At 32.9% G+C, this 57,494-nt stretch carries 59 protein-coding genes and 1 tRNA gene (1 of these 60 only partly in view); 42 read left to right on the top strand and 18 right to left on the bottom strand.

Features of this window, described 5'->3' with window-relative positions; all coding sequences use genetic code 11:
- Positions 1–2,584: the 3' portion of a PD-(D/E)XK nuclease family protein gene (locus tag OD917_RS17565; protein ID WP_263524682.1), read on the top strand. It extends 179 nt beyond the left edge of the window; the window shows 2,584 of its 2,763 coding nt (coding positions 180–2,763); the start codon falls outside the window, past its left edge; the stop codon is at positions 2,582–2,584.
- Positions 2,585–2,769: 185 nt separating this feature from the next.
- Here the strand turns inward: OD917_RS17565 and OD917_RS17560 are convergent, their stop codons facing one another.
- Positions 2,770–2,913, bottom strand: a complete 144-nt coding sequence (locus OD917_RS17560; RefSeq protein WP_263524681.1) for a hypothetical protein — start codon at positions 2,911–2,913, stop codon at positions 2,770–2,772.
- Between the two features lie 289 nt (positions 2,914–3,202).
- Between OD917_RS17560 and OD917_RS17555 the strand changes: the two genes are divergently transcribed.
- Together OD917_RS17555 and OD917_RS17550 are read left to right on the top strand one after the other, a co-directional pair.
- Positions 3,203–3,523: a hypothetical protein gene (locus OD917_RS17555; RefSeq protein ID WP_008465282.1), complete on the top strand. Its 321-nt coding sequence runs from the start codon at positions 3,203–3,205 to the stop codon at positions 3,521–3,523.
- A 24-nt stretch (positions 3,524–3,547) separates the two neighbouring features.
- Complete coding sequence (locus OD917_RS17550) at positions 3,548–3,922, top strand: hypothetical protein (protein ID WP_095928390.1); 375 nt, start codon at positions 3,548–3,550, stop codon at positions 3,920–3,922.
- Between the two features lie 84 nt (positions 3,923–4,006).
- Here the strand turns inward: OD917_RS17550 and OD917_RS17545 are convergent, their stop codons facing one another.
- Positions 4,007–4,783, bottom strand: a complete 777-nt coding sequence (locus tag OD917_RS17545; protein WP_263524680.1) for an alpha/beta fold hydrolase — start codon at positions 4,781–4,783, stop codon at positions 4,007–4,009.
- Between the two features lie 171 nt (positions 4,784–4,954).
- The gene (locus OD917_RS17540; RefSeq protein ID WP_263524679.1) at positions 4,955–5,758 is read right to left on the bottom strand and encodes a TIGR00266 family protein; all 804 of its coding nucleotides are present in this window, start codon (positions 5,756–5,758) and stop codon (positions 4,955–4,957) included.
- A gap of 177 nt (positions 5,759–5,935) precedes the next feature.
- Here OD917_RS17540 and OD917_RS17535 point away from each other — a divergent pair, with 177 nt between their 5' ends.
- Positions 5,936–6,292: a hypothetical protein gene (locus tag OD917_RS17535; RefSeq protein WP_263524678.1), complete on the top strand. Its 357-nt coding sequence runs from the start codon at positions 5,936–5,938 to the stop codon at positions 6,290–6,292.
- A gap of 89 nt (positions 6,293–6,381) precedes the next feature.
- Positions 6,382–6,900 carry a ferritin gene (locus OD917_RS17530; protein ID WP_263524677.1) on the top strand — a complete coding sequence of 173 codons (519 nt, stop codon included), beginning with the start codon at positions 6,382–6,384 and terminating at the stop codon, positions 6,898–6,900.
- 62 nt (positions 6,901–6,962) lie between these two features.
- On the opposite strand, the gene OD917_RS17525 is transcribed toward OD917_RS17530, so the two are convergent.
- Positions 6,963–8,255, bottom strand: coding sequence for an aminopeptidase P family protein (locus OD917_RS17525; RefSeq protein ID WP_263524676.1), 1,293 nt, complete (start codon positions 8,253–8,255; stop codon positions 6,963–6,965).
- 512 nt (positions 8,256–8,767) lie between these two features.
- Here OD917_RS17525 and OD917_RS17520 point away from each other — a divergent pair.
- Complete coding sequence (locus tag OD917_RS17520; protein ID WP_263524675.1) at positions 8,768–9,319, top strand: hypothetical protein; 552 nt, start codon at positions 8,768–8,770, stop codon at positions 9,317–9,319.
- 115 nt (positions 9,320–9,434) lie between these two features.
- Here OD917_RS17520 and OD917_RS17515 read toward each other — a convergent pair whose 3' ends face one another.
- Positions 9,435–9,842: a helix-turn-helix domain-containing protein gene (locus tag OD917_RS17515; RefSeq protein WP_263524674.1), complete on the bottom strand. Its 408-nt coding sequence runs from the start codon at positions 9,840–9,842 to the stop codon at positions 9,435–9,437.
- 186 nt (positions 9,843–10,028) lie between these two features.
- On the opposite strand from OD917_RS17515, the gene OD917_RS17510 reads away from it, so the two are divergent.
- The 7 genes from OD917_RS17510 to OD917_RS17480 all read left to right on the top strand — a co-directional run bounded on the left by OD917_RS17510 (position 10,029) and on the right by OD917_RS17480 (position 14,685).
- The gene (locus tag OD917_RS17510) at positions 10,029–11,381 is read left to right on the top strand and encodes a polymer-forming cytoskeletal protein (RefSeq protein ID WP_263524673.1); all 1,353 of its coding nucleotides are present in this window, start codon (positions 10,029–10,031) and stop codon (positions 11,379–11,381) included.
- An 11-nt stretch (positions 11,382–11,392) separates the two neighbouring features.
- Positions 11,393–11,770, top strand: a complete 378-nt coding sequence (locus OD917_RS17505) for a nuclear transport factor 2 family protein (RefSeq protein ID WP_263524672.1) — start codon at positions 11,393–11,395, stop codon at positions 11,768–11,770.
- A 4-nt stretch (positions 11,771–11,774) separates the two neighbouring features.
- On the top strand, positions 11,775–12,212 hold the full coding sequence (locus OD917_RS17500; RefSeq protein ID WP_263524671.1) for a GNAT family N-acetyltransferase: 438 nt from the start codon (positions 11,775–11,777) through the stop codon (positions 12,210–12,212).
- 168 nt (positions 12,213–12,380) lie between these two features.
- Positions 12,381–12,830, top strand: coding sequence for a GNAT family N-acetyltransferase (locus OD917_RS17495; RefSeq protein ID WP_263524670.1), 450 nt, complete (start codon positions 12,381–12,383; stop codon positions 12,828–12,830).
- A gap of 20 nt (positions 12,831–12,850) precedes the next feature.
- A complete protein-coding gene (locus tag OD917_RS17490) occupies positions 12,851–13,402 on the top strand; it encodes a hypothetical protein (protein ID WP_263524669.1) in 552 nt (183 codons plus the stop codon).
- 55 nt (positions 13,403–13,457) lie between these two features.
- Positions 13,458–14,303, top strand: a complete 846-nt coding sequence (locus OD917_RS17485; RefSeq protein WP_263524668.1) for a tetratricopeptide repeat protein — start codon at positions 13,458–13,460, stop codon at positions 14,301–14,303.
- A gap of 10 nt (positions 14,304–14,313) precedes the next feature.
- Positions 14,314–14,685 (top strand): hypothetical protein, encoded by a 372-nt coding sequence (locus OD917_RS17480; RefSeq protein WP_263524667.1) that lies wholly within the window; start codon positions 14,314–14,316, stop codon positions 14,683–14,685.
- Positions 14,686–15,340: 655 nt separating this feature from the next.
- Here the strand turns inward: OD917_RS17480 and OD917_RS17470 are convergent.
- A complete protein-coding gene (locus OD917_RS17470) occupies positions 15,341–16,702 on the bottom strand; it encodes a hydroxymethylglutaryl-CoA synthase family protein (RefSeq protein ID WP_263524665.1) in 1,362 nt (453 codons plus the stop codon).
- Positions 16,703–17,057: 355 nt separating this feature from the next.
- On the opposite strand from OD917_RS17470, the gene OD917_RS17465 reads away from it, so the two are divergent.
- From OD917_RS17465 to OD917_RS17445, 5 genes are all read left to right on the top strand, one after another.
- Positions 17,058–17,723, top strand: coding sequence for a succinate dehydrogenase cytochrome b subunit (locus OD917_RS17465; RefSeq protein ID WP_263524664.1), 666 nt, complete (start codon positions 17,058–17,060; stop codon positions 17,721–17,723).
- Positions 17,724–17,734: 11 nt separating this feature from the next.
- Positions 17,735–19,735, top strand: a complete 2,001-nt coding sequence (locus OD917_RS17460; protein ID WP_263524663.1) for a fumarate reductase/succinate dehydrogenase flavoprotein subunit — start codon at positions 17,735–17,737, stop codon at positions 19,733–19,735.
- 23 nt (positions 19,736–19,758) lie between these two features.
- A complete protein-coding gene (locus OD917_RS17455; protein WP_035653142.1) occupies positions 19,759–20,133 on the top strand; it encodes a four helix bundle protein in 375 nt (124 codons plus the stop codon).
- A 46-nt stretch (positions 20,134–20,179) separates the two neighbouring features.
- Positions 20,180–20,926 carry a succinate dehydrogenase/fumarate reductase iron-sulfur subunit gene (locus OD917_RS17450; RefSeq protein WP_263524662.1) on the top strand — a complete coding sequence of 249 codons (747 nt, stop codon included), beginning with the start codon at positions 20,180–20,182 and terminating at the stop codon, positions 20,924–20,926.
- A gap of 104 nt (positions 20,927–21,030) precedes the next feature.
- Positions 21,031–22,047, top strand: a complete 1,017-nt coding sequence (locus OD917_RS17445) for a hypothetical protein (RefSeq protein WP_263524661.1) — start codon at positions 21,031–21,033, stop codon at positions 22,045–22,047.
- A 53-nt stretch (positions 22,048–22,100) separates the two neighbouring features.
- Here OD917_RS17445 and OD917_RS17440 read toward each other — a convergent pair whose 3' ends face one another.
- Positions 22,101–24,392, bottom strand: a complete 2,292-nt coding sequence (locus OD917_RS17440; RefSeq protein WP_263524660.1) for a family 20 glycosylhydrolase — start codon at positions 24,390–24,392, stop codon at positions 22,101–22,103.
- Positions 24,393–24,550: 158 nt separating this feature from the next.
- On the opposite strand from OD917_RS17440, the gene OD917_RS17435 reads away from it, so the two are divergent.
- A complete protein-coding gene (locus OD917_RS17435) occupies positions 24,551–25,327 on the top strand; it encodes a DeoR/GlpR family DNA-binding transcription regulator (RefSeq protein WP_263524659.1) in 777 nt (258 codons plus the stop codon).
- On the opposite strand, the gene OD917_RS17430 is transcribed toward OD917_RS17435, so the two are convergent.
- The 4 genes from OD917_RS17430 to OD917_RS17415 form a co-directional block, all read right to left on the bottom strand.
- Positions 25,324–26,394 (bottom strand): dipeptidase, encoded by a 1,071-nt coding sequence (locus OD917_RS17430; protein WP_263524658.1) that lies wholly within the window; start codon positions 26,392–26,394, stop codon positions 25,324–25,326. The two genes, OD917_RS17435 and OD917_RS17430, sit on opposite strands and share 4 nt — an antisense overlap.
- A 12-nt stretch (positions 26,395–26,406) precedes the next feature.
- Complete coding sequence (locus tag OD917_RS17425) at positions 26,407–27,510, bottom strand: D-TA family PLP-dependent enzyme (protein WP_263524657.1); 1,104 nt, start codon at positions 27,508–27,510, stop codon at positions 26,407–26,409.
- Positions 27,511–27,704: 194 nt separating this feature from the next.
- Positions 27,705–28,172 carry a RidA family protein gene (locus tag OD917_RS17420; protein ID WP_263524656.1) on the bottom strand — a complete coding sequence of 156 codons (468 nt, stop codon included), beginning with the start codon at positions 28,170–28,172 and terminating at the stop codon, positions 27,705–27,707.
- Positions 28,173–28,176: 4 nt separating this feature from the next.
- A complete protein-coding gene (locus tag OD917_RS17415; protein ID WP_263524655.1) occupies positions 28,177–29,496 on the bottom strand; it encodes a GntP family permease in 1,320 nt (439 codons plus the stop codon).
- 182 nt (positions 29,497–29,678) lie between these two features.
- Here OD917_RS17415 and OD917_RS17410 point away from each other — a divergent pair, with 182 nt between their 5' ends.
- Positions 29,679–30,446 carry an amidohydrolase gene (locus OD917_RS17410; RefSeq protein ID WP_111287184.1) on the top strand — a complete coding sequence of 256 codons (768 nt, stop codon included), beginning with the start codon at positions 29,679–29,681 and terminating at the stop codon, positions 30,444–30,446.
- On the opposite strand, the gene OD917_RS17405 is transcribed toward OD917_RS17410, so the two are convergent.
- Complete coding sequence (locus tag OD917_RS17405) at positions 30,443–32,131, bottom strand: Ig-like domain-containing protein (RefSeq protein WP_263524654.1); 1,689 nt, start codon at positions 32,129–32,131, stop codon at positions 30,443–30,445. The genes OD917_RS17410 and OD917_RS17405 overlap by 4 nt on opposite strands.
- 210 nt (positions 32,132–32,341) lie before the next feature.
- Here OD917_RS17405 and OD917_RS17400 point away from each other — a divergent pair, with 210 nt between their 5' ends.
- The 5 genes from OD917_RS17400 (at position 32,342) to OD917_RS17380 (ending at position 36,840) form a co-directional block, all read left to right on the top strand.
- Positions 32,342–33,307 carry a hypothetical protein gene (locus OD917_RS17400; protein WP_263524653.1) on the top strand — a complete coding sequence of 322 codons (966 nt, stop codon included), beginning with the start codon at positions 32,342–32,344 and terminating at the stop codon, positions 33,305–33,307.
- Positions 33,267–35,627, top strand: a complete 2,361-nt coding sequence (locus tag OD917_RS17395) for a hypothetical protein (protein ID WP_263524652.1) — start codon at positions 33,267–33,269, stop codon at positions 35,625–35,627. Before OD917_RS17400 ends, OD917_RS17395 begins: the two co-directional genes overlap by 41 nt.
- A 10-nt stretch (positions 35,628–35,637) precedes the next feature.
- Complete coding sequence (gene mce / locus OD917_RS17390; protein ID WP_095928359.1) at positions 35,638–36,042, top strand: methylmalonyl-CoA epimerase; 405 nt, start codon at positions 35,638–35,640, stop codon at positions 36,040–36,042.
- A gap of 146 nt (positions 36,043–36,188) precedes the next feature.
- A tRNA-Ile gene (locus OD917_RS17385) sits at positions 36,189–36,262 on the top strand.
- A gap of 158 nt (positions 36,263–36,420) precedes the next feature.
- Positions 36,421–36,840 carry a very short patch repair endonuclease gene (locus OD917_RS17380; RefSeq protein ID WP_263524651.1) on the top strand — a complete coding sequence of 140 codons (420 nt, stop codon included), beginning with the start codon at positions 36,421–36,423 and terminating at the stop codon, positions 36,838–36,840.
- On the opposite strand, the gene OD917_RS17375 is transcribed toward OD917_RS17380, so the two are convergent.
- Positions 36,837–37,823, bottom strand: a complete 987-nt coding sequence (locus OD917_RS17375; RefSeq protein ID WP_263524650.1) for a DNA cytosine methyltransferase — start codon at positions 37,821–37,823, stop codon at positions 36,837–36,839. The two genes, OD917_RS17380 and OD917_RS17375, sit on opposite strands and share 4 nt — an antisense overlap.
- Before the next feature lie 491 nt (positions 37,824–38,314).
- Here OD917_RS17375 and OD917_RS17370 point away from each other — a divergent pair, with 491 nt between their 5' ends.
- The gene (locus tag OD917_RS17370; protein ID WP_111287166.1) at positions 38,315–38,584 is read left to right on the top strand and encodes a hypothetical protein; all 270 of its coding nucleotides are present in this window, start codon (positions 38,315–38,317) and stop codon (positions 38,582–38,584) included.
- A 33-nt stretch (positions 38,585–38,617) separates the two neighbouring features.
- On the opposite strand, the gene OD917_RS17365 is transcribed toward OD917_RS17370, so the two are convergent.
- A complete protein-coding gene (locus tag OD917_RS17365) occupies positions 38,618–39,208 on the bottom strand; it encodes a riboflavin synthase (RefSeq protein WP_111287164.1) in 591 nt (196 codons plus the stop codon).
- Positions 39,209–39,265: 57 nt separating this feature from the next.
- Between OD917_RS17365 and pdxA the strand changes: the two genes are divergently transcribed.
- The 12 genes from pdxA (at position 39,266) to OD917_RS17305 (ending at position 47,746) form a co-directional block, all read left to right on the top strand.
- Positions 39,266–40,315, top strand: coding sequence for a 4-hydroxythreonine-4-phosphate dehydrogenase PdxA (gene pdxA / locus OD917_RS17360; RefSeq protein ID WP_263524649.1), 1,050 nt, complete (start codon positions 39,266–39,268; stop codon positions 40,313–40,315).
- A gap of 105 nt (positions 40,316–40,420) precedes the next feature.
- Complete coding sequence (locus OD917_RS17355; protein ID WP_263524648.1) at positions 40,421–40,963, top strand: YceD family protein; 543 nt, start codon at positions 40,421–40,423, stop codon at positions 40,961–40,963.
- Positions 40,964–40,972: 9 nt separating this feature from the next.
- A complete protein-coding gene (rpmF, locus tag OD917_RS17350; protein WP_008465217.1) occupies positions 40,973–41,167 on the top strand; it encodes a 50S ribosomal protein L32 in 195 nt (64 codons plus the stop codon).
- A 175-nt stretch (positions 41,168–41,342) separates the two neighbouring features.
- On the top strand, positions 41,343–42,341 hold the full coding sequence (locus OD917_RS17345) for a beta-ketoacyl-ACP synthase III (RefSeq protein WP_263524646.1): 999 nt from the start codon (positions 41,343–41,345) through the stop codon (positions 42,339–42,341).
- Between the two features lie 23 nt (positions 42,342–42,364).
- A complete protein-coding gene (accB, locus tag OD917_RS17340; RefSeq protein WP_263524645.1) occupies positions 42,365–42,850 on the top strand; it encodes an acetyl-CoA carboxylase biotin carboxyl carrier protein in 486 nt (161 codons plus the stop codon).
- A 103-nt stretch (positions 42,851–42,953) separates the two neighbouring features.
- Positions 42,954–44,300, top strand: coding sequence for an acetyl-CoA carboxylase biotin carboxylase subunit (gene accC, locus OD917_RS17335; protein ID WP_263524644.1), 1,347 nt, complete (start codon positions 42,954–42,956; stop codon positions 44,298–44,300).
- Between the two features lie 350 nt (positions 44,301–44,650).
- Positions 44,651–44,947 carry a hypothetical protein gene (locus OD917_RS17330; RefSeq protein WP_263524643.1) on the top strand — a complete coding sequence of 99 codons (297 nt, stop codon included), beginning with the start codon at positions 44,651–44,653 and terminating at the stop codon, positions 44,945–44,947.
- A 74-nt stretch (positions 44,948–45,021) separates the two neighbouring features.
- Complete coding sequence (locus tag OD917_RS17325; protein WP_111287153.1) at positions 45,022–45,318, top strand: hypothetical protein; 297 nt, start codon at positions 45,022–45,024, stop codon at positions 45,316–45,318.
- A 29-nt stretch (positions 45,319–45,347) separates the two neighbouring features.
- Positions 45,348–45,638 (top strand): hypothetical protein, encoded by a 291-nt coding sequence (locus OD917_RS17320; RefSeq protein WP_263524641.1) that lies wholly within the window; start codon positions 45,348–45,350, stop codon positions 45,636–45,638.
- A gap of 18 nt (positions 45,639–45,656) precedes the next feature.
- Positions 45,657–45,950, top strand: coding sequence for a PepSY-like domain-containing protein (locus OD917_RS17315; protein ID WP_263524640.1), 294 nt, complete (start codon positions 45,657–45,659; stop codon positions 45,948–45,950).
- A gap of 16 nt (positions 45,951–45,966) precedes the next feature.
- Positions 45,967–46,263, top strand: a complete 297-nt coding sequence (locus tag OD917_RS17310; protein WP_263524639.1) for a PepSY-like domain-containing protein — start codon at positions 45,967–45,969, stop codon at positions 46,261–46,263.
- A gap of 136 nt (positions 46,264–46,399) precedes the next feature.
- Positions 46,400–47,746 (top strand): sigma-54-dependent transcriptional regulator, encoded by a 1,347-nt coding sequence (locus OD917_RS17305; RefSeq protein WP_263524638.1) that lies wholly within the window; start codon positions 46,400–46,402, stop codon positions 47,744–47,746.
- A 186-nt stretch (positions 47,747–47,932) separates the two neighbouring features.
- Here the strand turns inward: OD917_RS17305 and OD917_RS17300 are convergent, their stop codons facing one another.
- Both OD917_RS17300 and OD917_RS17295 read right to left on the bottom strand, forming a co-directional pair.
- The gene (locus tag OD917_RS17300; RefSeq protein ID WP_263524637.1) at positions 47,933–50,377 is read right to left on the bottom strand and encodes an ATP-binding protein; all 2,445 of its coding nucleotides are present in this window, start codon (positions 50,375–50,377) and stop codon (positions 47,933–47,935) included.
- A gap of 184 nt (positions 50,378–50,561) precedes the next feature.
- On the bottom strand, positions 50,562–52,463 hold the full coding sequence (locus tag OD917_RS17295; protein WP_263524636.1) for a S9 family peptidase: 1,902 nt from the start codon (positions 52,461–52,463) through the stop codon (positions 50,562–50,564).
- Positions 52,464–52,690: 227 nt separating this feature from the next.
- On the opposite strand from OD917_RS17295, the gene OD917_RS17290 reads away from it, so the two are divergent.
- Genes OD917_RS17290 through OD917_RS17280 form a run of 3 tightly spaced genes read left to right on the top strand, consistent with a single transcriptional unit; the run spans position 52,691 to position 55,543 of the window.
- The gene (locus OD917_RS17290) at positions 52,691–53,803 is read left to right on the top strand and encodes an NAD(P)/FAD-dependent oxidoreductase (protein ID WP_263524635.1); all 1,113 of its coding nucleotides are present in this window, start codon (positions 52,691–52,693) and stop codon (positions 53,801–53,803) included.
- The gene (gene mtgA / locus OD917_RS17285) at positions 53,803–54,597 is read left to right on the top strand and encodes a monofunctional biosynthetic peptidoglycan transglycosylase (RefSeq protein WP_263524634.1); all 795 of its coding nucleotides are present in this window, start codon (positions 53,803–53,805) and stop codon (positions 54,595–54,597) included. Before OD917_RS17290 ends, mtgA begins: the two co-directional genes overlap by 1 nt.
- Complete coding sequence (locus OD917_RS17280; protein WP_263524633.1) at positions 54,569–55,543, top strand: lipid A deacylase LpxR family protein; 975 nt, start codon at positions 54,569–54,571, stop codon at positions 55,541–55,543. Before mtgA ends, OD917_RS17280 begins: the two co-directional genes overlap by 29 nt.
- 412 nt (positions 55,544–55,955) lie before the next feature.
- Here the strand turns inward: OD917_RS17280 and OD917_RS17275 are convergent, their stop codons facing one another.
- Positions 55,956–56,540 (bottom strand): SMI1/KNR4 family protein, encoded by a 585-nt coding sequence (locus OD917_RS17275; protein WP_263524632.1) that lies wholly within the window; start codon positions 56,538–56,540, stop codon positions 55,956–55,958.
- 221 nt (positions 56,541–56,761) lie between these two features.
- On the opposite strand from OD917_RS17275, the gene OD917_RS17270 reads away from it, so the two are divergent.
- Complete coding sequence (locus OD917_RS17270; protein WP_263524631.1) at positions 56,762–56,983, top strand: FeoB-associated Cys-rich membrane protein; 222 nt, start codon at positions 56,762–56,764, stop codon at positions 56,981–56,983.
- A gap of 51 nt (positions 56,984–57,034) precedes the next feature.
- Here the strand turns inward: OD917_RS17270 and OD917_RS17265 are convergent, their stop codons facing one another.
- Positions 57,035–57,439 (bottom strand): hypothetical protein, encoded by a 405-nt coding sequence (locus tag OD917_RS17265; RefSeq protein WP_263524629.1) that lies wholly within the window; start codon positions 57,437–57,439, stop codon positions 57,035–57,037.
- Positions 57,440–57,494 lie beyond the last annotated feature (55 nt).

Genomic DNA, 57,494 nt, shown 5'->3' with positions numbered 1-57,494 from the left:
TTTCGTTCAGGATGTTGCTTCAATTCGTTCAATAGATTCAATTGAACTTTTGTTTGAATTCTATGAAGTTTATTTATCTGTTACAGAAAAAAAGAATCAGCAGTCTTTTGAATTATTTGCAAATTGGGCTAAAACTCTTTTACAGGACTTTAATGAAATTGATAGATATCTTTTAGATCCATCACATGTTTTGTCTTATTTGAAAGATATAGAAGATATAAAAAGATGGGGGCTTGAAGTTGATCAGAAAACAAAACTTCTGGAAAATTATATTGATTTCTGGAAATTGCTTCCTCTGTATTATGAATCATTATATAATCATTTGTTGTTTAAATCAATTGGTTATCAAGGTTTAATTTATAGAGAGGCAGTAAACAATTTGAATCATTTTTCAAATACGATTAAAAAACGAACTTTTATTTTTGCGGGATTCAATGCTTTAAATGCAGCAGAAGAAAAAATCGTTCAGCATTTGCTTGCTCTAGATCAGGCTAAAATTTATTGGGATGCCGATCAGGCCTTTTTAAATGATCCCTATCATGACGCGGGACTTTTTTTAAGACGTTTTAAAGAAAGCTGGAAACACTATAAAGCAAATACTTTTGAGTGGATTGTTGATGATTTTTCGCAGTCAAAGAATATTCAAATTATTGGAACTCCCAAAACAATTGGACAGGCAAAACTAGCAGGAAGTATTATCGAAGATTTAATTGATCAAAACCCCAATGCTTCTCTAGATAAAGTTGCAGTAGTGCTTGGCGAAGAGAATTTATTGGTTCCGGTTTTGTATTCACTTCCTTCCTCGGTTGGAGCTTTAAATATTACGATGGGATATTCGGGAAAGAATAATCCGTCGCAGATTTTTGTTGCTAAGTTGTTCAAAATGCATACTAATGCGCTTTCTCGAAAGGGCGGAAGCTATGTTTTTTATTATAAAGATGTGCTTGATATTTTAACGCATCCATTAGTGGAGCCTTACGCGAATGCGCAAAAACTTGTAAAAATTATCAAAGAGAATAATTATACATTTATCACACATTATAAAATTTTGGAACTTCATCCAGAACCTTCTCAATTTTTTAATCTATTATTTGAAAAATGGGAAAACGGTTCAGTGGCAGTTTTAAAAAATATTTCAGCTTTACTAATTGCTATTAAAGAACATTTCAGTAATGATAATGAAGAGGAAAAAATTGCAAAAGCTTTTGTTTATGGTGTTTTTAAAGTAATTAATAAACTTATAAATTATTATTCTAAACATCATCACATCGATAACATTGATACGCTTCATGCGATTTATAAGCAGATTATAGATTTAGCTGAAGTTTCTTTTGAAGGAGAGCCTTTAAGAGGTTTGCAGATTATGGGAGTTTTGGAAAGCCGTGTTTTGGATTTTGAAACAGTTATAATAACTTCTATGAATGAAGGGAAATTTCCTGCTGGAAAATCTCAGAATTCATTTATTCCGTATGATGTAAAACGTGAGTTAGGTCTTCCAACTTTCAAGGAAAAAGATGCGATTTATACCTATCACTTTTATCATCTGCTTCAAAGAGCAAAAAACATATACTTAATTTATAATACTGAAAATGACGGACTCGATGCAGGCGAAAGAAGCCGTTTTATAACTCAGTTAGAAGTTGAGAAAAAAATAAGGCATAATATTACTTTCGATATTTATAATCCAGAGCTTCCTAATACGGCTTACGAACCTATTTCTGTTCCAAAATCTGAATTAGTGATGGAGCGTTTAAAGGAAATAGCGGCAGCTGGTTTTTCACCTTCTGCCTTGACAAGTTATATTCGAAACCCGATTGAATTTTATTTTCAGAAGATATTGAGAATTCGGGAAGTGGAAGAAGTGGAAGAAAATATTGCTTTAAATACTTTGGGAACTATTATTCACGAAACGCTGAAAGCGCTTTATGATCCTTTTATCGGGAAATTTATTTCAGAAAATGATCTTTTAAATTGTTTTAAATTGCTGGATGATGAAGTTCTAAAGCAATTTAAATTGGTTTACAAAGAAGGTGAAATCAAAAAAGGACGAAACCTTTTGGCTTTTGAGGTTGCAAAAAGAAATGTTTCGAATTTCCTGAAAATGGAATTGGAGTCGGTTCGAAATAATGAAGCGATTCAGATTATTGCTTTGGAACAAACTTTTGAGCGGGAATTTGTTCATCCAAAATTACCATTTCCAGTTTTAATTAAAGGAAATGTCGATCGTATTGAACGACGAGATGGTAAAATCCGAATTATCGATTATAAGACAGGAAAAGTAGAAAAGTCTAATGTGGTATTGAAAACATGGAATGGGTTAACGCAAGAGCTTAAAAATGATAAAATCATTCAGGTTTTGGCATATGCTTTCATGTTTGAAAAAGAAGCAGGCGGACTTCCGATAGAAGTTGGTATTATTTCATTCAAAAATTTAAAATCAGGATTTTTGCCTTTTGGTTTTAAAGAAGAAAAAGATCTAGATGTAATTGTAACATCTCAAATATTGAATTCTTATTTAGAAGAAATTGCTAATTTGCTGGGAGAAATTTTTGATGTTAATATTCCTTTTGAGGAAAAAGTATAATCCTGATTTTAAATCAACTTAATATCTCTTTTAAGCCAATTTCCTGTAGATTTCTTTTTAATTTTTTAGACGGTTTTAATTCTCTGCTGATAAACAAAAAGTACTTTTTAGGTGTGAAAAATACTATAGATATATAATAGAAAAGCCGAACTTTTTTTGAAGAAGTTCGGCTTTTTTTAATGCTTTTAGCTGAATATTTTTTTGAAGAAACCTTTTTTAGATTTTTCTCCAGAAGCCGTATTGTTAATGTGTCCGTTTTCAATACGAAATCTTCTAAACTTTTCCAGTTTTACATTTAAGTCAAAGCGTAATTCGTCAACAGTTTTCATTTCAATAATTTTTTGCAAATCTATATAAAAACTTTTGCCTAATGCAACAATTTATAAGCGTTGGCCTTAGAATTGAACTTTATCAATCGAAATGTTACAATTTTAAGATAATATGTTTTTTATGTTATTTTTTTTTAAATATTTTTCGCAAAAAAATAGGATTAATTAAGTGATAAATAAAAGTGAGTCAGTACGTTATACTGCACTTTTTTTTAACAAGTGTTTATCGCGCAATTGCCAATCATTGAAATATCTTTGACGCTTCCAAAAACATGACAAAGAAAAGTATATGATTGATTTACAAACACTAGTAGAAGAGACTGGCGCAGAGTCTGGACTGAGTTTTAATATTGATGGAATCTTAAATGAGTCTGTTAATTTAGAATACGACGGGAATGTTGCAGCAATGATCGGAATGATCTTAAAGATGTGCCTTGAAATGTCGGAAGACGTGAACAACGGAGATCTTAAGCAGGTTATGATCAAGAACAATGACGGAATTGTTGTAGCAAGCAAAAATCAAGATGATAATTGTATCGCGTTGCTTTCTAAAGATTTAAGTAAAATGGGATTATTGCTGAGAAGAATGGATTCTATTTTTAACAACTAATTTAAAACCAAAAATTTAATACACATGTCAGATTTTTTACAAAATTTTCAAAACGATTTAAAAGAGAATGTTAACGGATTTATCGCTGTTTCTGTTACAGAAGTTGAAACAGGAATGTCTTACTGCTCTCTAACAGTAAAATCTGATTTTGATCCAGAATTGGCTTCGGCTTATAATTTAGAAGTTGTAAAAGCTAAATTAAACGCACTTAGAGCTTTAGGATTAAATCAAAAAATTAATGATATTTTAATTACTCTTACAGATCAGATTCATATTATTGATGTTTCTGAAGATGGAAGATACTTTATCTACTTAGCTGTAGACTCTACAAAGGCAAATCTTGGTTTAACAAGAGCGACTTTATCTAAATACAAAAAAGATATTACTTCAAAGTTATAATGATATTTTGCCCCCAAGAATGAGAAAAAGGCTATTTCAACCTCGGTTAGAAATGGCCTTTTTTGATTTTATAGTATTTAAATTTTATGCGAAGAAGTCTAGTAATATTGTTTTTAAAGCTTCTTTGTTTTCGATTTGGCTCATATGTCCATCTTCAAAAGAAACCAATTCGGCAGTTGTATCTTCTATTTGCGAAAGACTTTCTTCATAGTTTAGAACAGGATCTTTTTTTCCTAGAATCAAAAGAATTGGAAATAAATTCTTGCGAACCAATTCTTCTCTGTCTTTCCTGATTTTCATTCCTTCCAAAGAAGCTACAATTCCCTGTAAAGGTGTTTTTAAAGCTTCGGCTTTTACTTTTTCGATTTCTTCTGCCAATCGAGTTCTGTTGTTTTCGCTAAACAAATTTGCAATTGCTAAACTTATAAAGCTCTCATAGTTTTGTTTTACCGCTTTAATTGCACGAGTTCTATTTAATTTCTTCTCTTCGCTGTCTTCTTTAGAAGTTGAATTCAGTAAAACTAACTTTTGAATTTTTTCTGGGTACAATTCGGCGAAAGCCAAACCAACATAACCTCCCATTGAATGTCCAAGAATTATGGCTTTTTCAATTATTAAATGTTTCAAAACCTCGTTGACTACATCGGCATTATCTTCCATTTTATGAACATAGCCCAAACAGTCTGTTTCGCCGTGACCTAATAAATCGATTGTAATTACGCGATTTTTTGTTGAGAAAAGATCAACATATTCTTTCCACATTTTTTTGTTTTCTAAAAAGCCGTGAAGTAAAACAATTGCATTTCCAGTTCCCGAATCTGAGTATGATATTTTAGTGTTTTTATATAAAAGCGTTTTCAAAATGAAAGATTTTTTGTTTTGAAATGCAAAGTTAAGAAAGCTGAAGTAAAATATCGTGATGTCTTGATCTAATTGGGAAATCTTTAAAACAGCTATAAAATTATTTATAACATTGTTTGGTTTGTGAAATAATAAAAAATGGCTTCCATTTCTGAAAGCCGTTTCTATAAATTAAAATCGATTATCGCCATCTAAAAGATTTCCTAATCCGCCAAGCAGACTTCCTTCGTCACGATTGTTTCCGCCAGACCTTGGTGCCGATGCAATAATGCGATCTGCCAATCTAGAAAAAGGTAACGATTGTATAAAGACTGTTCCCGGACCTTTTAAAGTAGCATAAAATAAACCTTCACCACCAAAAATAGAATTCTTAATACCGCCAATAAATTCAATATCATAATCGACATCTTTGGTAAAACCAATAATACAGCCAGTATCTACTTTTAGAACTTCGCCAGGAGCTAATTCTTTTTTAGCCATTGTTCCTCCAGAATGTACAAATGCCATTCCGTCTCCTTCAATTTTCTGCATAATAAAACCTTCACCGCCAAATAAGCCGCGACCTAGTTTTTGAGAGAATTCAATTCCGACAGAAACACCTTTGGCAGCACATAAAAAGGAACTTTTTTGACAGATAAATTTACCTTGAAATTCTGTTAAATCAATCGGAAGGATTTTTCCGGGATAAGGTGATGCAAATGAAACTTTACTTTTAGTATTGCCTTGATTTAAAAATGCAGTCATAAACAAGCTTTCGCCAGTTAGAACCCTTTTACCCGCATTTAAAAGTTTTCCAAATAAACCTGAACCTTGTTGCTGGGAACCGTCTCCAAAGATGGTTTCCATCTGGATATTGTTTTCCATCATCATAAAACTGCCAGCTTCGGCAATTACAATTTCCTGTGGATCCAATTCTATTTCCACATATTGCATTTCTTCTCCAAAAATCTGATAATCTATTTCGTGTGCTTGCATGATTTCTTAGTTATTTGTTTTTAAAATTAGACTAATAATACTGTAGAATGTTACAGTTTTGATGGACTTGAGCTGTTTTTAAGAACTTTAAATGATTTTGTTATTTTAAATTAGTCTTAATTATGTGTTTAATTGTTTCAAATTATATATTTTTGCACCATAATAATTTTTATAAGAATGGCATTAGTTAGCGATTTGACCACCAAAGTATTATTTGAAACCGAAAAAGGATACAGTTACCAATGTGATTTGACCAATAGTATAATCATCAATTTTATTGATACTGTGTCAAGTTATAAAATTCATGATTTTTTGATTTTTCAAAGAAAGGTTAATAGCGTTGACATTCTTGATATGCTTTATGACTTGTCTGACCATTCAGACGCACAGTTGATTGAAACTACCAAAAGAAATTTTTCCAGAAATCTTACGATCTGCGAAATTGTGCAGTTAAGAGATTTGTTAAACGGAACAAAATTTACCCTCAACTTACATTCTATGCTATGCAATACGGTAAACGTAGAGCTTATTTAGATTCTTACTTAGATTAAATCCAAATTTTCAAGGGGTTACGATCGTCTTCTTTAATTTTTGTAATTTTACACGTATAAAAATTTAAGGCTATGAAAGATTTACTAAGAACACGTACTTCATTAGTTGAAGGTGTAGAAAATATATTGAATTTACAGGCAAAATTAGAAAGTGACGCTTCTAACAAATATTTAGCTATGGCTGCATGGTTGGATAGAAATGGTTATGCTAATACAGCATCATATTTGTATAAGCAAGCTGAAGAAGAAAGAGAACATTTTCTAAAAATTTTCAAATTCATTACAGATATGGGAGGGATCGCAATTACGCCATCTGTTCCGGAAGTGCAGCAAGAGTTTGCTTCTTTTAAAGAAGTATTCGAAATTGCTTTGCAAAACGAAATTGCAGTTACTCAGGCGATCAATAAAGTAATCGCAAAATGTAGAGCTGAAAATGACTACGCTACAGAAGATTTCATGATGTGGTATGTAGCTGAGCAAAGAGAAGAAGAGAAAAACGCAAGAAGAGCTTTAGAACTTTTTGATCTAATCAACGGAAATGAAGCTGACGGTAAATTCCAATTAGACCTTCAGATTTCAAAAATCGGATAATTAACCGAGTTATAAAATTTAAAAAGCCCTTAATAATCTGAATTATTAAGGGCTTTGTTTATTTATGAGTTCATCAAAGTTTCGATTTCATCAACTTCAACAGGAATATTTCTCATTAAGTTAAAAGGTTCTCCTTTTTCTTGAATCACAACGTTGTCTTCTAAACGGATTCCGAATTTTTCTGCTGGAATGTAGATTCCTGGTTCAACCGTGAAAACCATATTCGCTTTCATTGGTTCGTGAAGCAATCCGTAATCGTGCGTGTCAAGTCCCAAATGGTGAGAAGTTCCGTGCATGAAATATTTTTTGTAAGCTGGCCATTCTGGATTTTCGTTCTGAACATCAGCTTTGTCAATTAAGCCTAAACCAAGTAATTCAGAAGTCATGATTTTACCCACTTCAACATGATACTGTTTCCAAAGTGTTCCTGGCGTAAGCATTTTTGTAGCTTCGTTTTTTACTCTCAAAACGGCATTGTAAACCGCTTTCTGACGATCTGTAAAACGTCCCGAAACAGGAATCGTTCTCGTCATGTCGCTTGAATAATTTGCATATTCTGCAGCAACGTCTAACAAAATCAAATCTCCGTCTTTACATTGCTGATTGTTTTCGATATAATGTAAAACATTTGCATTGTTTCCAGAAGCGATAATTGGCGTATAAGCAAAACCTTTAGAACGGTTACGGATAAATTCGTGCGCTAATTCTGCTTCGATTTCATATTCTGTAACATTTGGTTTTACGAATCCTAATAATCTGCGGAAACCTTTTTCTGTAATATCACAAGCATGTTGAATCAAATCGATTTCTTCGCTTTCTTTTACAGAACGCAATCTTTGTAAAATAGGGTTGCTTTTTGCAACATTATGCGCTGGATAACGCTCTTTCCACCATTTTACAAAACGAGCTTCGCGAGTTTCTGTTTCAACAGATGCACGGTAATGTTCGTTTGTATTGATGTACATCGTGTCTGCGTACGTCATCATTTCGTTCAAAACTTTATGAAAATCCTGTAACCAATAAACCGTTCTAATTCCCGAAACCTGAAAAGCACGTTCTTTAGTCAATTTTTCACCTTCCCAAACCGCGATATGATCATTTGTTTCTCTCAAGAAAAGAATTTCTCTCTGACTTTCATAAGGCGCATCTGGAAACAAAAGCAAAACGCTTTCTTCTTGGTCAACACCACTTAGATAAAAAATATCTCTATGTTGAGCAAAAGGTAAAGTACTATCGGCACTAACTGGGTAAATGTCATTTGAATTGAACACGGCAACTGAATTAGGTTTCATTTCTGCCATGAATTTTCTGCGGTTTTTTACAAAAAGACCACTGTTTATTTGATGATATTTCATAATTATTTCGTTTTTGAACTTCGAATTTCAAAATTACTAATTTTTGAATTAGTGGCGTATAGCAGATTTATTAAAGTTTTCTTATTTGTTGTTTTTGCCACGAAGGCGCTAAGGCACGAAGTTTTTTTAACGCAAAGAACGCTAAGGTTTACGCAAAGTACGCAGGAGATTTTTGCTCGCAAAGACGCGAAGTCGCAAAGTTTTTTTGTTGCAAAGAATACTAGTATAAGTTTGTTTTTTCTTCCTGAGCGAAGTCGAAGGATCAACACAAATTATTTACCCAATCTTGTCATCTCGACGAAGGAGAGATCACACTCGAAACTCCACAAAGATTGGCAAATTTTTTCTTTTCAAATTTACGAGTAACCTCAATCTTGTCATTTCGAGGAACGAGAAATCTCCGAAAGTAACTCTAAAAAGATTGACGATTTTTGTTTCATGCAGATTTGCATTTAATTATCTTTTAAATGATTTTGTAAATTGGCTAATAATATTGTAAACCTAACAACGGAATGAAAAATCTCCTTATTTTAATATTTATCTCCAATATTTCATTCGCGCAGACTAATGCTTTAAACTTGAAATTTCCAAAAGATCCAAAGATTTCTCAGAAGTTTCAAAATGCAATAGATGAACAAAAAAATCAATTCAATTGGCTTGATGAAAGCAATAAAGAAAAGATCAAAAATTATTCAATGGAATTTATTTTAGATAAAATCGATAATAATCAGGAATATGGGTATTTGTTTGATGCTGAATATTGGATAGCTTTTAATTACGAAAAGATAATTCCACAATTAATAAATCGAATAACAAACAAAAAAGAAGTTGGTCTTATGAACAGTGCTGATTTGATGATATTTGAAAGAATAGAAAGTGGAGATTTAAAAGACTATGGACATGGATTGATAGTAAATGATGATTTATTCACAATTGCTGGAAGAGCAAACAGATTGCTAACAGCTGTGACGGGAGAAAATTTTGGTTCAGTTTCGATGAAATCGACTCCGAAAGATTTGCATATTCTTCAAGAAAAATGGATTGTTTGGTTGAATGAACTTTAAAAAAAACAGACTCCATAATATAAATATTTAGGATATGCTTTATGAGTTAAATTGATAAAAAAACCGAAGGTTTGAAATTTCAAAACTTCGGTTTTTCTTTTATAAAAATAAATTTCTATTTCTTATCAAGTAACTTCTCCAAAAGAGCAACTTTCTCTTTTTCAGCTTCTACCAACCTTTCGTAAAGTCTTTCATTCTTTTCAATAACTTCCAAAAGTTTGTCAAGTGGATTAAATGTACAATTATTATGATTTATTGATGAAGACCCATTGTCATAACTATTCCCCATAATATTAAAAACAGCTTCTTCAGAAAAGTTTCTGATTACATCAGCTGGAACACCTAAAACTTCAGCAATTTTCTTTAGTTTTTCTTCATCAACGTTTTCAGTTCCTTCAATAATAGAGATGGTCTGTTGGCTAACACCAAGCGCAATCGCAAGCGCTTCCTGCTTCATATCTCTCAGTTCTCTAATTCGGCTAATGTTTCTACCGATATGTTTTGGTTTTATTGCTGTGCTCATGATTCAAAGATATTTAAAATTCTTTTACCTTTTTGGTTTATGCAGAAAACAAGTTTGCAGTTGCAAGTTCTTTTTTGTGGAGTAAAAATACAATTTTTCTGACTATCGAATTGGTTTTGAATTTAGAATTGTGTAATCTTGATATAAAATAAATGCCAGACAAATTTGGTTTAATAAGAATAAAAAATGCACAATTCAGCTTTTAAATTAGTTACTATAAAAGAAGTAAAATCTAAATATCCTTTTTTACTTGATCGAGAAGGATTTGATTATTTTGATGAATGGGACGATGAAGATTTTTTTCTTGTAGCAGATAAAGATGTGCTTTTTGATTCCAATTTTCATTTGGATATTTATGAGGACAAAATAAAGAAATGGTATCTCAATATTTTTAATCTTCCTTTTAAAACCATTGATGAATTTAGGATTGAAGGAATTTTAATTGACGGAAATGCTTTCATTAGCGGTTCTATTATTAATGCTGAAGGAGATTATGGGCCGTATGTTTTTATAAACGGAAATGTTTTCTGCAAAAGTTTGCTTTTAGGCGGTTCGTATGTAGAAATAAACGGAAATGTCACTGCTAAAGAAGTTGTAATGACCTATTATAATCATGGTAATTTTAATTGTACAGGTTTAATTGAAGCTCCGGTTTTTATTGTAACAGATCACAATACGACATTTGCCGAAAGAAAAAATGAGCTGTTTTATTATAATGATAGAGATGAAATTGATCCTAAAAATGAATGCGAATATGACGATGAAACAGATGAAGAAATTATTTCTAACGAACTCAGGAAGTTATTAGATAATCCATTAATCGAAACTTTTGAAGAATTAGAACGGGATTTGGCAAGAGGTGAATATGTTTTAAAGCAAAGCAATCCAGCTCCAAAAACCTTTGCTTATTGGGAATTAAGGGTAAAAGAAAATTATAGAGATCTAAAACTGGTTCCGCCTCAGTATAAAACCAAAGAATTGTGCGAAATGGCATTAGAAAATACATTTCATGCTTTGCCCTATGTAAACGAAGAATTTATTACGCCAGAACTTTGTGAAAAACTGGTTGAAAAAGATGGTTTTGCAATTCAGGTAATTCCTGATGAGTTTATTACAAAAGATCTTTCTTTTAAAGCGGCTGAAAGCGGTACAACGCTGAGATTAATTCCAGAAGGATATTATTCTGAAGAACTGATTTTATTGGTTTTTAAAAATGGAAAACATGAACCAGACATCAACGATGTTCCGCCTGTATTTATTACAGAAAGTCTTCTTGTAGAATATGTGAAAATAGGGAAAGGATTGTGGCTTGATAAAGCCTGCAAAGCAAGTGGAATTGATAAATTACAAGTTCTAAAAAAAGTAATCGATTCAGGAATTGAATATTTAGAGAATATTTTTGGAAATCATTTTAGTAAGGAAACGGTAGATTATGCAGCTTTAGTTTATAATAATGAAGCCTTTAAAGAAAAATGGAATAATTATGTTCAAAAGTATAAACAGAAATTTGAACGACTTAAATTGAATGAATATTTGTAAAACAATATATTATGATTGAGAAAGAAAAAATAATCCAAAATTATATCGAAGGATATAATCAATTTGATATTGATAAAATGATTGCTGATTTTGACGAATTGGTTATTTTTGAAAACATTCAAAATGGCGAAATCAACCTGACTTTGAATGGAATAAAAGAATTTTCGGCCCAAGCCGAAAAAGGAAAAGAATATTTCTCAGCACGAAAACAAACTATTACATCATTCATACAAGATGAAATTACAGCAATAATTGACATTGATTATTATGCTGTTCTAGCAGTAGATTTTCCAAACGGATTAAAAGCTGGTCAAGAATTAAGTATGAAAGGAAAATCGATTTTTCAATTCTCGGACGATAAGATTGTAAAGCTGACGGATATGAGTTAAAGTTATGAATCTAAAAGTAAACATCAGAAAAGTAGAAAATCACGACTTAGACTTCGTTTACAAAGCAATTTGCGAACTCGAAAACGAGGTTTTAGATTTTGAAGTTTTCAAAATGATATTTAATGAAAACATTTCAAACCCAGAAAATCTTTATCTAATTGCCGAAAACGAAAATGAAGGTTTAGGGTTTATTAGTTTTCATACCCAAAATTTGCTACATCATTGCGGATTGGTTGGCGAAATTCAGGAGTTTTTTATTCATCAAAAATACCGTGGACAAGGTATTGGAAGATTATTAATAAATGAGATTTTAGATTTTGCCGAGAAAAATAGTTTGAAAAGTATAGAAGTTACGACAAATAAGAAACGAGTAGAAAACGTGGCGATTTATGAAAATCTAGGTTTTACTTTGAGTCATAATAAGTTTACGATTTATAAATAGAGATGTTTTTTAACCGCAAAGCTCGCCAAGGTTTACGCAAAGTTCGCAAAGTTTTGTGTTCAAAGCTTTGCGAACTTTGCGATTATTCAATGAAACTTAAGATTGAAAATTCTTTGCGGACTTTGCGGTTAAATTTTAAAGATGCTTAAAAACTTGTTTTTCAAACTAATGATAATTCAAAAAGCCAACATAATCGACAACGAAATTCTAACTTCAATAACCAAAAAGTCAAAAGCTTATTGGGGATATTCTGATGAGCAAATTCAGAAATGGGATAAAAATTTAACTATTTCTAAGGATTATATAAGAGAGCATAGCGTTTTTAAATTGGTTGATAATGATTTAATTATGGGGTATTATTCTTTTATTTTTGAAAATGACAAGGCTGTAGAACTTGATAATTTATTTGTCCTGCCTGAATATATCGGAAAAGGATTTGGGAAATATTTGCTTCTGGATTTCTTAAACCGAATGAAAGAAATTGGAATCGAAAAAATAACGCTAGATTCAGAACCCAATGCTGTGGAATTTTATTTAAAAATGGGATTTGCAAAAGTTGGAGAATTCGAATTGTCAATAAAAAACCGTTTCATGCCAATTATGGAAATGAAACTTTAAATTTTAACTGAATTAAAACTATGAATGCAAAACAACGTTGCCTTATCGGATTAGTGTTTTTTCTAATTAGTTATTTATTCTTTTCTAAACTTTTGCTAAGTTTAAGCGAATCTGTAGATTTTGCCCATTGGTTTAATTTAATCGGCGCATGCTTTTTATTGTCTTTTAATGATGCATTTCCTAAAACAAGAATTAATAAAGTGGGTTCTGTTTTGACAACTTTAGGCGTCGTTGCGCATATCGGACTTTGTACAATCGATTTTATAATGTCAAGTTATGGAAATAACGAAATCGAAAAGGCTGAATTAAGTCAGCATATCAGCAATTCGCCATTGCTTTTTTATCCGTTTGTGGCTGTTGGTCCGTCTTTGCTTTTTCTGGGTTTAGCAGTTCATGCATTCACTTTTATAAAAACTGAAACTGTAAAATCTTTAATGGTAATAATTGGTGCGGTTGCTGTGGGAGTTTCCTTTTTTGCTTTGAAAAACGGAATTTTGATGGTTTTGAGCTGTCTGGTTTTTGTTTTAGGATTGGGGTTGTTGGTTTATAAGAATGATATAAAAAAAAAGTAAAATGGAATCTATATATTTGAATTGATTTTATAATTCTAAGCAATCAAATTTAAATATGAAAAAGACTTTTGCTTTACTGTTTTTAGCTTATGTGTCTCAGATTTTTGCGCAAGACAAAATTCAATTTGATAAAAAAAATATTCAAAGCGAAGATAAATGGGTTGCATTTTCAGCAGATAGTACTGGTTCTCATCCATACGGATTTATATATATCGATTCGCAAGCAGGATTGACTTTTGATTGGGAAGGAACATTTACAATTGATCCAAGTGGCAAATTTATTCCAAAAAGAAGAGAGACAGAAGGGCAAGTAAAATATCGTTTGCAACCCAATAATAATTTAGTGGCTTTTATTCCGGAATCAAAATATTCAGAATTGATTATCCCAAAAGAACCAGATTGGCTTAAAAATTATAAAACCGATGAAGGTTCGATTGGTAGGCTTTATAAATGGGGTTTTATGTACAATGGTTGGAATGAATGTGAAAAAGCGCTTGAATATCTTGAAAAAGCTCAGAAAATAGATCCAGAATATAAAGGCCTTTGTGTAGAATTGGCTTATTCTTATAATTGTCTTAAACAATATCAAAAGGCAGTTGATGTTTTGAAAATTGCATTAAAAAAAGAACCTTTAGATGCTTATACGAATAAGGAATTAATTTATGCAGAAACAAAAAATGGCAATCTGAAAGAAGCAGAGGATATATGTCGTAAAGTTTTTAAAGAAGTTTCAGATAAAACCTATAATGCTGAAAATGCATTCAATATTTTGCAGGCTTATTACATTAAAAAAGATATTAAGAATTTCAATAATTGGTTTGCTGAAGCCAATTCTCACATTATGAACAATCAAAGATTTATGTCTTTGGTAGAACAAATGAAGATACAATTGAAACAATAAATTAAAGAGATTGAAAAAACATATAAAATACCTAATTGCACTCTTTCTGACTTTGGTCGTGATTGCGGGCGATGGTACTTTATATTCTCAATCTAAATCGGCAGAATATTACCAATCTTCATTTGTAATTTTGAGAAGAGAATCAGATCTCAAAAGTTCTCGTTTATATAAATTTGGACAAGTTGTTTCCTGGAATCAAATAAAGTTTTCGATTGTTTTGAATTTCCTTAAAACCGAAAATGTTTTTACTTTTCAAATTAAAAAGCTTTTTAAACTGCAAAATCAGCTTCATCAAAATCTAACTTCATTTATAAATCAGTCGGTTTTTATAAATGAAATAATCATTTCAAATCATTTCCGTAAAAGTTTATACAGCGCTTAAGAAAACTTATTTCTGAGCATAGATGATCAATAATGTCTAATCATTTATCATTTTCAAAATGTATAAACAAAATAAAAAATTTCGTTTGGAGCAATCTAAACGACCGCTTCTTCATTGGATAAAAAGAAAATTCATAATTATAATAACTGCTTTCATGTTAGGAATGGCAAACGGGATGCATACCGAAGATACCCGAATTAAAGGAAATCAAAATTATACTGAACAGCATAAGAGGGATTGATTTTTTAAATTAGAAAATTAGTCAATTAGGTAATTGGATAATTTCAATAGCCCCCAGTTTTAACTGGGGGATGAATATTTGTGTAGATGAATGGCTTTAGCCAAAATGAGTATTTAGGCTAAAGCCTTTTATATTCTAGAATTCTTAAACCTCCAGCTAAAGCTGGAGGCAATTCATCTAAGTTGCGACCTTTGACAAAGTTTTAAACTTTGACAAAGGTTTTCTGCCCAATCTTGTCATTTCGAGGAACGAGAAATCTCCACATGTAGCTCGACAAAGATTGGGTTTTCGTTGCGGAGTTACTTGTGGAGATTTCTCGTTCCTCGAAATGACAAACTGTATGGTATAAAAACAAAAAACCGAAGCAATTTGCTTCGGTTTTCTATTGGAATTTGGAATTTCAAAAATTGGAATTTAACCGATCCATTTGTAATATCTCGCCCCAATCAAAACAGGAATTTCTTTCTCGATTCTATCTAAAACCCATTCGTTTTTCGGAGTTCTCACGCTTTGTTTTTGTTCTTTTTTATGAAGGCTTTCATAAGTGTTGAAATCAATTTCTACGCTTTCGGCTAAATTTTCAAAAAGTTTTACGTTTTCTAAAGCCGATTTCCATTCTGGCTGAATCGTTCCTTCAAAAACTTTTGATTTCGATCCGCTTCCGTACGCTAAGAAACCGAATTTAGTTCCTGCAACTTCTTTATTAGTATCATAAAAATGAGCTAAAGTCGATAACAATCCCATGAAAATTGAACCTGTATAAAGGTTTCCAATTATAGAAGAAGCCAATTCTGCAGGTTGTAATTTCTCGGTTACAAAATTTCTGTAATCTTCAGATTTTGCCACTTCTTTAATTTTGGTCTGATAATCTGCAGGTGCAATATCATCGGCAATGATTTTTTCAGCATTGTCTAAAGCGTAGATTTCAGAAAGCATTCTTCTTCCCTGGAAAGAATATGGCAAGTGCATCACGATACTATGCCAAGTGTTGTATAAAGTTTCGGTTGTGTTTTTTAATTTCTTGAATGAAAAGTAAGCATTGCGCGTACGATCCATATAACATTGGTTTGAATATTGTCCGTCAAAAACTGGTTGATCTTTGTGAATTTCGATTTCAGCTTCTAAATTGTCGAACCAAGAATCGTTGTTGGTGTTTTTAGTAATTTCTTCTTTAGAAATAGTTCTGTATGGTTTAAAGAAATCGAAAACTCCTTTTGTACTCGTTGCCCAATTATCATCAAAAGCAATAATTTTTGGGTTTGCAGCAATTAACATGGCAACAGCTCCTGCGCCTTGAGTGTATTCTCCGCCAGAATTCAAATCATATTTTGCAAAATCAGAAGTAACTACAATTGCTTTTTTAGTTGGATTTAATTTAACGAAATCCAGACAGTTTTGCATCGCGTCAACTCCGCCAATACAAGCGAAAGTAAAGTCAACTACGTCACATTCTGCCAATGAATCTTCGCCAAATTTCTGTTCCATTAAGCTAATTAAATAAGAAGCGATTGGTTTAGAACTGTCAATGCCACTTTCGGTACCAACATAGATTCGGCTAATTTCTTTTAAGTCAATTTTATTGTCAATGATAAGCTTGGTTAAGGCATTTGCGCCAAAAACAACCGCGTCCTGATGAACGTCTGGGAAAGTCATTTTTAGTAATCCAAGTCCTTTTTCTAATTTTTCGGGTTCAATATTTCTGGCAACAGCCAAAGTTTTTATGGGTAAATGTATGTTTGCTACATCAAAAGAAATAGCATCAATTCCTGTTTTCATTATTAATTTTTTGAGCCGCTAAAGGTAAAACTATGTTGTGGAATGACAATTTTTTACTTAGACAAAATTTCTGCCGAGGAACACTTTTGAAGAAAATAAATCAAAAGTTTGAATAAAATAACAATATGATAAATTTTTAGTAATCTACTTAGAGCTCAAATTTTTCTTTAAAGCTTAAAAAGCAGTATTTTGAGTTTCCTATAGTGAATTATTTTTTAGCAGCTTAGTTTTTGTACGTAAAAATACGTAGATGCGTGCTATTTTAAAATCATTATAAATAACAGCGAAATGGTTGTAGTTCTTTTGTAATTGAATTATTTTTGTGTAATTTTTTAAAACAAACTACTTAACACTTATGGCACAATCTGCACAGTTGAATGCTTCCATCTTAAAGAAAGTGGCTATGGCTCTTTCGGGAATATTCTTAATCACGTTTTTAGCGCTGCATGTTTCCTTAAATTTTATTTCTATTCTTAGTGAAGATGTTTTCAATGAAGCTTCTCACTTTATGGGATACAATCCGCTGATTCAGTATGTAATGCAACCAGTTTTGGCATTCGGGGTAATTTTCCACTTCGTAATGGGATTTGTACTTACGGCACAAAACAGCGCGGCAAGACCAATTGCATACGCTAAATACAACGGAGCCGCAAACGCTTCTTGGAGTTCTAGAAATATGATTATTTCTGGATTGGTTATTTTAGCTTTCTTAGGATTGCATTTTTACGATTTCTGGTTTCCTGAAGTTAGCTACAAATACATAGCGGGTACAGCACCAGATGCTACAAGATATTATGGTGAGTTAGTTCACAAATTTCATGACCCAATCCGTACAGGATTATATTGTGTGTCATTTATCCTTTTAGGATTCCACTTATGGCACGGGTTTGCATCTTCTCTTCAATCAATGGGAATGCACAACAAATACTCAAGATTTTTAGCGAAAGTAGGTTACTGGTTCGCAGTTGTAGTTCCAGCGCTTTTCGTAATTATCGCATTATTTCATCATTTCAATAATTAATATCAATTATAATGGCATTAGATTCAAAAATTCCAAATGGTCCTATAGCGGACAAATGGACAAATTATAAAGATCATATTAATTTAGTAAACCCTGCTAACAAACGTAATCTTGATATTATCGTTGTTGGTACAGGTTTGGCTGGAGGTTCAGCTGCGGCTACTTTGGCTGAGTTAGGATATAACGTAAAAGCATTCTGCTTCCAAGATTCTCCACGTCGTGCGCACTCTATTGCGGCACAAGGAGGTATCAACGCGGCAAAAAACTATAAAGGTGACGGTGACTCAGTTTACAGATTGTTCTACGATACTGTAAAAGGAGGAGACTACCGTGCACGTGAGGCAAACGTTCACCGTTTGGCTGAAGTTTCTGCTAATATTATTGACCAGTGTGTGGCTCAAGGGGTGCCATTGGCTCGTGAATACGGCGGACTTTTAGATAACCGTTCTTTTGGAGGAACTTTGGTTTCTCGTACATTCTACGCACAAGGACAAACTGGACAACAATTATTGTTAGGAGCTTATTCTGCAATGAACCGTCAGATTGGTCGTGGAAAAATCAAAATGTACAACCGTCACGAAATGCTTGACATTGTAATCGTGAACGGAAAAGCGAGAGGTATCATCGCTCGTGACTTAATCACAGGAAAAATAGAAAGACATTCTGCTCACGCGGTAGTAATTGGTTCAGGAGGATACGGAAACGTATTTTTCCTTTCTACAAATGCTATGGGAAGTAACGCAACGGCTGCTTGGAAAATTCATAAAAAAGGAGCGTTTTTCGCAAATCCTTGTTACACGCAAATTCACCCAACATGTATCCCAGTTTCAGGAGATCACCAGTCTAAATTGACTTTGATGTCTGAATCTTTACGTAATGACGGTCGTATTTGGGTACCTAAAAAATTAGAAGATGCTCAGGCAATCCGTGAAGGAAAGAAAAAAGCGATTGATTTATCTGAAGACGAAAGAGATTATTTCTTAGAAAGAAGATATCCTGCTTTTGGTAACTTAGTTCCTCGTGACGTTGCGTCTCGTGCGGCTAAAGAAAGATGTGATGCTGGTTTTGGAGTTAACAAAACTGGAGAAGCAGTTTATTTAGATTTCGCTGCTGCTATCGAACGTTACGGAAAAGAAGCGGCTCACGTAAAAGGATTGAATGAAAATGACAAAGCTTTAGTTACTAAATTAGGAACTGATATCGTGAAAAGTAAATACGGAAACTTATTCCAAATGTACTTGAAAATCGTTGACGAAGATCCTTATGTAACGCCAATGATGATTTATCCAGCGGTTCACTATACAATGGGTGGAACTTGGGTTGATTATAACTTAATGACTACAATTCCTGGATGTTTCTCAATTGGAGAATCTAACTTCTCTGATCACGGTGCAAACAGACTTGGAGCTTCTGCTTTAATGCAAGGTTTAGCTGATGGATATTTCGTATTGCCATATACTATCGGAGATTATTTAGCTCCAGATATTAAAATGGGACCAATTTCTACAGACTTGCCAGAATTCGTTGAAGCTGAAAAAGCAGTTGTAGATCAAATCAATAAATTTATCAACAACAACGGAACACATTCTGTAGATTATTTCCACAAAAAACTTGGAAAAATCATGTGGAATAAAGTAGGTATGGCTCGTAATGCTAAAGGTTTGACTGAAGCTATCGAAGAAATTGCTGCTTTACGTGAAGAGTTTTATAAAGATGTAAAAGTTCCTGGAAGCGCTTTCGAATTTAATCAGGAGTTAGAAAAAGCGACTCGTGTTGCCGATTTCTTAGAATTAGGAGAATTGTTCGCAAAAGATGCTTTACACCGTAACGAATCTTGTGGAGGTCACTTCCGTGAGGAATACCAAACAGAAGAAGGAGAAGCACTTCGTGACGATGAGAACTTTGCATACGTTGCAGCTTGGGAATACAAAGGAAAACCAAGTGATGCAGTATTACACAAAGAACCTCTTAATTACGAAAACATTAAATTAGTTCAAAGAAGTTATAAATAACATAAGGTTAAGAGTTAAGGGTTATGAGTTTAAAGTCGTTCGAAGATTTAGAATGCTGGAAAGCAGCACGTGAATTAAGAATCTTTGTTTCTCAAAATATTCTTTCGAAATTTCCAATTGACGAAAAATATGCCTTAACTAGTCAGCTTAAACGATCTTCTAGATCTGTTAGTGATAATATTGCCGAAGGGTTTGGAAGATATCATTATCAAGAAAATATTCAATTCTGCAGAATTGCCCGAGGTTCATTAACTGAATCTTTAAATCAGGTAATTACCGCTTTAGATGAGAATTATATTGAAGAAGATTTGTTGCAAAAATTTAGAGAAAGGTTCGAAAGAACCAAAGCAATATTAAATGGATATATAAATTATTTAGCTAGGACTAAAATGGAGTAGTAACCCTATGACGTTTAACTCTTAACTTATAACCCATAACAAAATTATGAAACTTACATTAAAAATATGGCGTCAAAAAAACGCTCAAGATAAAGGAGGGATTGTAGAATATCCTATCGATGGAATCGAACCAGATATGTCTTTCCTTGAAATGTTAGACGTTCTTAACGAAGGTTTAATCAACAAAGGAGAAGAGCCTGTAGCATTTGATCACGATTGTCGTGAAGGAATCTGCGGAATGTGTTCTTTATTCATCAACGGTGAAGCGCACGGACCAGACAGAGGTGTTACAACTTGTCAGTTACACATGCGTATGTTTAAAGATGGTGACACGATTTTTATCGAGCCATTTAGAGCAAAAGCTTTCCCAGTAATTAAAGATTTAGTTGTTGACAGAAGTTCTTTTGACAGAATTCAACATGCAGGAGGATTTATCTCTGTAAACACTTCAGGAAATACAATCGATGCAAATGCAATTCCAGTTCCAAAAGACGACGCAGATAAATCATTTGATGCTGCAGCTTGTATTGGTTGTGGAGCTTGCGTTGCAACTTGTAAAAACTCTTCAGCAATGTTATTCGTTTCTGCAAAAGTTTCTCAATATGCATTATTGCCTCAAGGTAAAGTTGAAGCAACGGATCGTGTATTAAACATGGTTCACCAAATGGATTTGGAAGGTTTTGGAAACTGTACAAACACTGGAGCTTGTGAAATCGAGTGTCCAAAAGGAATTTCACTTGAAAATATCGCACGTATGAACCGTGAGTATTTAGCGGCAAGCTTGAAAGGATAAAGAATACAATTTAGTATATTTAAAAAAACGCATTCATTAGTTTGAATGCGTTTTTTTTGTACTACTTTTATTCCATAAATAATAACCAAAAACAAATTAAATTAATGAAAAGAATTTTACTATTTGCAATGCTTGCCCTAAGCATTCAAAATTTTGCACAGGTTGCCATTACCTCTTCTGATCGTGGAGCAAACGATGAATTTGAAAAAGGGGAATTAGAGAAATTTAAATCTACGACTACTGTTTTTGTGCTTCCTCAAGTAAACTCTAAAGAAGATTATGAGAAAATTTTAAAAGAAACATGGACTGTTACTCCATTTAAAGTGGTAGAATATAAAGATTTTAATATCTTGGATTATATTGATGGAACATATTCTATTGCAAAATTCATTGGAGATAGAGTGGAAACAAGCAAAGGAACTGTTTATATTCATACCAATTTTGCAATACGAGTTTTGAATAAAGAAAAATTTGATAAAGGTTTAGCTAAGCTTAAATCAGATGATAAAAAATATAACAGAAAATTGAATAATCTTTTGAATGAGAATATGAAGTATGTTGCAAGGGTTCCACTTTGCGCTAATAATTCATTTTTAGGAGAAGCAATGGCAGCTAGGTCAGATGAGAAAATTTCAATTCTTTATGAAAAAATGTATACAGAAAATAGTTTTACCAATACAAATCTTGGAATGCTAAAAAACTATTTTCAGCTTATCAATCAGTTGATCAATGCTGGAGAACATATTGGACTTTATGATGATTTTGTAAAACCTGAAGTGAAAAAACTTAAAGATAATACACTATATATTCCTGAAGCTTACATGATGGAATATAACCCATGGAAAGGAACTGAAAAATTAAGAGACGAAAAAGATCTTAAAAAACTGGTAGAAGATTATAAATACAAATATCAGTTTATTAGAGATGAGGATCTTAAAAGAAAGATTCTTAACAATGAAGAAATCTACTATTTACGATATGTAAGTATGAATGGAAACAAATATTTGCAAGTTGTAAATGCTAAAACAGGAGACGGTGTTTACTATTTTTACGGAGCAGGTTTTGCTTATAATTTAAAAGATAATGACTTTAAAGATTTGAGTAAAGCAATTAGTAAATAGCTTTTGAAATAAAACAAAAAACGCATCAATTTAGTTTGATGCGTTTTTTGTTTTTACTCATAGAACAATTGCGAAGCGCTTATTTCTTGTTTTTCTTTTCCTTCCTGCTGTATAAAACAGTTTAAAATTGTGCCGCCAGTTAAATCAAAATAACTGATGTTGAGTTTATGAAAGCCTTTCTCCAGTTTAACAGCGCCATAAGCTTCATTCATCCAATGAATACCATCATTATCTACAATTAATTCATCATCAATAAAAAGCTTCGATCCGTCGTCTGAAAGTGTCGAAAAAGTATAATTTCCAGTTTCCGGAATAAAGATGTATCCGTCGAATTTTAAACCGATATAACGCTCTAATTTCGTTTTCCATTTTTCAGCACTAATTTTGCCTTTCAAAATGCCTCTAAAAAAAGGTTTTGAAAGTTCTAAATCCTGAGTTTGAGAAAAGTTTCCAGTAAAATATTCATACTTCAAACCATTATCTTTGGGTTGAATGGCCAAAGCAGATTTCAAATCAGGATTTCGAACAATTATTTTATTAATAGAACTTCTTTTGCCACTTTCGCTGATTTGAATTGTTTTAATAATTCGATATTCGCCTTTCGGAATATTTACAGTTACAGGATTTTGGTAGAGATTTGCCGTTTCATCAGGATTGTAGCCATCAATTGTATAAAATATCTTGCCGTTTTTGATGGTTGGTTTTAAATCTAAAATATATTTTGATGCAATTAAAGCTGTTTCGTCAGCTTCAAAAGGTGTTGGAACTTTATACAATCGATTTTGCAATTCCAGTTTTTCTAAATGATAAGGCAGTTGATTTTGAAGAAAATGATTGTAGTTTTTGTTTTTTGGTTCTGTCCAAGCGATTTCTGCTAAAGCCAAAACACGCGGATATAGCATATAATTTAATTTCGCAGGACTTGTCAAATATTCCGACCAAAGATTGGCTTGAACTCCAATAATATATTTTTGTTCTTCAACCGATAAGCTGTCCGCAGGAGTTGGATTGTAATTATACACTTTTTCTAAAGTACTTAATCTTCCAACCGTAAGTGGTTCATTTGGTGAATAACCTTGATTGTAATCAAAATAAACTGTTTGTTCTGGAGTCATTACAACAGGATGTTTCAGTTTTGCTGCGTGAATTCCGCCCGATTCTCCGCGCCAAGACATAACGGCTGCGTTTGGTGCCAGTCCGCCTTCTAGAATTTCATCCCAGCCAAAAATCTGTCTTCCGTTGGCATTCAAGAATTTTTCAATTCTTTTGATGAAATAACTCTGTAATTCATGTTCGTCTTTCAAACCTAGATCTTTGATTCGTTTTTGACAATTTGGACAAACTTTCCATCTTGTTTTTGGGCATTCGTCTCCGCCCACATGAATATTTTTACTCGGAAACAAAGTCATAACTTCCGTTAAAACATCTTCTAGAAAAGTAAAAGTTTCGTCTTTCCCTGCACAAAAAACATCTTCAAAAACTCCCCAGGATTCTACCACTTTATAATTTCGATCTGGAAAACAAGCCAAATTTGGATAAGCCGTAACCGCTGCCGAAGCATGTCCGGGCATTTCGATTTCAGGAATTACATTTACATAATTAGCTTCGGCAAATTTTACAACTTCTTTGATTTCTTCTTGAGTATAAAATCCTCCATATGGATTTCCGTCAAAAAAGAATGGGGTTCTTTCGAATTTATTTCCAACTAAAGTTTGAGCTCTTCTCGAACCTACTTTCGTCAATTTTGGATATTTTTTAATCTCAATTCGCCAACCTTGATCGTCAGTTAAATGCCAATGAAAATTATTTAATTTATAACTAGCCATTTGTGCAATAAAATCTTTTATAACAGTAACGGAGAAAAAATGGCGGCAGACGTCTAAATGCAAGCCTCGGTAAGAATATCGTGGTTGATCTTCGATGATTACGCACGGCAATTTTATTTCACTTGAAATTTTGTTTGGAAGAAGCTGTAATAAAGTTTGAACTGCATAAAATAACCCTTCTTCTTTTCCGGAAACTGAAATTTTGTTCGAATTAATTTCTATTTTATAGCCTTCTTTTGATTTGAAATTTACATCTGAATTAAACTCAATTTTGAGATTTGATTTCTTTGAATTGGTTTTTGAATTTAATGCCGATTCTAAAATTTTAGCCGATTTTAATTCCTTTTCACTATAATTTTTGTTTTTAAAATTAATCTGAACTTTTCCATTTATCCGAATACTGTCTCCAGTCAAATTATAAAAATTTGGAGCAGGAATTATCGAATTGTTCTGCTGTGAATTTTGAGCATTTCCATTTAAAAAAGAAAGAGCAAAAAATAAAAAAAGGAATTTTTTCATGGGAGAAAAACTTTAGATTTTTATTAAAAACAGTTTTAAAGATATCGAAATGCTTTTAAAACTAACTTATTGAAAATTTTTATTGCCAATACGGCTTTTGGTTTCGATGAATTATTTAATGAAATGTTTATTTTTGTAATTACAAAAAATCGATCGGCATGAGCACTGAAAATGAAGTTTTAAATTACAGTAAGGAAGAACGTAAAAATCATATTCTAAAAGAGATCAATTTGCACACGCGTGTGAGTTTTGAAACTCTTTCGGCTAAACTTGGTGTTTCGGAAGATACTGTTCGTCGTGATATTAATGAACTTGACGCTGATTCTCTTTTAATTAAAGTCAAAGGTGGCGCCATGACAAAAGGGTATCACTATTCTTCATCGAACCAGACTTATGCTGTCGAAGCCAAACAAGTTATTGCGCAAAAAGCCGTTGGACTTCTTCATGACGGAATGGTTTTAATTGTTGATGGAGGAACAACGATTCGCGAATTCATCCGATTAATTCCAAACGATCTTAATTTGACTGTTTTTACAATTACAGCTTTAACAGCGGTTCAGCTTTTAGATAAACCAAATATCAAAACGATTATGATTGGCGGAAGCATTTCTTCGTATAGTCAAATGTGTGTGAGCGGAGAAGCTTTTCATCAATTAGCCAATATAAAAGCAGATCTTTTGGTTTTAGGAACAAATGCTTTAGATGTAGACGGCGGTTATTCTGATTCTGATTGGGAAACTGTTCAGGTAAAAAAAGCAATGATTCAGGCTTCTAAGAAAACAGCAGTTTTAACGATTACGGAGAAACTAAATACCGTTCTTAAAATGAAAATTGCTAGTTTGTCTGAAGTGAATTACGTTATTACCGAAGAAGAACCAAATCACGAAAAATTACAGAAGTACAAAAGTGCCGTTCCAAGTTTAGTTGTGATCTAATCCCAATGTTTCAGTAAAAAATCAATCCAATTTTGATGAAAAATTTTCTTTAAATCTTCATCAGAATAACCATGATTTTTAAAAATCAAAACCAATTTTTGTAAATCAGCAATCGTATCTAAATCGTACGGACATTGTTCTGTCCCGAAAGCGCCATCTAAATCAGAGCCAATTCCGATATGATTTGCATTTCCTGCAAGCTGGCAAATATGATCCATGTGCTGAAAAGCGGTTTCTAAACTACAATTCATTTTTTTAGGATCAGAAATTCCTCTTTCCCAATTTGGAACCATCATCCAAGCATCTAAAGCGCCACCAATAACAGCTCCTCTAGAAACTAAAGCTTTAATCATCTCGTCGCTGTATTGCCTATTATGATCAACTAAAGCTCTGCAATTGTTGTGACTTGCCCAAACCGCGCCATTAAAATGATCCAAAGCCTGCCAAAAAGCATCGTCACACAAATGCGTTGCATCGAGAATAATATTCAAACGCTCCATTTCTTTCAATAAATCAATTCCGTTCTGATTCATTTTTCCAGTTGCATCCGTTCCGTTGGCATATCTTCCAGGTCCATAATGTGCGGGTCCGACAGCTCGTAATCCGTAATTATAGGCTTTTTCTAAATAAGAAATATCTATAATTGAATCTGCGCCTTCCAAACTTAAAATATAGCCAATTGGTTTTTTATCATTTGGAGTTCCATCATTCCATAAATCATAATGTTTTAGAAGTGATTTTTTATCTGTAATCTGCGTCATTTCACCAGCTTCTTCCATGCTTTTATACCACGAAAGTTGTCCTTGTGTTTGCGCCCAAGCTTGTTCTGGAGAATTCCATCCCGGAATAATACTATCAGGTTTTACAAATCTTGCAATTTGAGTCGCGACGACAATTCCAATATTTCCACTTCTGAGATCAGGAAAAGAAACCGTTGCGCGTTCGCGATCTGGTTTATCGGTCATTCCTTTTTCTAATTGACGTAAAGTAGGGACATCGTTTCTTAGATCTCGATTCCATTCCATCGCATTCATGCTGAGATCTAGGTGGGCATCTAGTATAAACATAGGATTTAAAATTTAAATAGTATTTTTTCGGCCTCGCGCGCCAACTGGCCATTGCGCATAAATTTGATGTTTTTTGTTTACTGCTTGAAGATTATCGTACAAAGCAACAGTTGGACAGACATGATAAGGTTTTGCGTAAATAATATCTCCAATTTCATATTTGTTTTGACCTTTATTTTCGAGAATTAAATGTTCTTCAGAATGTGCGGTTGGAATCAAATTTTCATCATTCAAAACAACCAATCTTTTATCAATCGGATTTTCAGATGAAACGGCTTTATAGCCAATATCTACGCAAAATGTATTTTTAGTCGGTTTAGAAATAATTGTTCCAACGATTACTAACGCAGGTTTGAAATCTTGTTCGGGTAAATGAATTTGATAATTCGAATCCCAAAAAACAAAAGTTCCCGGACTGCATTCTACATTTTCTTGTTTTGCATAAAAAGGAAAAGTATTAGAACCGCCTGCAACAATTTTTAAATCATAATTAATGTCTTTAATTTGATTTTTAATTTGATCAAATGCTTTTGAAGTTTCTAAATTTCGTTCTTCTAAAGTTCCTTTTGTATGTCCGTCATAAATGTGAATTCCTTCTAAATGAAGATTTTTCAATTTTATAATTTCATTAATTAAAGTTGCCCAATCTTCAGAAATTGAAAAACCCGTTCTATTCATTCCTGTATTTAAATCCAAATAAATGGAAAGAACGATATTATTTCTTTTGGCAATTTCATTTAAATCCAAAGCAGTTTTCAGATTGTCTACAATAGTTGAGAAATGAGTTTCAGGAAATTTTTTAATTAATGAAATCCATCTTTCGACTTTTAATCCGACGGGTTGATATGCTAAAAGGATGTCTTCGATGTGCTGATTTGCTGCAAGTTCTGCTTCGGCAATTGTGGCACATTTTATTTTCTTGATGTTGTAAATTTTAAAAAGCTCTAAAACTTCGGCATTTTTATGTGTTTTAATATGCGGACGCAATCTTTGTGTGTCGCCTTTGACATAAGAAATGAGCTTTTCAATATTTTGTCTTAACCGATCTTCGTAAACTGCTAAAAACGGAGTATCGATAAGCGTTTCTGAATTTATTTCCCACCAGTTCTTTTGCATGGTTCTTGGTTTTTAGCAATTTATAATCTTCGTGTTGATTTTTTTAACACATAGAAACATAGGCTTTTGATGCTGGCAAAAGACGTTTCAATTGTTTTAGTAAACAGAGACTATGTGTGAATGACTAGCCATCTATTTTAATCTCAATTTTGAAAAAAAATCTATGTTTCTATGTGTTAGAAAATAATTTCGATTTAATACAATTCAAAAAGCGCTTCAACTTCAACAGGAATATTATCAGGAAGCGAACCAAATCCAACAGCACTTCTCACACCGATTCCGTTTTCTTGTCCCCAAACTTCTGCAAATAATTCGCTGCAGCCATTTATTACATAAGGATGTTTTAAGAAATCAGATGTGCAATTCACCATTCCGAGAACTTTGATCACTCTTTTTACTTTGCTTAAGCTTCCAAAATTGGTTACAATTGTAGAAAGCATTGTAAGTCCGACTTGTCTTGCGGCCAATTTTCCTACTTCGATATCCATATCTTCTCCAATTCGGCCGATAATTAAAGATTTATCATCTTGAACAGGTCCGTGACCAGATAGATATAGATATTTTCCGTCTACTAAATACGGTTTATAAATTCCTAGCGGCTGTGGAGCAGGAGGAAGCGATAAACCTAGACTTTCGAATTTTTCTTGCGGATTTAAACTCATGATTTTAATGTATTAAAGCGTTTAAAATAAATATAAATACAATTCCCAGAACAGAAACCAAAGATTCCATTACTGTCCAGGATTTAAAAGTGTCTTTTAGGCTAATGTTGAAATATTCTTTGAACATCCAGAAACTGGGATCGTTTACGTGCGAACACATTAAACTTCCGGCTCCAACAGAAAGTACAAAGAGATTGGGGTCGAGATCGTTAGATTGTAGTAAAGGTAATAAAACACTCGCTGTCATTAAACCTGCTGCAGTTGCCGAACCAACGCAAATACGAATAATCGCTGCCATCGTCCAAGCCAATAAAAACGGATGAATGTTTATTTGATTTAAAGTGGCTACAATAGTTTCGTTTACGCCACTAACAATCATAACTTCTTTTAAACAGCCCGCACCTCCAACAATTAAAACAATAAGAGCGACATCTTTTATAGCTTGTGTATAATCATCCATAACAGATGACATGCTTCTATTCATTTTAATTCCTAAAGTATAAGTGCAAAGCAAAAGTGACAATAACATTATGATACTTGGATCTCCGATAATTTTGCAGATCGCAATTAATTTTTCATTATTTGAAATTAGTGGAAGTAAAGAAGTAATCGTTAATCCGAAAACAGGAAATAAAGCAGAAAATAAACTCAATCCAAAACTTGGCAGTTTGCCTTCGTTTGTAATTTCTTCAACATTTAAAATTTCATGATCCGATTCGGTTTTGATGTTTTTGAAGCGAGTTGAAAACCATAATCCCGCAATTAAGATTGTGGGAATCGCGATTATAATTCCGTAAATTAAAACCAAACCAATATCTGCTTTTAAAATACTACTCAAAGCCATTGGGGAAGGATGTGGTGGCAAAAATCCATGCGCAACAGAAAGCGAAGCCAGCATTGGAATTCCCAAATAGACTTTTGATAATTTAAATTGATGCGCGACAGAAAAAATCAGCGGAACCAAAAGCACAAATCCGACGCTGTAAAAAAGCGGAATTCCGATTATAAATCCAGTAATCATTAAACCCAAACGAACATATTTTCTCCCAGTCCAATTCATAACTGTTTTCGCAATCACTTTTGCGGCTCCAGAAGAAACAGCGAGTTTACCAATGCAAGTTCCGAAAACAATTATCAAAGTTATTGAACCGAGCATTTCGCCGAGGCCTTTTTGCAAAACTGGCGATATGGTTTCAATTGGCAAACCAAGAAAAAGCGCAGCCAAAAGCGACGTAATAATAAACGCGATAAACGGATTAATTTTAAACCAGGCAATCTGTAGAATCAAGAATATAATGCACGCAGTGAGTATGAGAATGCTCATGGTTTGTGGTTGTATTTTAGTTAGTTATAATTGTGGTTGTAATTTCAAATATATAAAATAATTCTACACATCGCATTTTTTTTGCAAAAACTGCGTTTTTTTTGCAATGATAATGTTAAAATTATTGAGGAATAAATGAAGAATACGCTGATGTTTTCTACCTTTATATAAAAATTCAAAAGATGAAAATTGCTTTAATTCAAACCGATCTTATTTGGGAAAATGCTGCTGCAAACCGAGAAAAATTTGATGACCAGATAAATGAATTGGATTCAGAAATAAACTTAATTGTGCTTCCGGAAATGTTTTCGACTGGGTTTACAATGAATGCTTCTGAAGTTGCAGAAACGATGCAAGGTGAAACTATTGAATGGATGAAATTAAAAGCAAGAGAAAAAAATGCGGCAATTACAGGAAGTCTTGTAATTACGGAAAACGGAGAATATTATAACCGAATGCTGTTTGTTTTTCCCTCAGGAGATTTTCAATATTATGATAAGAGACATTTGTTTTCGCTTGCGGGAGAAAATGAATTTTATATTCCAGGAACTCAAAAAGTAATTGTGGAATATTTAGGCTGGAAAATTTGCCTTCAGATTTGTTACGATTTACGTTTTCCTGTTTTTGCGCGAAATGTCGAAAACTACGATCTTCTTTTGTATGTCGCCAATTGGCCAAAAGTTCGAACAAGCGCCTGGGATACTTTGCTAAATGCCCGCGCGATAGAAAACTTGAGCTATGTTGCTGGCGTAAACAGAATTGGTTTTGATGATAATAATTTTGAGCATAACGGACATACTCAATTAATTGATTATTGGGGGAATTATATAATAAAGCCACAAGAAACAGAAGGTGTTTTTGTGGCTGAATTGGATAAAGATATAATGTTGGAAACCAGAAGAAAACTAAATTTCCTAGGTGACCAGGATACTTTCGAAATTAAAATCTAGAACGCTTTCCGTTTCTTTTCTGCTTCTTTTTTCTTTTTATCGTCTTGTTTTTTCTCGACTTCAGGATTAAAAGGAACGCTTAAATCTATAGTTTCATCTACATCCCAGTTAGATCGGACGTCTATGCCTTTTTGATAATAAAATACTTCCTCAGAATAGGTTTTATTTAAGAAATTTCCAGTATCGTAAACTTTATTTTTGTTATCGTCATAAATAACTCGAACAGTAAATTCCTCAGGAACCATTAAGTTAAATGAGATTTTGGTTGCTCCTTCAGAATATTCGCTGGCGAGAACATTATCTCCTTTTTTGTTGGTAATTTCTACAATAATTGGAAAACGTTTTACATTTTTAAAGTTCAATACCAAATTGCCGTAATCTTCCAATTCTTTTGTTGCGAGTTTATAGGATAAAGTATCATTGCTTTTTTCATAAAAATCGGTCAAAGCTCCTGGGAAAAGTGTCATTTGATATTTTTCTAAAGGTTCTTTCTTAAAATCAATATATAATTTTTGGTCAAATTCGTCATATTCGGTTGTGTAAGGAACAGCAACAGAATCTTTGTTTATCAATTTGATTTTAGTTTGATCAAATTTAACCAAAGGAGTTTCGGTTTCTAAAGTAAAACGTTCTCTAAAATTAATTTGCCCATTTTGTACTGGTTTGATAGCTAAAGTATCTTTTTTAAGGGCTTTAATCTTAAAAGTAAACTTTTTGTTATAATCTCCTTTTGATACTTCCATTGATAAAGAATCTACTTTTAGGGATTTATACCAAACTTGAAGTGAATCTTTTTTCGGGAATTGTGTAACAATAGTTTCTAGAACTTCATCGCCATTTTTAAGTACAATATTTGGTTTCGAATTCTTGAAATTCTGTTTCCCTTCATACGGAAGCAATAATCTATTTCCAGAAGCCTGAATAGGTTTGAAAGTCTTTAAAGGCAAAACTTCCTTAAACAATTCTAACTCGTAAACCGTATCAGTTGGAATTGTAATGTAGTTTTTCAAAAACCCGATTTTATCATCTTTCGGATTGAATTTATTGTTTGAACCTTTGTCTTTTAGTGCAATCAAAAGATATTTTCCTGCTTTCAAATTTTCAAACTGGAAAGTTCTCATACTGTCTAAAGTATTTGTAATGTAGCGAGGAAATTCTTTGTAAATAGTAGAATCTTTGAATTTGTCATTCACCTCGTATAACATTACAGAAACAAAATTATCCACATATTTCTCACGCGCGTCTTTAATTCTTCCGCTCAATTTTAAGGAATCAATATAAGGTCCTGTCGAAAAAATATACTTGAATTGGTTTAACGCATTTCCTTCATTATTGTCCGTAATGGCTTGTCCAAAATTGAAACTATAAGTTGTGTTTGGCTGTAAAGTATCACGAATTTCGATCTTTATAAATTTACTGGCTGTTGATGGCGTAATTAAAGGTTCGTACTTTAATGGAGGAGAAATAATCAGCTGTTTGTTTGTGTTTTTAAGTTTGACATATTCGTCAAAATTTAAAGTGATCGTATTTCCTTTAAAATCAGTGCTGAAATTTTTAGGAAAACTAGATGTTAAAACAGGAGGTAACGTATCTTTTAAACCGCCGGTAATGCTGCCTCTTTTCGCGCAGCTTATCATTGATATTAAAATTATAAATGCAATGTATTTTAAGGTGTCTTTCAACATAACGGTTTTTCAATTTGATTGCACAAAATAACAATTATATTTGCTTTAATTGAAATTTTTTGGCTATTTATTAGGATTTCAAACTTTTGCGATTCTTCAGTTTTTTATAGTTTGAATATTTTAAAAAGACATAATTTCTTACTTTTGAATTAAAATGTAATTTTCTAAGTTTTGTTAAAGCGATTTTTTTCAGTTTTGTTTCTCTTTTTAATGTTCTCATGCACTAAAAACGAAAAACCTGTTATCTCTTTTTATTACTGGAAAACGATCTTCAAATTTTCTAAAATTGAAAAAGAAGTTTTAGAAGAAAACAACGTCAGCAAGCTTTATGTTCGATATTTTGATATCGGACTTCATCCTGAATCTAAATTCCCAATTCCGATAAGTCCAATTCGTTTTGAAATAAATCCGAACGGATATAAGATTGTTCCAGTTGTTTTTATTCAGAACAAAGTAATGCTGCAAAAAAATCTTGATGTCGAAGATTTAGCTCAAAAAACTTTTGATTTTATCGAACAGATCAATTCTAAAAATAAAATCGTTTCTCAAGAAATTCAGATAGATTGTGACTGGTCTTTAGAAAGCAAAGAAAATTATCTCAAGTTTATAAAGAGTTTTAAGAAGCTTTCGAAGAAAAAACTTTCGGCAACAATTCGATTGCATCAGGTGAAATATTTTAAGAAAACAAAAATTCCAAGCGTCGATTCTGGAGTTTTGATGTATTACAATATGGGATCAATTGCGCCCGATTCTCTTAATTCGATTTACGATCAGAAAGTAGCAGAACGATATCTTAAGAGTTTAAAGAAATATCCGCTTCATCTGGATTTTGCATTTCCAATTTATTCTTGGGGAGTTCATATTAGAAATAATAAAGTAATCGGACTTCGTTCGAAAATGAATAGGAAAGAATTGGAAGAAGATCCAAATTTTGAAAAAACAAGCTCCATTTTTTTTAGAGCGAAACAATCCAATTATAAAAATGGAGTTTTTTATGAAGAAAATGATCTTTTGAAAATAGAAGAAATTTCAAAAGACGATTTAAAAGAAATGGCAGAAGATTTGCAATATAATCTTATCGAAAAGCCAAACGAAATTATATTTTACGATTTAGACGAATTCAACTTAAACAATTATGAAAAAAACACTTTTGAGCAGATTATTTCTTGTTTCTAGTGCCGTTTTGCTTTCTGCATACGGAATTATATATGCCTGCGCCGGAGGAGACGATTGGGATTTCTTTGGCTATAATTCAAATTTTACTCCTGAAACTTTTGCCGATAAATCGTATTCGCCTTTGTTTTTATCTGGCGGAATTTTCTACGGAATTGGTTTTGATACGCAGCACAATTCTCGTTTTAATTCTAATATCAAATCAGATTGGGCTACTTATTTAAAAGGAAAAGTGGATACGACAAGTGTAAATTATTTTTTGATTGGTGATGAAAAGCCAAGATATTATTCTGATGAAAAAAACGCTATCCAGAATAAAGAAGAAATAACAGACCTGCATGTTTTTTATAAAACAAAAAAGGAAAATAAAAGCTCTCAAAAATGGAGCAAAAAGCTTAATTTAAAAGATGATAAAGTCAAAAACTTTGTCGAATTTTTGTATTTGGCTCAAAAAATAGAAACCGTTTCAATTGGCGAAGATTATTGGAGTTACGATCCAGTTGTGGCAAAAACTTTCAATGATGCCAAAATGATTCAGTCTATAGAAAACGTTTACAATACTTTATCAGATCCGTTTTTGAAAAACAGATATTGGTTCCTAACCATGAAAGCGCGTTTTTATAGTAATGACAAACAAAAAGCAATTGACTTTTTTAATAAAACAGAAAGTTCTGTTCCAAAAAATACTTTGTATTATCGTGCTTTGGCTTATGTTGCTGGAATTAATTTCAAACAGAAAAAATATGCTGTTTCCAATTATTTGTACGCACAGGTTTTTGATAAATGTCCAGAATTAAGAGTTGTAACGGCGTATAGTTTCCGTCCAAAAAATGAATCAGATTGGACAAAGGCTTTGGCGATGGCGAAAAAAAATGATGAGAAAGCCGCACTTTGGGCAATTCATGGATATTATAAAGATGAAAAACAGGCGATTGAGAAAATTTATGAGTTAAATCCGAAAAGTGAACATTTAAATTATCTGGCAACACGATTGGTAAATAGATTAGAACAATCTCTAAATAATTCGTTTCAGTTAAACGGACAAGGAGAAAATCAGCCACCAAAACAACAAACCGTTGCCGAGAATAAAACAGAAAACAAAGCAAAAGTAGACAACAGTGCAGTTGATTTGATTTCGAAAATTTCTGCTGCTGGAAATACTGAGAAACCCTATTTATGGGATATTGCGATTGGATATCTTCAGACTTTAAAAGGAGATTATGCTAATGCAGATAAAAATTACAGCAAAGCTGAAAAAACGCTTCCAAAAACAGAACTGGCAGGAATGCAGCTTCGTTTATTGCGCTTTGTAAATAATTTAAACAAGATTGATAAACTGACCGACAAAAACGAAAAAACAATCCTAGCCGATTTGAATTGGCTGTATTATGAACTTCCTAAAACTTATAAAGGACAGGAATTTCGTTATCAGAATGCTTCTTCATGGAGTAGAAGCTATTTGTCTCACCTTTACAAAGAAAAGGGAAATCTAGTTATGGCTGAGATTTTTGGCGAATCACGTTACAGTTATTGGAATGATGGAAATGCATATTATGATAATGAAAAGGATTTGTTAGCGATTAAAAGCTTTTTGGAAAAATCTAATAAGTCAGAAATCGAGAAGATTGGAGCAGGAATTTACAGCTTGAAGCTGAAAGATATTAATAATTTCCAAGCAGTTCAGGCGACTTTCAAGAACAAAATTCCAGAAGCAATTGCGTTTATGCAACAAACCGATTCTGTTCAATATTATAAATTCCTAGGAAATCCGTTTAACGGAAATATTAAGGATTGTCATGATTGCGAGCACGCGGCGTATCAGAAAAGAAAATATACTTATATGGATTTCTTGACGACGATAAAATCTATGCAAGAGAAATTGGCTCAAAAAGAAGATGTTTACACGAATAGTCTTTTGTTAGGAAATGCATTTTATAATATTTCTCATTTTGGAAACGGAAGAACTTTCTATGAAATCACCATTGTGGGTTATGGATCAAGTCCGTATTCATTTAGAAATTCAATGAAAGATATGATTACAGACAATTCGGTTTCGAAAATGTATTATCAAAAAGCTTTTGAAGCGGCTTCTACTAAAGATCAAAAAGCAAAATGTTTGTATTTGATTTCGAAATGTGAACGAAACGATTATTACAATAAAAAATACAGCGACGTAAATAACTATTGGGAAATTCGCGAGGATAAAGTTAATTTTATTGCTTGGAACGCTTTCAAGACTTTAAGGAAAGACTATTCTGACACGAAATATTATCAGGATGTAATTGCAGAATGCGGTTATTTTAGTACTTATGTGAACCAATAAAATTGAAACTATGGTAAACAAAATAGAACATATCGGGATTGCAGTAAAAAATATGGACGACGCAAATGTTTTGTTCGAAAAAATGCTTGGCGTTCCGTCTTATAAAATGGAAGCGGTAGAAAGCGAAGGTGTTCTAACTTCATTTTTTCAAACGGGAAATAATAAAATCGAGCTTCTGGTGGCAACAAATCCAGAAAGCCCGATTGCTAAATTCTTGGAGAAAAAAGGAGAAGGAATTCATCACATTGCTTTTGATGTTGATGATATCGAAGCCGAAATTGCCCGCTTAAAAAATGAAGGTTTTGTCTTGATTAATGAAGTTCCGAAGAAAGGAGCCGACAATAAATTGGTTGTTTTTCTGCATCCAAAGAACACAAATGGCGTTTTAGTAGAGCTTTGTCAGGAAATTAAATAAAAAAATATCATTTTTATTTTTGAATAAGGTATTGAAAATCAATTTCGTTTTTGAGATTCGAAGAAAGATTTAAAATTAAATTCAAATGATGTCTTAAAATATTTGGAGTGAATGAAAAATAGTAGTAATATTGCATCCTCTAAACCGGTCCTATAGCTCAGCTGGTTAGAGCACCTGACTCATAATCAGGTGGTCCCTGGTTCGAGCCCAGGTGGGACCACTTCTTTAGAAACACAAAGCCTTTACAGAAATGTAGAGGCTTTTTTGTTTTTAGACTTTTTTTTAATGTGAAATTTGAAATTTTCCACATTAAAAATTAAACTTCCCTTTTCCTAAAATCCCTTAACTTTATCCATCCGAAACAAATTTAATCTTCAGATGGATAGATTAACTCCCGAACAAAGGAGGAAAACTATGCAGGCGATAAAAAGTACTGCAACAAAAGGCGAAGTAAAGCTTGCTAAAGCATTATGGAAATTGGGTCACAGATATCGAAAAAACAATAAAAAGATATTTGGAAGGCCAGATCTTACTTTTGCCAAATATAAAATTGCCATTTTTGTCGATAGCGAATTCTTTCACGGAAAAGATTGGGAAACTGAACAACTCAGAATTAAAACGAATCGAGAATATTGGATTCCGAAAATTGAAAGAAACATACAGCGAGATGAAGAAGTAAATGCGTTTTTAATTTCTGAAAACTGGACGGTTCTGCGATTTTGGAGTAAAGAAATTGAAAAAAATCTTGAAGTCTGTTTAGCCAGAATTGAAGGAACAATAATGCTTTTGAGTATTTAAACTTTTTCTGTTTTTGCTTTTTTAGTTTCGATTTTTTCAATGCATTTGAAAATTTCAGAAGCCAATCTTTCAATAACCGGCATACTTACTGAGTTTCCAGCTTGTTTGTAAAGATTAGAATTTGAAATTTTCGGTAATTTATAACTGTCTGGAAATCCCTGAAAACGGAAACATTCTCTTGGTGTTAATTTTCTGAAACCAAATTCTGTTGTAATAATTGGGACATTGTGGCCGCCAGTTCCCATGTTTGCTGTAAGAGTCGGACAAACTTCTTTTTTGTTTTCTCGTACATATTGCCTTCTAAACTGATAAATTCTGTCTTCGCGTACAACGGCTTCTTTTAGCATATTGTACATGTATTTGTCTTCAGTATAATAGAATTTCTTTTCGACTTGTTCTTTGGTAATTAAATCGGTTACCTTTTTTGTTAATTCTTCTTTTTCGGGAAAACTGAATTTGAAGCCTTTTTTAACGAAGTCTTTATCAAAAGCAATCATAAAAATTCGCTCTCGATTATGCGGAATATTTCCAAAATCTTTGGTGTTTAAAATCGCGCTGTCAAAAGTATAATTGCGTTTTTTAATCTCACGCTGAATAACTTTCATCGTATTTCCTTTGTCATGCCCTTTTAGGTTTTTGACATTTTCAAGAAAAACGACTTTTGGTCTCATTTCGTCAATAAAATCCAAAATTTTAAAGAAATGATTTCCACGACTGTCCTTAAAACCTTTTCTATGTCCGGCCAAAGAAAAAGGCTGACACGGAAATCCAGCTGTAAGAATATCTATTTTGTTAAGTTCTTTTACGTCAATCTGCATTACATCGCCTTCGATCAGAGTATGTTCGAAATTGTTTCTGTACGTAACACAGGCTTTTTTGTCAAATTCGTTTGCCCATTCTAATTTGAATCCCGCATTTTCAAAACCCAAACAAATACCGCCAACACCAGCATATAAACTTCCTACGGTATATTTGTTTTTCATTTGTTTTGGATTAAAATAAGTTTCGGCTTTTGAAATGGTTCTCTTTAAAGGTAAAAATAGAAAAGACTCCTTTTTAAATGCAATATTTTGCAAAGATATTTATTTCGAAAAAAAAGTTTTAACAGTAAATAATAAAAGTGAAAAACCAATCGTTTTAATTTTACGTAAATTCTGATAAATTAAATTTTTTGAAGAACTGGCATTTATGTGCCGTTGTTAAAATCAGGAAATTCTTATAAGGTTGAGAATTTTGCAAAGAATAATGAAAATGAGGTTTTTATGTCCTATAACGTTTTCAGAAAAGGTATTAGGTCTTTAAAAACGGAAACTGTTAAAATTTGTTTCTATGTTTTTCGTTTTAAAAGTTGCTTTTGTGCAAAAAACTTATACTTTTGTCCAAGATTTTGCAGGCAGAAATGTCTTGTGCGAAATTTCTATTAAAGAATATTTGTTAATAATTACAGACTTGCTGTTTTTAACAGCTTGAATTTATGAAAAATCTAAAAGCCCCTTTTTTAGCAGTTACTTTAATATTATTAAATGTTTCATTCATGTTGGCCGGATCATCAAATCCACCTGCTCCTACAGCAAAAGTGGCTACTACGAATGGTACCGCAGGCACACTTGACGATGAATGCGAAGATTTTGGTTGTAACCCTACGTTTCCAATAGACCAAAATATTGTTTTTCTAGTAATTGGCGGTTTAGCATTAGGTGCAACCGTGATATATAAAAACCAAACAAAAAAAGCTTCAATTTAAATTGAAGCTTTTTTTGTGGGAAAGTGTTAGATTTTATTTGTTGATCGAATAAAGTCTAGAAATGTATTTTCCTACTACATCAAACTCAAGGTTGATTTTTGTTCCAACTTTGAAATCTTTAAAGTTAGTGTGCTCATAAGTGTACGGAATAATTGAAACGCTAAATTCATTTGTTTTAGAGTTTACAACTGTTAGACTTACTCCGTTTACAGTAATCGAACCTTTTTCGATTGTGATGTTGTTTAAGGTTTTGTCATATTCAAAAGTATAATTCCAGCTTCCGTTGGCTTCTTCAATTTTAATGCAAGTTCCAGTTTGATCTACGTGACCTTGAACAATATGTCCGTCTAAACGGTCTCCAAGCTTCATTCCTCTTTCTAAATTTACAATATCGCCTGTTTTCCAGTCGCCAATATTGGTTTTTAAAATCGTTTCGTCAATTGCAGTTACCGTGTAAAGAGAATCTTTAATGGCAACAACTGTAAGGCATATTCCGTTGTGCGAAACACTTTGGTCTATTTTCAATTCGTGAGTTATGGATGAGTCAACTGTTATATGAAGATTGTTTTGGTCTTTTTGAATTTCGTGAATCCTGCCGAGTGTTTCTATAATTCCTGTGAACATTGTGGTTTTATTTTACTAAATTTGCACATCAAAATTAGTAATAAATAAACTGAGCTCATGAATAAAAAAGCAGAAAATATAATTGTTGGAATTTCTGTTGGAGATTTAAACGGTATTGGAAGCGAAGTTATACTGAAAACATTCGAGGATTCTCGTATGTTGGAATTGTGTACGCCGGTTATTTTTGCAAATGCTAAAATTCTTTCTTTCGTTAGAAAAAGTTTTACATCTACGATTCAATTTCACGGAGTTGATAAATTAGATCAAGTTATACCAGGAAAAGTAAATGTTTTAAATCTTTGGAGAGAAGGTGTTGATATAAATTTTGGTGTAAACGATCCTAAGATAGGTGAATACGCAATAAAATCATTCACGGCGGCAACAAAAGCTTTGAAAGACGGTGAAATTGATGTTCTGGTTACGGCACCAATTAATAAATACAATATACAGTCTGAAGATTTTAAATTTCCAGGACATACAGATTATCTAGATCAGCAATTAGAAGGCAATGCACTTATGATGATGGTTCAAGATAATCTTCGAGTAGGTTTAATTACAGATCATGTTCCGTTAAACGAAGTCGCTTCTCATTTAACAGAAGAATTAATTACTAAAAAAATTGAAACTATTAGAAAATCTCTAGTTCAGGATTTTAGTATTGTAAAACCGAAAATTGCAGTTTTAGGACTCAATCCGCACGCTGGTGATGGTGGTGTAATTGGAAAAGAAGATGATTTGGTTTTAAAACCAACATTAAAGAAAATATTTGATTCTGGAACAATGGTTTTTGGTCCATTTCCAGCAGATGGTTTTTTTGGGAGTGGTCATTATGAAAAATATGATGCGGTTGTAGCAATGTATCACGATCAAGGATTAATTCCGTTTAAGACATTGTCTTTTGGAAAAGGAGTTAATTACACAGCAGGTTTAAATAGGGTTAGAACTTCTCCAGATCACGGCACAGCCTACGATATTGCGGGAAAAGACATGGCAGATTACAATTCTTTTAAAGAAGCAGTCTATCTTGCGATTGATATTTTTCGCTCGCGTAATCAGTATGAGGAGATTAGCCAAAAACCTCTTAAAATAAAAGAAAAACAGTTATAAACAAAAAAAGGTGAATAAGATTATTAGATTTGTAATAATTTTATATCTTTGCACCCCAATTCAGATATCTAGTTTTAGAATCGAATTGATCAAATTGATGTTGAAATGAGCAAAACAAAAGAATTTTTAATTCCTTTCGTAGGATTAAAACTAGGAAAACACCATTTTGAGTATCAAATAAATAACGAGTTCTTTAAGAATTTTGAATACGATGAGTTTCAAAGTTCGGATATTAAAGTCAATTTACTTTTCGAAAAGAAAAGTACTATGTTAGAGTTAGAATTCAAACACAAAGGAACAGTAAATGTGCCTTGTGATCTAACAGGCGAAGATTTTGATTTACCTATAAAAGGGAAAATGAAGTTGATTGTTCGCTTTGGAGAGGAATTTAATGATGATAATGAAGAATTGTTGATTTTGCCACATGGTGAACATGAGATAGATATCGCGCAATATATTTATGAAATGATCGCGCTTTCTGTACCTCAGAAAAGAATTCATCCAGGTGTTAAAGACGGAAGTCTGCAAACAGAAGCTTTAACAAAACTGAATGAGTTAAGCGTAAAAGAACAAAAGGAAGAGAGTAACAAAGAAGAAGATATTGACCCGCGTTGGGAAAAATTAAAGAAACTATTAACGGATAAATAATATAGTAAAATGGCACATCCTAAGAGAAAAACCTCGAAAACAAGAAGAGATAAGAGAAGAACACATTACAAAGCTACTGTAGCTCAAATCGCTACATGTCCAATTACTGGAGAAGCACATTTATACCACAGAGCTTACTGGCATGAAGGTAAAATGTACTACAGAGGGCAAGTTGTTATCGATAAATCTGAAGCGGTTGCTTAATACGTTTTTGTAAATTATACTAGAACTCTCACATAGTGAGAGTTTTTTTTGTTGGTTATAATTTTCGTTTTTTAGGAAAATATAGACAAATTCGTTACGTTTTTTTTTGTAATTTTCAAGTCTTTTAAAAATTTTTCAAATTAATCATAATTTGAAAAGAAAATAATAGAATATAATGAATACAATCACAGCCGCAATTACCGCTGTTGGAGCTTATGTTCCTGACTTCGTTCTTTCGAACCAAGTACTAGAAACAATGGTTGATACCAATGATGAGTGGATTACCGCTCGAACAGGAATTAAAGAAAGAAGAATACTGAAAGATGCTGATAAAGGTACATCTTACCTTGCTATACAAGCAGCAAAGGATTTAATTGCAAAAGCAAATATTGATCCGCTTGAGATTGACATGATTGTTATGGCAACAGCAACACCAGATATGATGGTGGCTTCTACGGGAGTTTTTGTTGCAACAGAAATTGGAGCAACAAATGCTTTTGCATACGATTTGCAGGCTGCATGTTCAAGTTTCTTATACGGAATGTCAACTGCTGCGGCTTATGTACAGTCTGGACGTTACAAAAAAGTACTTTTAATTGGTGCAGATAAAATGTCATCAATTGTAGATTATACAGATAGAGCAACTTGTATTATTTTTGGTGATGGAGCTGGTGCAGTTCTTTTTGAACCAAATTATGAAGGCTTAGGTTTGCAGGATGAATATTTAAGAAGTGACGGTGTTGGTCGTGATTTCCTTAAAATCCCTGCTGGAGGTTCTTTGATTCCACCTTCAGAAGACACTGTGAAAAACAGACAGCACAATATTATGCAAGACGGAAAAACTGTTTTCAAATATGCTGTTACAAATATGGCAGATGCCAGCGAATTGATTTTGCAAAGAAATAATTTGACAAATCAAGATGTTGACTGGTTAGTGCCACACCAAGCTAATAAACGTATTATTGATGCTACAGCTGGAAGATTAGAATTAGACGAATCTAAAGTTCTCGTAAACATCGAAAGATACGGTAATACTACTTCTGGAACTTTACCATTAGTATTAGCTGATTTTGAAGATAAGCTTAAAAAAGGAGATAATATTATCTTTGCCGCTTTTGGTGGAGGATTCACTTGGGGATCTATCTATTTAAAATGGGCTTACGATAAGAAATAAATTAAAACTAAAAACGAATCATTATGGATTTAAAAGAAATTCAAAACCTAATCAAATTTGTTGCAAATTCGGGCGTTGCAGAAGTTAAGTTAGAAATGGATGATGTAAAAATCACGATCAGAACAACTTTAGAAACAAATGTAACTGAGGCAACTTATGTACAACAATTGCCAACTCAGGCAGCTTTACCTCAAGCGGCAGTTCCACAAGTTACAGCTCCAACAGTTGTAAGTGTAACTCCAGAAGCACCAGCTGCTAACGATTCTAAATATATTACTATAAAATCTCCAATCATTGGAACATTCTATAGAAAACCATCTCCAGACAAACCAGTTTTCACAGAAGTTGGAAGTACTGTATCTAAAGGAGATGTTCTTTGTGTAATTGAAGCAATGAAATTATTCAACGAAATCGAATCTGAAGTTTCTGGTAAAATTGTGAAAATTCTAGTTGACGATATGTCTCCAGTAGAATTTGACCAACCTTTATTCTTAGTAGATCCATCATAAATAAATTTAGATTTTAGATTTTAGATTTTAGATTGATTTGCAGTTTGTTAATCATCTAAAATTATCTAATTATCAAATTGTCTAATTATCTAATTAAAATAAGATGTTTAAAAAAATATTAATTGCGAATAGAGGAGAAATTGCACTACGTGTAATTCGTACATGTAAGGAAATGGGAATCAAAACTGTTGCAGTTTACTCTACAGCCGACGCAGAAAGTTTACACGTTAAATTTGCTGACGAAGCGGTTTGTATTGGCCCTCCTCCAAGTAACTTATCGTATTTGAAAATGTCAAATATCATTGCAGCTGCTGAAATTACAAATGCAGACGCAATACATCCAGGTTATGGATTTCTTTCTGAGAATGCTAAATTCTCAAAAATCTGTCAAGAGCACGGAATTAAATTTATCGGTGCTGCTCCAGAAATGATCGACCGTATGGGAGATAAAGCTTCTGCAAAAGCTACAATGAAAGCAGCAGGAGTTCCTTGTGTGCCAGGTTCAGACGGATTATTAGAATCTTACGAACATGCACAAAAAACAGCTGCAGAAATTGGTTACCCAGTTATGATGAAAGCTACTGCTGGTGGTGGTGGAAAAGGAATGCGTGCAATCTGGAAAGAAGAAGAGCTTTTAAAAGCTTGGGAAAGTGCACGTCAAGAAGCTGCTGCAGCGTTTGGAAATGACGGAATGTACATGGAGAAACTTATTGAAGAGCCACGTCATATCGAAATTCAGGTTGTTGGAGATGCTTACGGAAAAGCATGTCACCTTTCTGAAAGAGATTGTTCAGTACAACGTCGTCACCAAAAATTAACTGAAGAAACACCTTCGCCTTTCATGACAGACGAACTTCGTACAAGAATGGGAGAGGCTGCTGTAAAAGCTGCCGAATTCATTAAATATGAAGGGGCTGGAACTGTAGAGTTTTTAGTGGACAAACACAGAAACTTCTATTTCATGGAAATGAATACTCGTATCCAAGTAGAGCACCCAATTACAGAACAAGTTATTGATTATGATTTGATCCGTGAGCAAATTATGGTTGCCGCTGGAATTCCGATTTCTGGGAAAAACTACCTTCCAGAATTACACGCTATCGAATGTCGTATTAATGCTGAAGATCCTTATAACGATTTTCGCCCTTCACCAGGAAAAATTACTACGCTTCATATGCCAGGAGGACACGGAGTACGTTTAGATACTCACGTATATTCAGGATATAGCATTCCGCCAAACTACGATTCTATGATTGCTAAGTTAATTACAACCGCACAATCTCGTGAAGAAGCTATTAGCAAAATGCGTAGAGCTTTGGATGAATTCGTAATCGAAGGTGTGAAAACTACAATACCTTTCCACAGACAATTAATGGATGATCCAAAATATATTGCAGGAGATTATACAACTGCATTTATGGATACATTTAAAATGAATAATCCAGAATAATTATAAAGGCTGTCAATTTATTGATAGCCTTTTTTCTTTATAAGCCTTTATTAAAATTCCAAAAAAAAGAAAATTCCAAATTCCAATATTGAAACCTTAAACTTGGAACTTGAAACTTTAATCTAGATTTTGGAATTTGAAATTTCTTTCAAAGGTTACACTTTAAGTGTTTACTTATTACACACTTTTTTTATCTTTTACACACTTTTTGAAATTTTTCTTTTATTGGCATATTGATTTAAATCCTTTAAAAGTAGGCTTTTAGGCTATTTGGCACAGTTCTTTTCTTTTACGGCATAATAATTTCATTATCTAAAGCGTAAACAACTATTAATTTAAATATATACGTTATGAAAAGATTATTTTTATCAGCCGCAATTGTTTTAGGAAGTTTAACTTCATTCGCTTCAACTTCACCAGTAGCAAACACAAACGCAAAGGTGATTTCTATTGCAGACGAATATACTGAGATCAAATTAGAAGAATTACCTTCTGCAATTACAGAAGCTCTTAAAAAAGCTTATCCAGAAGCAGTAATTACAAAAGCATATAAAAACGAAAAAGCACAGTATAAACTTGATGTTACTGTTGGTGACAAAGTAGGTAACCTATTTGCTAATGCAGATGGAACTTGGATTAAACAATAATCTAATCTAAGGTATTGTGAAAATCCAGATCAAGAATACTAAGATCAAATTAACTATATTAAAATATAACTATCATGAAAAATTTATTTTTATCAGCCGCAATCGTTTTGGGAGGTTTAACATCATTTGCTTCAACTTCGCCAATTTCAAATACAATCGTAAAAACAATCTCTATCCAAGATGATTATACAGAAATCAAATTAGAAGAGGTTCCATCAGCTATAACAGACGCTCTTAAAAAAGCATATCCAGATGCAGTGCTTTCTAAAGCATTTAAAAACACAAAATCTGAATATAAGTTAGAAGTAACTGTTGGAGATAAAACAGGAAATCTTTTTGCAAACGCAGACGGAACTTGGATTAAAAAATAATTTAAATCTAACCCTAAAAAGCTATTACTATGAAAAAGTTGATTCTATCGGCAGCAATTGTCTTAGGCAGTTTGTCGATGCATGCAGAAACCACTGTTGTAGCAAGCCCATTGGTACAAACAGTTAATGATCAGGATGGATATAAAGAGGTAGATGGAGTTCCAGCAGCTATTAAAAAGTCTTTAGACGAAGCTTATCCTGGTGTAGTGCTTGAAAAAGCATGGGTAAATGATAAAAAGGAGTACAAAATTGAGATAACCGTTCGAGGAGAAAAGTCGATCGTTTATACAGATGCTTCTGGTAACATTCTTAAAAAATAATTTAAACCACTAAATATTATGAAAAAGTTAATCTTATCAGCAGCGATTGTTTTAGGAAGTCTGTCAGTTAGTGCTGCAGTCCTTCCGACAATTTCGATTACTCAATCAGTACTTATTCAAGATGAATTTACTGAAATAACGGCAGACGCTGTTCCAGCAGCTGTGAAATCTACAGTTGAAAAATCTTTCCCGAATACTAAGCTTGAAAAGGCTTATAAAAACGAGAAAAACGAGTACAAACTTGAAATTTCAAGCGGTGACAAGAAGTATACTATTTTCACAGATGCTTCTGGTAATATCATCAAGAAATAATTAAAAAATCAGCATCATGAAAAAACTAATCTTATCAGCAGTAGTTCTTTTTGGGACAATGTCAATTCAAGCAAATTTATTGCCAGTTCCTCAAGAAACTAAAACAACTGTAAGTATTCAATCAGAATATACAGAAGTTACTGCAGATGCTGTGCCTGCAGCTGTAAAAACAGCTTTGCAGACCGCTTATCCAGGAGCAAAACTGGAAAAAGCATTTGTAAACGAAAAAAAAGAATACAAACTAGAAATATCAGTTGGAGACCAGAAGGCTACTGTTTACTCAGATGTCAATGGTAACTGGTTGAAGATATAATTAGGTGAATTTAGATTTATGTTTTTGGTGAAAAAGAGATTGCGTCGTGCAATCTCTTTTTTTTACATATTTTACATAATTTTATGAAATAACAAGTTTAATAATGTTATTTTAGCAAAAAAGTCACTAAAAACAAATGCCGAAGATATTACTGATAGAAGATGACATTGCGTTTTGTAAATTATTAGAAAAATTTCTAATCAAAAAAGCGTATGATGTAGCGATAGCTTTCTCTGCAGCAGAAGCACGCGAAGCAGTTAAAAACGAATCTTTTGATTTGATTTTGACAGACCTTCGCTTGCCTGATTCTGACGGTATTGGACTTATGTCTGAATTTAAAAATTCGCATCCGCATATTCCAATTATTTTAATGACGGGTTACTCTGATGTAAATACTGCTGTAAAGGCAATCAAGAACGGTGCAGCAGATTATATCTCAAAACCTTTCAATCCTGATGAGGTTTTGATTGTTATCACAAATGCATTGCAAACTCCACAAGTAAAGGAAGAAGCTCCTGTAAAAGGAAAAAAAGCGCCTAAAAAACAAACTTCGGGTGAAAATGAATTTGTAAAAGGAATTTCGGTTGCATCAAAAAAACTACTGGATCATATTCAATTGGTGAGTCCAACTGATATGTCAGTTTTGATTATTGGCGAAAGCGGAACAGGAAAAGAAATCATTGCTAAAAGCATTCATCAGCAGAGTCAAAGAAAAGACAACAATTTTATTGCTGTTGACTGCGGAGCGATTCCGAAAGAATTGGCGGCAAGTGAATTTTTTGGTCATTTAAAAGGATCTTTCACTGGAGCAATTAGTGATAAAAAAGGTTATTTTGAAGCAGCAAATGGCGGAACTTTATTTTTGGATGAAATTGGAAATCTTTCGTACGAAAATCAAATTCAGTTATTGAGAGCGCTTCAGGAAAGAAAAATTAAACCTGTCGGGAGCAATAAAGAAATAAACGTCGATATACGCATTATTACAGCTACAAACGAAGATTTGCGCGAGGCAGTAAAAAACGGCGATTTTAGAGAAGATTTATACCATAGAATCAATGAATTTTCGATTCAGTCACCGTCTTTAAAAGATCGCGGAGAAGATTTAATGGTTTTTGCCGATTATTTCCTTGAAAAAGCCAATCAGCAGTTAAATAAAGAAGTTATTGGATTTTCTCCTGAAGTAGTTTCTATTTTTCAGAATTACAACTGGCCAGGAAATTTACGTGAATTGCAAAATTGCGTAAAAAGAGCAACACTTTTAACTCGTGGAGATTTTATTGAAGCAGATGTGCTTCCTGCAGAATTTTTCCAAATCCAAAAACAATCAGGTGGAAACGGCGGTTTCTCTTTATCAGAAAATGAAAAAGAAGCTATTATTCATGCTTTGTCAAAAGCGCAGAATAATAAATCGGAAGCTGCAAAACTTCTGAAAATCACTAGAAAAACACTTTACAATAAGTTGAAACAATATAATATTGAATAAAAAAGCAGTCTAAAACGACTGCTTTTTTTATAGTCCCAGAAGGACTAAATATTTATAGAAATATATTTGTTCAATCTTCTTCAAACACGGTACAAGGTTTCAACCTTGGAAAACGAATTGAAAATCATTATGCACATGGTTGAGACCATTGGCAATGTTTTTAAATTTGTTTGTAAAAAATATTCTTTAAATCTCTTGCTTTAATCCGTCAAAAAGAACCTGTACTTTTTCTTTTAAATCTGCGTAAGTACTTTCTAAGTCAATCGTATTTAAATCTTCTTTCTCTAAGTTTTTAAGAAGTTCACCAATTTCATTTGCCTGAATTTGCTTAAACATTGGCGCAATACGATGTGCGATCGATTTTATTTCTTCATGATTTTTCTCTTGAACAGCTGTTTTCAAAAAGCCTAAATTTTCTATAGATGTTTCTATAAAAGAGTTTAAAACTTCTTTTAAAGCCGATTCGTCTTGTCCTAGGAAATCTTTTAAAGTATCTAAAGAATACATTTGAGAAGAATTATTGCTTTCAGTTTCTAGAAATTCGGTTGCAGGAACTTCTTCGTGATCTAAAATATGCTGAATCGTTTCCAATAAAATTTTTGGAGAATATGGTTTCTTTACAACTGTTGTAAAACCAGCATTTTTATAAACAGAAAGATCCAGATCTGTGCGGCCAGTAAGTGCAATTACAGGCTGATTTTTAAAGTTAGCTTCTGGAAGTTCACGAAGTTTTTCTAAAAACAAGAAACCATCAATTTCCGGCATTTGAATATCAGTAATAACAAAATCAAAACGCGTGTTTTTAATCGTTTCTAAAGCCTTAGCAGGATTCGTAAACGAAAATACATGATGTTGTTCTTGTTTTAAAACTCCAGTAGTTAGATTCAGAAGATTAATATCGTCATCAACTACAATGAAAGTTTGTTTCTTAGTGTTTTTTGATGGTTTGCTTTTAATCTCATTTGAAACAATTGGTGCAGTCTGACTGTTATCAAACAATAGTGGCAATTGAATGGTGAATGTGCTTCCTTTTCCAAAAATACTGTCCAAACTTAAGCTTCCGCCCAAAATAGAAATAATCTTTTGGCAGATTGATAATCCTAAACCAGTTCCGCCGTATTTTTTTTCAATGCCTTCATTTGCTTGTGCAAATTCTTCGAAAACCAATTTCTGATTCGCTTTTTCAATTCCAATTCCAGTGTCTTGAATTGAAATTGTAAAAGACTGCTCGTCATTCGCGTAAGCGGCAATTCGAATATGACCTTCTTCTGTAAATTTATAGGCGTTACCAACAATATTTGTCAAAATTTGTTTTAAACGAAATGGATCTCCAACAATACGTTTCTGAAATTTTTCATCCACATTAATTATAAGATCAATATCTTTTTGTTTGTACACCGTTTGGATATTTCTCGCAACATCTTCGATAATTTCTGGAAGTGAAAACGGAACTTTTTCTATAGAAATTTTTCCTGCTTCGATCTGAGAGAAATCCAATAAATCCTGAACAAGCTGCGTAATATATTCAGACGAATTTTTTATGTTTTTAATGAAATACGATTGCTTGGTGTTGACATCTGAATTTCCTAAAAGTTCAGAATAACCAACAATGGTACTCAAAGGCGTTTTCAAATCGTGACTTACGGTCGAAATTAATTGTTCCCGACTTTTCAGCAGATTCTTTGTTTTGAAATTGGCGATTTCCAACTGTTTTTTATACAATTGAGATTTTGAATAATCGCTTACAATTAGAATCGAGAAAAAGAGCGTTAGCAATAAACCAATTACGGCAGATGCTGTGACAATTTCGTTGACTCTTTTTAATGATTTTTCTTTTAATGAATTGTTTTTTATCGAATTAATGATGATTTCTCGCTCGATAATTCGAAGTATTTTTCGAAGCTGATCAGAAATTGCAATCTCATTTTGAAGTAGTTTGTTTTCTTCAAAATTCAGAGATTCTTTCTTTTTTTCAGCTTTTAATTTTACAGAACTCAAAAGCTTTTTAGAATTGGCTAAAATCGAATCAGAAGCTTTTTTACTTAATGTGTTTGTGCTGTCGTCAGGAATATTCGAGTTTAAATAATCTACATATTGTTGCAAAACACTTCGCTGGTAACTTCCTAACTGATTTGGGTTTTTGGTGAAATCCTGAAGTTCGAGTTTTCTTAGATTAAACTCCATTTTCGTGATTTCATCAATTGCTGTATTTACCGAAGTTTCGTCGTCTGCTTTATTCTTGATTTCTCTTAATTGTTTAATGTTTTCTGTCTTTTCAGCCAAAAAATAATTCACACTATCTAAAAGCGTTTTCTGATACTCGGTAGTAACAATTTGTTTTAAAGTATCAATTCGTTTTCGGAGAGAATCGGTTTCGATAAGATAATTTTTGAAATCTTTTTCGGAGTTATTTTGAATGGTTTGCCTTGCTAAACTTTCAGTTTTATAGACATTTGAATATAATTTACTAACTCTAAGAATTTTGGTTTTTTCTAAAGCAATTTTATCTTCCAGTTTGTTATAAACGACATTTTCAGAATATAGAAACCATCCAACCGTTACAACCAAAGCCAATAATGCAACATAGCTGAATAAAACTTTGATTGCGGTGTAACTTCTTTTGGTCTCCATATTTTGCTTAAAAGATTTGGGAATTAGGTCCCGAAGCCTCGGGATTAAAACATTGCAATTTATCTAAAAAAATCTGTTTTTGGAAGAGTAAATCTATCCAATATGTTATATAATTGTAAGGTTTGAAAATGAAAACAGCCGTAGATTATGTAAATCTACGGCTGTAAAATATTCTTTTTAGGTGTTACAAAGTTTCATCTAACCATTTGAAAAATTCACCTTGCCAAACCTGTGCATTTTGTGGTTTTAATACCCAGTGGTTTTCGTCTGGGAAATACACAAAACGGCTTTTGATTCCTCTCAATTGAGCAGCTTGGAAAGCTTCTTGTCCTTGCCCGATTGGCACGCGGTAATCTTTTCCTCCTTGGAAAATCAAAATAGGCTTATTCCAGTTTTGAACTAAAGTTGCAGGATTAAAAGTTGTGTAGGCTTTTTGCGCTACAGCATTATCTTTTTCCCAGTATGGTCCGCCAAAATCCCAGTTATTAAAGAAAACTTCTTCAGTTGTTCCTAACATAGAAACGGTATTGAAAACACCATCATGAGCGATAAAAGTTTTGAAACGATTTTTGTGAATTCCAGCTAAATAAAATACAGAATATCCTCCGTAACTAGCACCTACGCAACCTAAACGGCTTTTGTCAACATAACTTTCTTTTGCCACATCGTCAATTGCAGAAAGATAATCGTCCATAACTTGTCCGCCCCAATCTTTACTAATTTGCTCGTTCCATTCAACACCGTGTCCTGGCATACCGCGACGGTTTGGAGCTACAACCACATAACCTTTAGCGGCCATTAAAGAAAAATTCCAACGGAAAGAATACGATTGTGTTAACGCACTTTGTGGTCCGCCTTGGCAAAATAACAAAGTGGGATATTTTTTTGAAGCGTCAAAATTTGGAGGAAGAATTACCCAAACCAGCATTTTTTTACCGTCAGTTGTTGTAACATAACGTTTTTCCGTTTTGCTTAAAGCTAAAGTTTTATACGTTTCAGTATTGATGTTTGATAATTGTTTCCAAGTATTTTTCTTCAAATTGAAAGAATAAATTTCTCCCGCATGATTCATATCAGTTCTTGTTACGATGATATCGTCTCCAGAAAAGCCAATTAAATCATTCACATCAAAATCTCCGTTTGTCAATTGACGAACGTTGATTGCGATTTTAGTTAAACCAGGGAAATTAACAGAGAAAAGTTGTTTTGTTCCATCAATTGGTGCAACAAAAAATACTGTTTTCCCGTCTTTGCTCCAGATAAAATTATCTACAGTTCCGTCCCAGTTTGCCGTTAAGTTTGTTTTAATTCCTTTAAATTCAACAATAATATCGTTTTTATCAGACTCGTAACCGTCGCGTTTCATTTGTAGCCAAGTTAAATTTCCTGTTGGAGAAAATTGTGGCGCAGTATCGTAACCTAAATTGCCTTCGGTTTTATTAGTTGTTTTTTGAGTTTCTAAATTATACTCATAAATATCTGTGTTGGTTGAAATAGCATAAGCAGTTCCTGCTTTTTTCTTGCACACATAGAAAATGCTTTTGCTGTCTGGCGACCAGATATAATCTTCGTCACCACCAAAAGGCTTTTGTGGAGAATCAAAAGTTTCTCCTTTTAAGATGTCAATTCCTTTTGCGCCGTCTTTGTTTTCTTTATAAAAAACATGATTAAATTTTCCTTCGTTCCAAGTGTCCCAGTGGCGATAATCTAAACCGTCATAAATTTGAGCATCAGATTTTGTTAGACTTGGGTAGAAATCTTTACCTAAAACTTTATCAATTTTTACTTCTTCATTGTAAACGACAAATTTTCCGTCAGGCGAAATGTTTTTGTCTGCCAAAATATCCTTGGTGTCTTTAATTTCAGTTGCATTTCCGCCATTTACGGGAATTGTATAAATTTTAGAAGCCGATTTATTTTCTTCTACAGAAGGTGTCGAAACTTTAAAAACAACATTTTTAGCATCTTTAGAAATGCCAAGAGGTGTTACTCTTCCTAATTTCCATAACAATTCTGGCGACATTACATTCTGCCCAATAGCGTTTAAACTCATCATTATTAAGGTTGTTAATACTACTTTTTTCATAATAAAAATTCTATTTTTTGTGGCGCTAAAAATACAACATTTAATTTCCAAGTTGTTAAATTTCAAATCCCAAATTTTGTTAAAGTTTATTATTGTCACCCTGAGCGAAGTCAAAGGGCGCATAGTTGAGAGGCTTCGACTTAGCTCAGCCTGACAAAGATTTTAAATGAACTTTAATTACTTATATGGTTCAAAAAAATCATTATTTTTATAAAAAACTCTGAAAAATGGAACTAAGCTATTGGGAACTTAAAAATTGGTTTACGAATGTGGATTACACAATTGTTGGGAGCGGAATCGTTGGCTTACATACAGCATTACGCTTGCGCGAAAGATTTCCTGCTGCTAAAATTCTGGTTTTAGAACGCGGAATGTTACCACAAGGTGCAAGTACCAAAAATGCTGGTTTTGCTTGTTTCGGAAGTATTTCTGAAATTCTAGAAGATTTAAAAACGCATTCAGAAGACGACGTGGTGCAATTAATTGAAAAACGTTGGAAAGGACTTCAATTGCTTCGAAAAAGATTAGGAGATTTGGCAATTGATTTTAAGCCTCACGGCGGATATGAACTATTTTTGAAAGAAGACGAACTTGGATTTAATGAATGTGTTACTAAAATTCCTTTTATAAATGAAGTTTTGAAACCGCTTTTTAAAGCCGATGTTTTTTCGAAAGAAGTAGACCGTTTTGGTTTTGAAAACATTCAAAATTATTTGATTTTTAATCCGTTTGAAGCGCAAATTGATACTGGGAATATGATGCAGGAATTATTGAAACAAGCAGTTTCGGCAGATATTTTAATCTTAAATCAGCAAACAGTAAGTTCTTATGTCGAGGTGGGAAACCATGTCGAAGTAGTTTTAAATGATTTTAGTTTTAAAACACAAAAACTGCTTTTTGCAACCAATGGTTTTGCAGAATCTTTGACAAACGGATCGGTAAAACCAGCAAGAGCGCAAGTGCTTATTACAGAGCCTATTCACAATTTAGATATCAAAGGAACGTTTCATTTAGATCGCGGTTATTATTATTTCAGAAATATTGGCGATCGAATTTTATTAGGCGGAGGTCGAAATCTTGATTTTGAAGGTGAAACCACAACCGAATTTGGACAGACGAAAATTATTCAAAATAAATTGGAAGATTTACTGAAAAATGTAATTTTACCAAATCAGGATTTTCAGATTGCGCACCGATGGAGCGGGATTATGGGAATAGGAAATAGTAAGAATCCTGTGGTTACTCAACTTTCTGAAAATGTGTTCTGCGGAGTACGTTTAGGTGGAATGGGGGTGGCAATAGGAAGTTTAATAGGAACAGATTTAGCAGATTTAATATAATGGCAGCAACCAAAAAACCAGCACCAAAAAAAACAACAGGAACTAAACCTAAAACAAAAGCTTCTTCCAAAAAAGGAAATCGTTCTTTGGGTGAAAAAATAAAATGGTTTTTTATAAAAGCTGCCTTATGGTTTTTTGGAATATCAATTGGGTCGGTTATATTTTTTAAATATGTTCCAGTGCCGTTTACTCCTTTAATGCTTATTCGTGCAATCGAAAATAAAATGGCAGGAAAAGAAGTATATTTTGACCACGATTGGGAACCGATAGAAAAAATATCAATGAATCTTCAAAAAGCAGTTATCGCGAGCGAAGATGCAACATTTTTAACGCACAACGGTTTCGATTTCAAAGCACTTCAAAAAGCATATAAAAGCAATGAACGCGGACGCAGAATTCGCGGTGGAAGCACCATTTCGCAGCAAACAGCTAAAAACGTCTTTTTATGGCAAGGAAAAAGTTATTTCCGTAAAGGTCTAGAAGCCTATTTTACAGTTCTAATTGAATTGATTTGGGGGAAAGAACGTATCATGGAAGTTTATCTGAATAGTATCGAAATGGGAGACGGAGTTTACGGAGCTTATGCGGCAACAGAGCATTGGTACAGACGTGATGCTTCTAGTTTAACGCCAATGCAGGCAGCAGGAATTGCGGCAATTCTTCCAAATCCAAGAAAATTTAAAGCTACAGGTTCTTCAAGTTATATCAATAGAAGAAAAGAACGAATTGTTCGTGAGATGCGTTACGTTGGAAAAATCTATTATAATGGTAAAGAGAAAGAGGAGAAGAAGTAAAAAACTGCTTTTTGCTTTTCTGATATTGACCGTAACGCTCACTTTTGGACAAGGAAAAACTACAGAAATAGGTTTTATATCTGATAACGATTTATATACATCGTCTAAATACGATATGTATTATACGAATGGTCTGGAGTTTTTTTACAGATTCTTATCAAAAAACGATAATCCAAAAATCAATAAAGAAATTACCGAATTTCGTATCGGGCAATATATTTACAATCCACGATTTTTAAACAAAGAAGCAGTTACAGTAAACGACCGACCTTTTACAGCTTATCTTTTTGCAGAAGCTGGTAGAAGTTTTTTTTACGAAAGCGAATCGGTTTTAAAAACAGATTTTCAATTGGGTTTTATGGGACCAAATGCTTTGGGAGAAGAAACTCAGGTTGGTTTTCACAACATTATAGGTTATAAAAAAGTTTATGGTTGGGAAAACCAGTTGCATAATGCTTTCGGCGTTCAGGCTCATGCTATTTACTCAAAAAAAATGTTTCCTTCAAAACACAATGATTTTGTAGATCTTCATTGGCAATCAGAAGGTAATTTGGGAACCATTTTTTCAGGTGTTTCAACAGGATTTATGGCTCGATTTGGATTTAAAAAACTACTTCCAATTTACGATTCTAATATGTATGATGCTTCGGTAAGTGCGCAAGATCAGTCAAATATTAGAGAATTTTATTTCTACGCAGCGCCAAGTGTCAATTATCAGTTTTATGATGCCACAATTGAGGGAAGCATGTTTAACGACACAAGTCCAATTACTTTTGAATTGGAGCCACTTCGTTTCAATGCCGAAGCGGGTTTGAAATACAGACACAACAACTTCAACATATCTTATTCTTTCCTATATCGCGGAAGAGAATTGAATGATCCAGGAATTGACACTAATTCTGGGTATTTTTATGGATCGATAAGGATGGGGTTTTTGTTGCGGTAGATAGTCCGTAGTGTAGTGCTCCATAGTGCGTTGCACTATTTTGATGTTTTTAAGCTTTCAGCCTAATCCCAAAGATAGCGTTCGTCATATTCAACGTTATATTTGTTTAGAAATGCTAAAAGTTCTTTTTTGAATGTCTTTTTTCTGTGATGTTCTTCCTGGTTTCTAATGTATTTTATAACTATATCTAATTGAAAGGGATTAACCGAAAAAATACCATAACCGTCCTGCCAGTAAAAGTTTACATAACGCGAATCTACCGTTTTTACCCATTTTGAAGATTGATTGCTATTGAGGTATTGTGATTTTTATTTTACAGTATAATGAGCTTAATTCAGACATTATTTTTAATGTTTGATATTTATTATTTTTATCGCGTAAAAGCATGATCTATTACTTTTTTTATAACAAGTTAATCCCATCGGCTTAAATTTCCTTCAGCTCTTTCAAAAAGTTCTTGCAATACACTTTTTAGTGTTCTTTCAGGAATTCCCGTTTCTAATAGCTTAAGTAATTGATTTGCAGTTTTTCCAAGATTGTCTTGATGAGAATATAAATTCATGAAATTTCCATTTTGGTCGAAAATTATATATTCGCCGCTCTCACATCCATCTTCTTCAGCCATGATCCAGCCGATGCAAGGAAAAGCTTCATTGATTTTTGCGGTTTGTTCTTTTGTAAGCAGTTCAAATTCCTGAAATTCGGGTCTGTCATTTCCCCAAAAAGCCACAATCATATCGATAATTCCGGTAGATTTATGTACAAATCCAGATCGTCTTTCAATATGAGAAAGAAGACTTTGAGGAGAAAAAATACTAAAAATTTCTTCCGATTCGATGCCGCCAATCGTTTTGTAAAATGCCTTTAATTGTTCTGGAAAGGGGTGTGAAAAATGAGAAGCTAATCTATCTATTTCTTCGTCTGTTGCTGGAGTTACTTCTCTTATTTCATCATATTCAAGTTCGCAAACAGAAAGACGTGTTTTCATTTGTTCCATATCGTGTGGTATAAATTTTTTATTGATTGTAAAAATGTCAAAATAAAAAGAACGAATCCAGTTAAATTATTTTTTTAGATAAGTTTGTTCTATTTGGTTAAAGGATTATTGGCATTTTATACAAAAATATGAAACCTTTATTAAAGAAATATCTTTCAAAAGATTTAGTTAAGTCAGAGGAAGTTTTAATTTAGAAGTAAAACACTTAACTGTTTGATAACATGAAGAATAATTTTAATTATTTACTTTTAATTAAAATTTTAATCATGGATATTAATTGGAGTATAATAGCAATTGTAGCATTATTGGTAATTATCCTTGTTGTGCTAACAATTAGAAAAAATCAGCGTGAAAAAAAGAAACTTGAAAATTTGCTAAACAACGATTTTAAAAAAGTAGAGAAAAAGAGAGTCGATCCAGATGATGCTGCAAATGAAAAATAAAACAAAACGTATTACTCAAGTAATACGTTTTGTAAAATCTAAAAATCAAATTTATAATTTAGTATAATTCCCTTTATAAAATCTTTTCGAACCCATTTGGGTATCGGAAGTTTTAACGAAATTGAAATATTGTTTTGTAGAAGCTGCATCTCTGTATTCAAAAATATAAGAATCTTCTGTTTTAGTTTCTACAAGTTCTACATCATTGCCTTTTTCTTCCCAGTAATCAATACCATATGAAACAGAAGATTGATATCCTGTACTATTAATAATTATGAGATCAGATTTTGTAAATTGAAGTACAATACCTTCCTCATTTTTCCATTTTCCTATAATCCATTCTGGAGGGCTTATTCTTGTAGCGTGATTGCCATTGGAACCACTAGAGTCATATTCATCTTCAGATGTGCAAGAAAGCATAAAAAACACACTTAACAATAATAGTAACTTTTTCATAATCTTTTATTTTTTACAAAGATGGGATAGGGCTTTTTTATGTCTTACCTGCATA

This window comes from Flavobacterium sp. SH_e, from assembly GCF_025717045.1.
Classification (GTDB): Bacteria; Bacteroidota; Bacteroidia; order Flavobacteriales; family Flavobacteriaceae; genus Flavobacterium.
Note: the sequence above shows the minus strand (reverse complement) of the source record. Positions and strands in the feature narration are given on the sequence as shown.

Bases quoted from the DNA above. Each gene is read 5' to 3' on its own strand.
- OD917_RS17355 (WP_263524648.1), top strand. From the start codon at position 40,421: ATGAGCAAAACAAAAGAATTTTTAATTCCTTTCGTAGGATTAAAACTA.
- rpmF (WP_008465217.1), top strand. From the start codon at position 40,973: ATGGCACATCCTAAGAGAAAAACCTCGAAAACAAGAAGAGATAAGAGA.
- OD917_RS17445 (WP_263524661.1), top strand. From the start codon at position 21,031: ATGAAAAGAATTTTACTATTTGCAATGCTTGCCCTAAGCATTCAAAAT.
- OD917_RS17300 (WP_263524637.1), bottom strand. From the start codon at position 50,377: ATGGAGACCAAAAGAAGTTACACCGCAATCAAAGTTTTATTCAGCTAT.
- OD917_RS17520 (WP_263524675.1), top strand. From the start codon at position 8,768: ATGAAAAATCTCCTTATTTTAATATTTATCTCCAATATTTCATTCGCG.
- OD917_RS17420 (WP_263524656.1), bottom strand. From the start codon at position 28,172: ATGAGTTTAAATCCGCAAGAAAAATTCGAAAGTCTAGGTTTATCGCTT.
- OD917_RS17395 (WP_263524652.1), top strand. From the start codon at position 33,267: ATGAAAAAAACACTTTTGAGCAGATTATTTCTTGTTTCTAGTGCCGTT.
- pdxA (WP_263524649.1), top strand. From the start codon at position 39,266: ATGAATAAAAAAGCAGAAAATATAATTGTTGGAATTTCTGTTGGAGAT.
- accB (WP_263524645.1), top strand. From the start codon at position 42,365: ATGGATTTAAAAGAAATTCAAAACCTAATCAAATTTGTTGCAAATTCG.
- OD917_RS17405 (WP_263524654.1), bottom strand. From the start codon at position 32,131: ATGTTGAAAGACACCTTAAAATACATTGCATTTATAATTTTAATATCA.
- OD917_RS17270 (WP_263524631.1), top strand. From the start codon at position 56,762: ATGAAGAATAATTTTAATTATTTACTTTTAATTAAAATTTTAATCATG.
- OD917_RS17280 (WP_263524633.1), top strand. From the start codon at position 54,569: ATGGTAAAGAGAAAGAGGAGAAGAAGTAAAAAACTGCTTTTTGCTTTT.
- OD917_RS17505 (WP_263524672.1), top strand. From the start codon at position 11,393: ATGATTGAGAAAGAAAAAATAATCCAAAATTATATCGAAGGATATAAT.
- OD917_RS17290 (WP_263524635.1), top strand. From the start codon at position 52,691: ATGGAACTAAGCTATTGGGAACTTAAAAATTGGTTTACGAATGTGGAT.
- OD917_RS17400 (WP_263524653.1), top strand. From the start codon at position 32,342: ATGTTCTCATGCACTAAAAACGAAAAACCTGTTATCTCTTTTTATTAC.
- OD917_RS17425 (WP_263524657.1), bottom strand. From the start codon at position 27,510: ATGCAAAAGAACTGGTGGGAAATAAATTCAGAAACGCTTATCGATACT.
- OD917_RS17410 (WP_111287184.1), top strand. From the start codon at position 29,679: ATGAAAATTGCTTTAATTCAAACCGATCTTATTTGGGAAAATGCTGCT.
- accC (WP_263524644.1), top strand. From the start codon at position 42,954: ATGTTTAAAAAAATATTAATTGCGAATAGAGGAGAAATTGCACTACGT.
- OD917_RS17515 (WP_263524674.1), bottom strand. From the start codon at position 9,842: ATGAGCACAGCAATAAAACCAAAACATATCGGTAGAAACATTAGCCGA.
- mtgA (WP_263524634.1), top strand. From the start codon at position 53,803: ATGGCAGCAACCAAAAAACCAGCACCAAAAAAAACAACAGGAACTAAA.
- OD917_RS17320 (WP_263524641.1), top strand. From the start codon at position 45,348: ATGAAAAAGTTGATTCTATCGGCAGCAATTGTCTTAGGCAGTTTGTCG.
- OD917_RS17345 (WP_263524646.1), top strand. From the start codon at position 41,343: ATGAATACAATCACAGCCGCAATTACCGCTGTTGGAGCTTATGTTCCT.
- OD917_RS17525 (WP_263524676.1), bottom strand. From the start codon at position 8,255: ATGAAATATCATCAAATAAACAGTGGTCTTTTTGTAAAAAACCGCAGA.
- OD917_RS17325 (WP_111287153.1), top strand. From the start codon at position 45,022: ATGAAAAATTTATTTTTATCAGCCGCAATCGTTTTGGGAGGTTTAACA.
- OD917_RS17485 (WP_263524668.1), top strand. From the start codon at position 13,458: ATGAAAAAGACTTTTGCTTTACTGTTTTTAGCTTATGTGTCTCAGATT.
- OD917_RS17550 (WP_095928390.1), top strand. From the start codon at position 3,548: ATGTCAGATTTTTTACAAAATTTTCAAAACGATTTAAAAGAGAATGTT.
- OD917_RS17530 (WP_263524677.1), top strand. From the start codon at position 6,382: ATGAAAGATTTACTAAGAACACGTACTTCATTAGTTGAAGGTGTAGAA.
- OD917_RS17370 (WP_111287166.1), top strand. From the start codon at position 38,315: ATGAAAAATCTAAAAGCCCCTTTTTTAGCAGTTACTTTAATATTATTA.
- OD917_RS17490 (WP_263524669.1), top strand. From the start codon at position 12,851: ATGAATGCAAAACAACGTTGCCTTATCGGATTAGTGTTTTTTCTAATT.
- OD917_RS17540 (WP_263524679.1), bottom strand. From the start codon at position 5,758: ATGCAAGCACACGAAATAGATTATCAGATTTTTGGAGAAGAAATGCAA.
- OD917_RS17510 (WP_263524673.1), top strand. From the start codon at position 10,029: ATGCACAATTCAGCTTTTAAATTAGTTACTATAAAAGAAGTAAAATCT.
- OD917_RS17380 (WP_263524651.1), top strand. From the start codon at position 36,421: ATGGATAGATTAACTCCCGAACAAAGGAGGAAAACTATGCAGGCGATA.
- OD917_RS17555 (WP_008465282.1), top strand. From the start codon at position 3,203: ATGATTGATTTACAAACACTAGTAGAAGAGACTGGCGCAGAGTCTGGA.
- OD917_RS17465 (WP_263524664.1), top strand. From the start codon at position 17,058: ATGGCACAATCTGCACAGTTGAATGCTTCCATCTTAAAGAAAGTGGCT.
- OD917_RS17330 (WP_263524643.1), top strand. From the start codon at position 44,651: ATGAAAAGATTATTTTTATCAGCCGCAATTGTTTTAGGAAGTTTAACT.
- mce (WP_095928359.1), top strand. From the start codon at position 35,638: ATGGTAAACAAAATAGAACATATCGGGATTGCAGTAAAAAATATGGAC.
- OD917_RS17430 (WP_263524658.1), bottom strand. From the start codon at position 26,394: ATGTTTATACTAGATGCCCACCTAGATCTCAGCATGAATGCGATGGAA.
- OD917_RS17295 (WP_263524636.1), bottom strand. From the start codon at position 52,463: ATGAAAAAAGTAGTATTAACAACCTTAATAATGATGAGTTTAAACGCT.
- OD917_RS17450 (WP_263524662.1), top strand. From the start codon at position 20,180: ATGAAACTTACATTAAAAATATGGCGTCAAAAAAACGCTCAAGATAAA.
- OD917_RS17560 (WP_263524681.1), bottom strand. From the start codon at position 2,913: ATGAAAACTGTTGACGAATTACGCTTTGACTTAAATGTAAAACTGGAA.
- OD917_RS17535 (WP_263524678.1), top strand. From the start codon at position 5,936: ATGGCATTAGTTAGCGATTTGACCACCAAAGTATTATTTGAAACCGAA.
- OD917_RS17315 (WP_263524640.1), top strand. From the start codon at position 45,657: ATGAAAAAGTTAATCTTATCAGCAGCGATTGTTTTAGGAAGTCTGTCA.
- OD917_RS17310 (WP_263524639.1), top strand. From the start codon at position 45,967: ATGAAAAAACTAATCTTATCAGCAGTAGTTCTTTTTGGGACAATGTCA.
- OD917_RS17460 (WP_263524663.1), top strand. From the start codon at position 17,735: ATGGCATTAGATTCAAAAATTCCAAATGGTCCTATAGCGGACAAATGG.
- OD917_RS17415 (WP_263524655.1), bottom strand. From the start codon at position 29,496: ATGAGCATTCTCATACTCACTGCGTGCATTATATTCTTGATTCTACAG.
- OD917_RS17495 (WP_263524670.1), top strand. From the start codon at position 12,381: ATGATAATTCAAAAAGCCAACATAATCGACAACGAAATTCTAACTTCA.
- OD917_RS17470 (WP_263524665.1), bottom strand. From the start codon at position 16,702: ATGAAAACAGGAATTGATGCTATTTCTTTTGATGTAGCAAACATACAT.
- OD917_RS17500 (WP_263524671.1), top strand. From the start codon at position 11,775: ATGAATCTAAAAGTAAACATCAGAAAAGTAGAAAATCACGACTTAGAC.
- OD917_RS17455 (WP_035653142.1), top strand. From the start codon at position 19,759: ATGAGTTTAAAGTCGTTCGAAGATTTAGAATGCTGGAAAGCAGCACGT.
- OD917_RS17275 (WP_263524632.1), bottom strand. From the start codon at position 56,540: ATGGAACAAATGAAAACACGTCTTTCTGTTTGCGAACTTGAATATGAT.
- OD917_RS17305 (WP_263524638.1), top strand. From the start codon at position 46,400: ATGCCGAAGATATTACTGATAGAAGATGACATTGCGTTTTGTAAATTA.
- OD917_RS17440 (WP_263524660.1), bottom strand. From the start codon at position 24,392: ATGAAAAAATTCCTTTTTTTATTTTTTGCTCTTTCTTTTTTAAATGGA.
- OD917_RS17375 (WP_263524650.1), bottom strand. From the start codon at position 37,823: ATGAAAAACAAATATACCGTAGGAAGTTTATATGCTGGTGTTGGCGGT.
- OD917_RS17365 (WP_111287164.1), bottom strand. From the start codon at position 39,208: ATGTTCACAGGAATTATAGAAACACTCGGCAGGATTCACGAAATTCAA.
- OD917_RS17265 (WP_263524629.1), bottom strand. From the start codon at position 57,439: ATGAAAAAGTTACTATTATTGTTAAGTGTGTTTTTTATGCTTTCTTGC.
- OD917_RS17435 (WP_263524659.1), top strand. From the start codon at position 24,551: ATGAGCACTGAAAATGAAGTTTTAAATTACAGTAAGGAAGAACGTAAA.